Source organism: Kordia sp. SMS9, assembly GCF_003352465.1.
Taxonomy (GTDB): domain Bacteria; phylum Bacteroidota; class Bacteroidia; order Flavobacteriales; family Flavobacteriaceae; genus Kordia.
Map to the genome: position 1 here is coordinate 3361952 of NZ_CP031153.1, position 57671 is coordinate 3419622.

Here is a 57671-nt window from a genome sequence, read left to right on the forward strand (position 1 = left end):
CTACCAAGTTTCAGGGAAAATAAAAAATGGAATCATTTGTGTGCAAGCAACTAAGAACACAAAAGTACTAAATATGAATGCTTGGGAACCTTTTACTGAAGCAGCTGTAGTAACGCAGAAACTAGGCTGTATACATGGTGAAATGATGGAAGAAACGCACTTTAAATCCCTAAAAAATATCCTTGATTCGTAAGTATATTTAAATATTATTTTTATATTGCTCGATATTCAAATTAAACTTTATACATGAAAAAAAGTAAGACTATTTTATCGCTATTATTCGGTTTATGCTATTCGATAAATGCTTTCGCTCAAGAAACTAATGTTGAGGAAAAAGGAATTGATGAAAAAATTAATGACTTCTTTGTTCCAATTACCGAAGTATGGGAAGGTATTGTGCTCTGGAAAATTCCAGGGATAGAAATCCCATTAGTAGTAGTGTTATTAGTTTTAAGTGCAATCTTTTTCACCGTATACTTTGGATTTATAAACTTTAGAAAATTTCCCTTAGCTATCAATGTAGTTAGAGGGAAATATGACGAACTAGATCATGGTTCGGTTGATGAAGAAAATGCACAAGTGCATGTAGTTGATGGAGATATTCCTGATACTATCAAAGATGAAAGTAAAGATGGTGAGGTTTCTCACTTTCAAGCACTCACCACAGCAGTTTCAGGAACTGTTGGTTTAGGAAATATTGCAGGTGTTGCCTTAGCAATTGCTATTGGAGGACCAGGCGCAACATTTTGGATGATTATTTGTGGACTCTTTAGTATGGCAACGAAATTTGTGGAATGTACACTTGGTGTAAAATACCGTGATGTAGATGAAACAGGTGCTGTATTTGGTGGACCCATGTACTACTTATCCAAAGGTCTTGCGGAGCGAAACTTGAAAAGTTTAGGAAAAACATTAGCAATCATTTTTGCGATACTATGTGTAGGAGCATCTTTCGGTGGCGGAAATGCTTTACAGTCCAATCAAGCAGCAGAACAATTAGCAAATGTCTTAGGAATTCAAGGTGGTTCTACAGGATTTATCATCGGAATCGTATTTGCTTTTGTTGTGGGTATTGTAATTATTGGAGGAATCAAAAGAATTGCTTCTGTTACCGAAAAAATAGTACCATTTATGGCAGGAATTTATGCCTTAGCTTGTTTGATCGTAATCTTTGCAAACTTCTCATACATTGATGATGCGTTTGCATTAATCTTTAAAGGAGCATTTACGCCAGAAGCTGGACTTGGAGGTTTATTTGGAGTGTTAATTATCGGATTCAGAAGAGCAGTATTTTCCAATGAAGCGGGAGCTGGTTCTGCGGCTATTGCGCACTCTGCAGTAAAAACAAAATATCCAGCGAGTGAAGGTATTGTTGCCTTATTAGAACCATTTATTGATACAGTACTTATTTGTACAATGACCGCATTAGTAATCATATTCTACAACAGTAGTGATGTGTTTGCGTATGGAGGTGATGGACTCGGAAACGTAATCGTGAATGGTCAAGAATTAGGAGGTGTTAATCTAACGTCTTTGGCATTCGAATCTGTAATTCCTTGGTTCCCGTATGTACTTGCAGTTGCAGTTGTATTATTTGCAATATCTACCATGATATCTTGGTCGTACTATGGTTTGCAAGCCTGGAAATATGTTTTTGGAAGAGGTAAGAAAACCGAGATGGTATATAAAATATTATTCTTACTATCAACAGTTATTGGAGCTTCAATGTCTATGGGTGCAGTATTTGCATTCTCTGATGCGATGATCCTTGCCTTAGTATTCCCTAATATGATAGGATTACTACTACTATTCCCGAAAGTAAGAGAAGAATTAACACGCTATTTGGCAGCGGTCAAAAAATCAAAAGAATAAATTTAATGTCAAAATAAAAAATAAAGAATAATAGCAAATACCTAATTCAATTAGGTATTTGCTATATATACTAAGAGTTCATGTAACACGTTATATCTAATAGAAAATAAACGCTAACAGAGCGATTGTGTTAGTAAACACATAAAAACCTAAATAATAAAATACCCTAAAGACCTAATTCAGGTATAAAAACACCATACGTGTTTTTAAAATTTCCCCTATTACATACATATAATATCAACTCATAAAACGGTTGATAGCATACAGTCTTGTCTTATAATTATAAGATAAAACGTGTGCAAAATGTGATGAAAACAATATTGCATTCAAATCTGTAAGAACACATAACACATCTGTTTTTTTAACAAACGTGTGCTGCTTCTTACATGACGAAAAATAGTAAAGTATAATATAAAATTATGCTTGGTAACAGTATAGTAAAAGAGAAATATGACTTTTTGTGGTATAAAAATAACTCATGATGGCGGTATCGCACTCATAGAAAATAATGAACTTATTTTCAGTATAGAACTTGAAAAAGTAAATAACAATAATCGTTATGCAGGAATTTCAGACCTATCTGAGATTGAAGAATTACTGAATTCTAAAGGATATGACATCAATGAAATTGATCATTTTATTGTGGATGGTTGGCATATTGATCGTTCAAAAACTACAACACCAATACATTCCATAATTGAAACGAAATCGTCCGGAAAACCTATTGCTTTACAAGTATCAACCTACAATGAAGAAAGTCTCAAAGAAAACAATCTAAACGCTAACTTCTTCAAGGATGCTTTACCTATAAATGGTAAAAATTTCACCTACAGTAGTTACAAACATGTTACAGGTCATGTATTAAGTGCATATTGTGCAAGTCCTTTTGCCGCTAAAAAAGAAGACAGCTATGTATTAGTTTGGGATGGCGGACAATACCCACGATTGTATTATGTAAATCCCAACTCCAAAAAAATAGAAAACAAAGGAACTCTATTCTTTCTCACAGGAACCATCTATGGCATCATGGGACACTATTTTGGACCTTACAAAAAAACTGAAACGGAACGTATAGAAGATCAACGACAAATGACGCTAAATGGCTTCTTTGGAGGATTGTCCATTGCAGGGAAAATTATGTCGTATATGGGTGAAGGGCACATCAATCATGACTTATTAAATGCCTTGCCGCAACTCTATAAATCCAATATGGAAATATCGGTATTCTTTGAACATAAATTTTGCAAAGCTGTTGAAGCATATACAAAAAATATTTCTTGCACTGATGCGGACGTATTGCTGACAATACACACGTATTTAGAGCAGATGATTATTGAAAAACTGCAAAAAAAGCTCAAAAAAGATGCGTATGCCAAAGCAAATTTTTGTTTCGCAGGAGGTTCGGCATTAAACATAAAATGGAACAGTTCTATAAGAGCTACCAATCTATTCAAAGAAGTATTTGTACCACCATTTCCAAATGACTCCGGAAGTGCTATCGGAATGGCTTGCGCAGGAATGTGGGAACATACAAATCATTCACACATCACTTGGAATCCGTATGTAGGACCAGACATCAAAAAAAGTGAAGTTCCTGCTGGTTGGGCAGAAACAGCTTGCAGTTTAGAAGATTTAGCATTGCTATTGCATCATAAAAATGAACCGGTTGTATTTTTAAGCGGCTGTGCAGAAATAGGACCAAGAGCACTAGGAAACCGAAGTTTAATAGCTGCGGCAAGTTCTCCCGATATGAAAGCCTGTCTCAATAGGGTAAAAAAACGAGAACCTTTCCGACCTGTTGCACCCATCTGTCTCTTAGAAGATGCTGCAACTATATTTGATCCAGGTTGCGAAGATCCGTACATGTTATTCAATCACGATGTACGGGAAGATTGGAAAGACAAAGTGCCTACCATCTGTCACGTAGATGGTTCTGCCAGATTGCAAACGGTAGCGCCAGATTGCGCAGCGAAAGAAATTAGAATCTTGCTGGAAGCGTATAAAAAAATAAGCGGCATTCCGTTGTTGTGTAATACAAGTGCCAATTATAACGGAAAAGGCTTTTTTGCAGACGTAAAAACAGCTTGTGAATGGGGAAAACTAAACTATGTGTGGAATAACAATACCTTATACACAAAAGTAACAAACCCTACAATTTTCAATGTTGGACAAGTATTGGAGAATAGCAATTCTTAAAAAAATAGTAGTTTAAAATGTCAATAGTAGTTGTGTGAATATGAAGTCTCTATTAGATATATTATACAAATTAGGAGTTCGTTTAGAAGTACAAAATAACGATCTAAAAATTAAAGCGCCACAAGGTGTTTTGACATCGTTTCATATACAAGAAATAAAAAAATATAAAGAGGATTTAGTTACCTTACTGAGTGTTGACACTACTTCAAACATTCCCAAAGCACCAATACAATCATGGTATCCATTGACTTCAGCACAAAAACGCATTTGGATGCTTAGTCAATTTGGCAATGCCAACAAAGCTTATAACATTGTTGTTGCCTTCGAAATGGAAGGAATACTCAACAAAAAAGCCTTGCAAAAAGCATTCGAATATGTACTAGAAAGACACGACAGCTTGCGCACCTCTTTTATAGAAAAAGAAGGCGAAGTATTTCAGCAAATTACGCCAGCAGTTGAATGTGCTTTTTCGATACAATATAGCGATCAAACAGAAAGCAACACCAACGATATAAACCAGTTCTTTGAATTTGATATAGAGCTTACAAAAGCGCCGCTATTGGGTGCGCGACTTCTTAAAACTTCCGAAACAAAACACATCCTCATCGCGGTATTACACCACAGTATTGGAGACGGTTGGTCGATGGAAGTTTTTTCAAGAGAATTGGTCATTGCGTACAATGCGTACTGTACATCAAAAGCGATAGAACTTCCAGCATTGGCAATTCAATATCCAGATTATGCAGTGTGGAAAAATCAACATATACAAACGGCAAATCACACAAAAGCAGCAAGCTATTGGTTGGAAAAATTTCAAGGAGAATTGCCATCGCTGCAATTGCCAAGTTTCAAAAAACGTCCAGCCGTAAAAACATACAACGGAAACACAACACATTTTAAATTTTCAAGTGAATTTCATCAGCAAATCACTCAATTTTCAAAAGATCATGAGGTTACCTTATTTGTAACGCTTTTAGCGGGAATCAATGCGTTTTTACATCGGTATACAGATCAAGACGACATCATTATAGGAACGCCCGTAGCAGGAAGAGAACATCCCGATTTGCAACATCAAATTGGTCTTTTCATCAACACGATGGCAATTCGTACACAAATTGCTTCAGATGATACGTTTGCAACCATCGTACAAAAAGAAAAAGAAAACTTTTTTGAAGCCTATCAACATCAATCCTATCCATTTGATGAATTCGTAGCTGCATTACAGCTACAAAGAGACATGTCTCGCTCCGCTTTATTTGATATAATGGTCGTATTGCAAAGTCAATCGCAATTACAATCAGTAGCTACGGACAACTTTTTTACAGGTTTAACAACAAAACCATATCAAGTAGCTGCTTCTGTGGCAATGTTCGATCTTAGTTTTGCTTTTGCAGAAACGGAAACCCTAAAATTGGCACTGAATTACAACACAGATTGCTATTCGTCTGCCTTCATCAATCGATTTTTGGTACATTTTGAACGCTTCTTCTATAAAATCATTTCGACTGAAAGAACGACTCCAATTCGTCAAGTAAATTACCTTTCAAAAGCGGAAATAAAAGCGCAAGTCACCACGTACAATCAAACCAGTGTTTCCTATCCAAAGCACAAAACACTTGTAGACATTCTTCAAGATCAAGTACACAAAACACCAGATTCGGTAGCAGTTGTTTTTGAAGAAACTTCGTTGACCTACAAAGAAATAGAGGAAAAATCGAATCAATTTGCGCAGTATCTCAAAGAAAAATACAATCCACAACCAAACGATACCATTGCCATACAATTAGAACGCAGCGAATGGTTGATCATTTCCATACTAGGAATTCTAAAATCTGGAGCGGCGTATGTGCCAATGGCAACAGCTTATCCTGAAAGTAGAGCAGCGTATATCTGCGCAGATGCAAGTTGTAAAACGATCATTAACGAAGCGGAATTGGCAGTATTTAAACAACAAGCGGCTACTTTCAAAAACACACTTCCAACGCAAGAAATTCGTCCAGAAAATATTGCGTATATCATTTATACATCAGGAACTACAGGAAATCCGAAAGGTGTCATGATTACGCATAAAAATTGTGTAAATTACATGTCCTACTTCAACAAAGAAGTACACAACATTTCGCTTACCTGTAAAATAATATTTGATGTTTCTGTAAAAGAACTATTTACGGCATTAACTTCTGGAAGCACGCTATACATTGCAAAAGAAGAAACGACATTCCAGCCAGAAGCGTATGCCAACTATCTATATGAAAATAAAATTTCGTACTGTTATTTGCATCCAATGCATGTACATTTAATTGCCAATGCCTTAGATGTGTATGAAGAAATATTCCTAAAAAAAATCATCCTTGGTGTAGAAGCCATCAAACCAGAAATGGTGTCTTGGTATCTGTCCAAAAACATAAAAGTCATCAATGCGTACGGACCTTCTGAAACCACGATATGTGCCACCGCATACGAAGTAAAAAGTTTAGACGCAATTACCACGGCAAACATTCCTATTGGAAAACCAATAGACAACTATCAAGTATATATTTTAGACAGCACATACAATACCTTACAGCCAACTGGAATATTGGGAGAAATCTGTATTTCTGGCGATGGAGTTGGAAAAGGATACATAAATCAACCAGAATTAACGGCACAAAAATTCATTCCGCATCCTTTCATAAAAGGTGAAATTTTATACAAAACAGGCGATTTAGGCAGAAAACTTCCCGATGGCAATCTTGAATTTATAGGCAGAAGCGATCGACAAATCAAAATCCGCGGGCATCGTATTGAATTGGGCGAAATAGAAGCAGCACTGACGAAAATTTCTGAACTAAAAGTAGCGTATGTTGAAGTACAAGTACTCAAAAAAGAAAAATACCTTGTAGCGTATTACACAAGTAGTAAAAAACTGCAAGCAACAACACTACGGAAACAGTTGCAAACACAACTTCCAGCATACATGCTTCCAAGTTTCTATATAGAAATTCCGAAGTTGCCATTAACAGTCAACGGGAAAATTGACCGTAAAAAATTGCCAGAAGTTGATTTGGAAACCAAGGTGCAAACGGAATATGTAGCAGCCAAAACCACCACACAACAACAACTTGTTACCATTTGGAAGCACGTACTGGAAGTGCCACAAATCGGCATTACAAACAGCTTCTTTGAGTTGGGCGGACACAGCATGAAAGCCATGCAATTGGTAAATCAAATCAATGCGGTATTTGGGAGTAATTTACAAATGCGCGATGTTTTTCTATATCCTACAATTACAACGATTTCGAAGCAGTTGTTTCAAGAAAACGAGATTCAAATACAACCTGCGGAAGTCAAAGAAAGCTATGCATTATCGAATATTCAGCAGCAAATTTGGGTAGAAAGTCAAATTGCAGAAGGCTCCAAAGCCTATCACATGCCGTTTGTCATAGAAATTTCAGGAAAAAAGCAATTGGATATTGTACAAGAAGCAATGAATTGTTTGATAGCGCGCCATGAAATTCTAAGAACGGTTTTTAGAAAAGATGATGAAGAAACGGTCAAGCAATGGATTTTAGATGCCAAAGAAATTACGCATAGTTATGACTATCACGATTTTACAAATCAGGAAGATTGTAAAGGATTGATAGACAATTATGTGGAAGCGCAACACGAAAAACTATTCGATTTGGAAAATGGACCACTGCTACACTATGCACTTTTTCATATTCCCGACAATAAAAGTGTTTTCTATCTCAAACTACATCATATCATTGCAGATGGTTGGTCAATTCAAATCCTACTAAAAGAACTATTTACTCAATACGAAACCCTACAAAACAACACTGAACAGACACTTTCTTCGTTAGCAATTCATTACAAAGACTATGCTGCATGGGAACAACAAATAACTTCTGAAGCTTCAGTACACGCACACGAAGCATTCTGGAAAAAAACACTCTCAGGAACATTGCCAATCATTGATTTGCCAACGACAAAAGTGCGTCCCAAGTTAAAAACGTACAGCGGCGCTATTTTTGAAACTTCACTATCAGCAGAAACTTCAAAACAGTTGCACGACTTTTCAATAGCGCATGAAGGCAGTACTTTCATGACCTTATTGGCAATTTGGAATGTAGTGCTTCACAAATACACAGGCTTGGAAGATATCCTCGTCGGAAGTCCTATTGCTACCAGAAAATCAGAAGTTTTAGAACCACAAATAGGACCGTATATCAATACCATTGGGTTACGAAACACGATTGCAACAACGCAAAATTTTGAAGAATTCTTCGCAACGGTAAAAGAAAATACCTTAGCAGCATTTAGCCATGAAATGTATCCTTTAGCAGAATTGGGTACGAAAATGAACCTGCAAAGAGATCGCAGTCGAAGTCCAATTTTTGACGTCCTATTCACGTCACAAAATATGCAATCTTCCATTGTAGACAAGGTGATTCCTTCGGAAGATGAATTTCTATTCAGAGAAAATGTATCTTCTAAATTTGACCTAAATCTAAGTTTTTACGAACATGACGGAACCATTATTTTAGGATTAAATTTCAATCCGGATGTCTACGAAGCACACACAATTCAGCAACTATTAGGTCATTACAAAGCGTTCATTTCAAAATTACTTCGCCACACACAAACACCAATCGCAAAAATATCGGTACTGTCTGAGTTGGAGCAACAATTCAGTCTGCAAGCTTCTCAAAGCAAAGAAGTTACGATAGATTCGAAAGAAACCATTATTTCAAGATTTCAAAACATTGTCCGTCAATATCCTGAAAATACTGCTGTACAAACACCCAATTCCAAATATAGCTATCAAGAATTAGATACTTTGAGCAGTCAATTTGCACACTATCTACAACAACACTATAACAGTACGATTGGCGATGGAATTGTTGTCAAATTAGCGCACGACGAATGGTTTTTTATAGCCATCATGAGCGTGCTAAAAATGGGTTGCTTTTTCATTCCTGTCGCGGTAGATTTTCCTGAAAAACGAATTGAATATATCTCCAAAAATAGTCAAAGTTCACTCTGTATTGATGCTGCTTTTATAAAAGAATTCACAAGTCAAAAAAACAACCATACAAAAGATTATAAAACAACTCCAATACATTCTGACACAACCTGTTACAGTATTTACACATCAGGAACGACAGGAAAACCAAAAGGTGTGCTCATTCCGCACAAAGCGGTTGTCAACTATGTAGACGGATTTATTGCCACCAACAATATTACGGAAAAAGACAGTTCCGTTGTCTTGTCGAGTTTGGCTTTCGATTTGATCTACACAAGTGTATTTCCATGCTTGCTTTCGGGTGCAACTCTCTTTGTGCCAACAACTTCGCAAACAAAAAACGTGCTAGAAATTACAGACGTCATTGCAGCGCACACAATCACGTTTCTCAAAGTAACACCTTCGTATTTGAACGTTTTACTTGATGTTTCTGAAAACATTTTGGTGAGAGACACTGCATTGCGATTGATGGTCAGTGGCGGAGAATCGCCCATACAAAAAGATGTTGAAAAAATTGTCAATTCGGGAATTCACGTATTAAATCATTACGGTCCTACAGAAGCGACTATTGGAACGTGTACACACTTAATCACACGAGAAAATTTAAAAGCATTTACCGAAAATCCAGTCATCGGAACACCCGTTTTTGGAAATTACATATACGTATTAGATGCTTCATTACAATTGGTGCCAAAAGGTGTTATTGGCGAATTGTATATTGGCGGAAATGGACTCGCCAAAGGCTATGTGAATGCCGAAGAAACTGCGCTAAAATTTATCGCAGATCCATATCGAACAGGGAAAAAAATCTATAAAACAGGCGATTATGGAAAAATGCTTCCCAATGGAACGATTCAATTTTTAGGGAGAAAAGACAAGCAATTCAAAATCAATGGCTACCGAATTGAAACGCAAGAAATCAAAAATGTATTATTAGCGCATAAAGCCATTACCAATGCGCATATTACGGTTGTAGCAAACGACGGACAGCAATTAATACTTGCATTTGTTGTAGGAACGATTGAAGATTCGGCTGACATCAAAGAATATCTAGGTCAATTTCTTCCTGCATATATGTTGCCAAGACACATATACATATTGGCTGAATTTCCGATGAACAAAAACGGGAAAATCATTGAAGAAGCACTGTTAAAAAGTGTAGATATTACACACGAAACCACAAGTAATTACGTACCGCCAAGCTCTGAAATAGAAAAAATATTAGCAGCTACTTGGCAAGAAGTATTAGGTGCCAAACCGATAGGAATCAAAGATGTATTCTTCGAATTGGGTGGCGATTCCATCAAAGCCATTCAAATACTATCAAGAGTTGGTGCACACGGATTTACGTTCGATTTGACAGATATTTTAAAATATCCAACCATTGAACAACTAAGCTCGTTTGTAAAAATTAAAAAAAGAAAAATACCGCAAGCACCAGTTGTTGGAGACGTTTCGCTAAGTCCAATACAACTTCGTTTTTTGAACAATAAAGAAAATATTCATCACTTTTTTAACTATTCCTTTCTATACAAAAGTTCACTGCCGTTAGCAGTGGAAAAAATCAAAAAAACGTTTGAAATCCTTTCGAATCATCACGATATTTTAAGAGCTTCATTTTCCAAGAAAGCTTCAGATTGGACACAAACTATCCAAAAAGAAACTACATATAATTTTTATACGTTTGAAACTACTGCGGATGAATTTGTATTAGAAAAATCACAAGAAATTCAAGAACAAATCAACGTTACAGATGCATTGATCGGATTGGCAGTATTTAAAGATGAAGAAAAATCATTGCTATTTTTCACCTTTCATCATCTTATAATCGACATCATTTCGTGGTATACGCTCAAAGAAGATTTTGAAAATATATACCAAAGTCTACTCCACAAACAAACAATTGCATTACCAGAAAAAACAGATTCATACAAATATTGGGTGCAACAACAAGTAGCAAAAACACAAACGGAAGCCTTTCAAACAGACATTGCGTATTGGCAACAATTTCAAGAAGAATTGCATACGCCAACATTCAAAAATACAGCACAACTCAACAATACATTTGAACAGCAACAAGTGGCTTCTTTTCAATTTTCAGAAGAAGAAACCTTGCTATTTCAAGAAATACCACAAAAAAAATACAACATCAACATTGAAGAAGTACTAATCACAGGATTAGTAGCGGCTTTTTCCAACACATTTCACACCAAAAATGTATTAATTGATGTGGAAAGTCACGGACGACACGAAACCTTAGAAGCTACGGATATAAGTAGAACTGTAGGCTGGTTTACGTCCATCTATCCAATGCAATTACGCAACTATGCAACGCTTCGAGAGCGAATTGTACATACCAAAGAAACACTGCGAAACGTACCCAACAAAGGCATCAGTTTCGGAATTTACAAATACTTGTCAGACACAACGCAAAAATTCATACAACCGCAGCTCCGCATCAACTATATCGGAACTGTTGATTCCACTACAGTGGAAGATGGTTTTCTAAGCTTACAACCTGGCGTATATCCGATCTCTAAAAAACGAACGCGCGATTATATTATTGACATTCAAGCCAGAATTCAACATGGAAAATTGCACGTACAATGCAACTATCCAAAAGACTTTCTATCTGCGTCGAAAATAGAAGCGTTGTTAGCAGCGTATAAGCAAGAATGTCACGAAATTATCACACATTGTCAAAGCTTGCAAACACAAAAATACACACCATCTGATTTTACGTTTTCAGACTTCAGTATTGCAGAAATGGAAGCGTCAAAACTCTTTGAAGCTGACAATGTGGTTGATATTTTACCGATGAGTTTGCTGCAAAAAGGAATCTTCTATCATTACCGAAAAAACACAAATAGCAAAGCGTACTTTGAACAGAAAAATTTCAAACTCAGCGGAAACTTTATAGCTTCACAAGTTGCAGCAGCATTTCAAAAAGTACTTGACAAATATTCCATTCTAAGAACTTCATTTACCGATGATATTGGGGGCGATTTACTGCAAGTTGTCAAAGGCAATCAACAATTAAACTTCAACTATCACGATGTGTCGGAGGTTTCAGAAGAAATCAGAAACGAAACCCTAAAAACCATCAAAGACAAAGACATTCAAGATGGTTTTGATGTAGAAAAAGATACGCTAATTCGCCTGAATGTCTTCAAACTAGCACCTTCTGTATTTGAATTTTGTTTAAGTCACCATCACATTCTCTTTGACGGTTGGTGTAACAGTCTCATATTTAACGACTTCTTCAAAGCATACATTCAACTTCAACAAAAAGTTCCCATAGATATTGGAAGCGAAATTCCGTTTTCTAACTACATCAATTGGTTGACAAAGCGCGACAATTCAGAAGCTGTGCGCTATTGGAAAGAATTGTTATTTGACTACGATCAAGGTGTAAAAGTTCCGTATGAAAAAAATATAGTTGTGGAAGATGCGAGCAAACTCCACGATCGTTACACATTTCACATCACAGAAGAAGAAACAACGGCATTGCAACGTTTGGCAAACTCCAGTCGCGTAACGTTAAACACCTTAATTTCTGGAATTTGGGGTATGCTTTTGGCAAAATACAACAATACCAAAGATGTTGTTTTTGGAGCGGTAGTATCAGGAAGACCGGGCGATTTGCAACATGTAGAACGCATGGTTGGTTTGTTTATCAATACGATTCCTGTACGTGTCCGTTTTGGAGAAGATTCTTTTGAAAATGTTGTGAAAAATCATCAACAATTTTGGATAGATTCGCAAGCACATCAATACTTGCAACTATCTGAAATTCAAGCGAATTCTCAACTGAAAGATCAGTTAATCAATCATTTATACGTATTTGAAAACTATCCGAGTCTTAGTTCGTTAAACGAAAACAAAAAGAATTTAGACTTCGAATTTATAGATTTTGAAGTATACGAGCAATCCAATTACAATTTTGCAATGATTGTCATGCCGGGAACGGAATTGCATTTCGGATTTTCGTACGATGCCAATCTGTTTGAAACCGCTGATTTGCAAAAAATTGAACGTCATCTCAAAAATTGCATTCAGCAAATCATCAAAAATCCAACACGTTCCATTGCAGAAATTGACATGGTAACGCCCACAGAAAAACAGATATTACTCACTGATTTTAAAGGTTTTGAAGAAGAACGAAATGCAGAAGATACCTTGGTGTCACTCATCCAAAACCAAGCGATACACTTGCCAAATCAAGTCGCCGTTTTAGATGCTGAAAACGCAGTTAGCTATGCAGAATTAGATCAGTTTTCTGCTAAAATCGCCAATTACTTGGTTGAAAATAACATCCCGAAAGGGAAAAACATTGGAATACTCTATCACAAATCCACAACGTACATTGGCCTAATTCTGGGAATCCTAAAAGCAGGCTGTTCGTATGTGCCTTTAGACAGCAATTGGCCGCAAAAACGAAAAAAGGAAGTGCTCAATCAGGCAGAAATTCCGCTCATATTCATCGGAACTTCCGAAATACCCACAGCAAACATCTTACAATGGGAATGCAATGCATTACAAACCTATGTATGTGTTGATGCTGACGATCCGTACACAATTTTGGAAAATGAAAGTCCATTAATGTCGCAAGAACTATGGAATCACATTGCCAGCACAGCTACAGATGCCATTGAAGCAGGCGGTTGGGTAAGTAGCTTTACAGGATTGCCTTTCTCTGAATTGGAAATGCAAGAATATTCAGAAAATGTATTGTACCGTGTGCGTCCTTATCTCAACAAAACCAAGCGTGTGCTAGAAATCGGTTGCGCGTCGGGAATTACCATGTTTGCCGTGGCGCCGCATGTAAAAGAATACATCGGTTTGGATATTTCTTCGGAAGTCATTCAAACAAATCGAGAAAAAATACAGCGTGAAGGCATTCAAAACATTTCCTGCTATGTAAAAGGTGCTGCAGAAATTGACACCTTGGATTTAGGTGCGTTTGATATTGTCATCATCAACAGTGTCATACAATGTTTTCCAGGATTAAATTACTTGCGTGAAATTCTTTCAAAAGCCTGTTCTGTCGTTGCCAAAGACGGAATGTTGTTCTTAGGAGACATCATGAATCAAGACACCAAACAAACAATGCTTGATGATCTTTTGGAATATCAACAAACACATCAAAACTCCAAAACGAAACTCGTATTTGACACCGAACTCTTTGTATCTCCAATTTTTTTCTTGGATTATGTAGCGCAGCATCAATTGCCGATAAAACCCATTGTTTGTGGTAAAAAATATACCATTTCGAATGAATTGACAACCTATCGTTACGATGTTATTTTTGAAATGGTTGAAGCACCAAATCAAGATGCTGAAGCAATCAAACAGCAGCATGGAAAAGGAGAAATAGAGTGCCAATCATCAGAAAATTTCAATAGCGAAATTCTTGCGGAAGCAGCAGCCTATATGATTTTTACCTCTGGAACAACAGGAAAATCAAAAGGTGTACGTGTTACGCATCAAAACATTATCAACACGTTAAAATGGCGCGAACGTGTTTACGAATTCTCAAAAGAAGATAACATTCTAAGCATTCCTGCTTTTCACTTTGATGCTTCGGTAGAAGATATTTTTGGAGCATTAATCGTAGGTGCCACGTTGTGCATTCCCGATCAACAAAAAACGCTAGATACAACGTATCTATCCAATTTTATACAAGATCAAAAAGTCACAAATTTCATTGCAGTTCCAACATTTTATGAAGTATTGGTAGATGAATTACAAGGCAAAAATCTACATCTAAAAACCATCACCGTTGCAGGAGAAGCACTGACACAAACCGTATTGGAAAAGCATTATAAAATGTTGCCTTACGTAAAACTGTTCAACGAATACGGACCTACGGAAACTGCTGTTTGTGTCACCTTTAAGGAAATGAAACCTACCGATTCAATAACGATTGGAAAACCAATTGATAACATGGAAATTCTCATCCTAGATGCTGACAACAAGCTGCTTCCGTTGGGAATTTCTGGAGAAATCACCATTGGTGGCATCGGAGTTTCGCTAGGATATTATAATGATGTAGAAAACACACGTCAAAAATTTATTCCGCATCCGTACAAAAAAGATGCAATAGTATACAAAACGGGCGATTTGGGGAAATGGTTGCCAAACGGAGAACTTGAATTTTTAGGGAGAAACGATCATCAAGTGAAAATTCGCGGTTTTAGAGTGGAACTCACCGAAATTGAAGCCGTTTTAGAAACACATTCGTTGATTAGAAGAGCAGTGGTGTCCAACCAAGACGATCGTTTGTTGGCGTTTGTAGAACTTCTTGAAGCACAAGATGTAGATACCGAAATACTATTACATCATGCAGTCAATCGTTTGCCATCGTACATGATTCCGGCTAAAATTGAAGTCATAGACGCCATTCCGTTGACTCCAAACAATAAAATTGATCGTAAAAAAATAAAAACGTTCTCGTTAAAAACACATCAAAAAACAGGCATACAACTCCCAGAAACGGAACGAGAAAAAACCTTGGCAAGTGTATGGAAAGAAGTATTGCGAACCACAAATGAAATTTCAACAGAAGACAATTTCTTTGAACTTGGCGGCGATTCTATAAAATCAATGTTGGTGGTTTCCAAACTGAAAAAACGAAACTATCACGTCAGTGTAACCAATGTGTTAAACGCTCCCACACTAAAAGAACAAGCGTCAAAACTTACGCTAAAAGATCATGCAAATATAGCATACGAAATAGCTGAAAAATCAGCGTTACTGCCGATTCAGTCGGAATTTGTAGCGCAATTTGGAACGATTCCTTCGCAATTCAATTTAGCAATAGCTTTGGTCAATAAAGACACAACAGATCGTTGGTTGCCCGATGCCGTTCAAGAAATAACACACGTTTTAGTACAGCAACATGATGCATTGCAACGATTCTTTACACAAGAAGACGCGCAATGGGTTATGCATCGAAATGCTGCTATGGAAACTGAAAAACCATTGTATTTCGATTACCGAGATGGCAAAGGAAGTTTGGAAGACATGCAGGAAATAGCCACAGAAAAATTGCACAAAAGTATAGGCATTCAACATGGACCTTTGCTAAAAACAGCAATTTTCGATTTTGACGAAGAAAGTCGCTTGGTCATCGTCATTCATCACTTTGTAATGGATGTCATTTCTTGGCGAATTCTCATCAAAGATTTCCTAAAACTAAAAGCATTACAACTCGAAGAAAAAGTTTTAAAACTTGAAGATAAAAAATTTCCATACGGCAATTGGATACAAGAATTAAAATCCTACGGAAACAGTCACGCATTCCAAAAAGAGCAAGCATATTGGGAAGCAATCGCAACGCAAGAAACGTCACAAATAGTTGCCGATATGCCAAACGGCGATTGTTCCAGTGTACAGCAAACAGCAGTGGCATTGACTGTTTCTGCTGAAAAAACCGAACATTTACTAACGGAAGCAAACAAAATGTATGCGTGCAGAATGGATGACATCATGTTGGCTGTTTTGGGAATTGCCATGCAGCGTGTTTTCAATGCAGAACGCACAAAAATTCACATGGAAAGTCACGGAAGAGCCGAAATAAATGAAGCGGTTGATGTCAATGAAACGGTTGGTTGGTTTACCTGCAAATATCCTGTGATTTTAGCGCCTCAATACGAGTTGGAACAAACGCTAATGCATACCAAAGAAACCTTGCGAAAAATACCAAATCTAGGAATTGGTTATGGAATTCATCATCATTTAATGCAGGAAGCCGCAGCAAGAGAAGCCGTTGCTATCATGTATAACAATCTTGGGAGTTTTGATACCGAATCAGAGCAAATGTCGTACAATCAAATCACCGTTTCACAAGCATATACAGGCGAAGGAATCGCAACTGACAGTCCAATTAGTTACGATTTGTACCTGCGAAATATTATGGTGAATGGCGAAATTCAATTGACGATCAATTACAATACAACACGTTTTCATTCAGCAACCATTCACAAGTTAAAAAACTGTATTTCAGACCTTTTAGAAGAAGTAATACAGTTGGTTGGACAAACGGAAAATGTAGTCATCACGCCAAGTGATTTGGGAGAAAATGATTTAAGTTTAGATGAGTTTGAAGCACTCTTTTAAAATAAAAAGTTAAAAAGTAAAATGTTACACAAGGAAAATATAAAACGAATCTTTAAATGTTCACCGATGCAAAAAGGCATGTTCTTTTTGTACAAGTTGAATCCATCTTCAAAACAACACATCGTACAATATTGTTTTGATCTCAAAGGAGAAATACAGCCTGCAAACTTTAAAGAAGCTTTTCGCGATGTATGCAAAAGATACGACGTATTGCGAACCATTTTTGTGCAAAAAACGACCGATTATCCAATTCAAATCGTACTTAAAGAAATTGAACTCGATTTTACATTTACTGATGTCACAACGGCGACGAACACCAAAACCAAACAAGAATTTTTAGAAGCCGATTTAGAAAAAGGATTTCAAATAGACAAAACGCCATGCGTGCGTTTGCAACTCATCAAACAAGCAGACCGATCGTACGCGTGTATTTTTACGTTTCATCACATCATTATGGATGGTTGGTGTAACAGTATCATTATCAATGATTTCATGACGTTTTATGCAGCGCGAACGCTTCAGTTGGAAATGCCCAAAACGCCTGTGCCAAACTATGAATCGTACATTCAATGGTTGGACAAACAAAATGCTGTGGAAGCCACAAATTTTTGGAAAAACTACTTGAGCGATTACCAAAATCAACTCAAAATACCATTTCTGAAAACGCAAAATGAACTTCTGTATCTGTTTGAAAATCAAACAATCACTTTTGAAGCGGAACTTTCTACAAAAATTGAAATCCTAGCCAAAGAAAATGATGTCACACTCAATGCGGTATGTCAATTATTGTGGGCAATTGTGTTGGCAAAAATCAACGATGTTTCGGATGTTGTATTTGGAGTGGTTTCTTCGGGAAGACCTACAGAAGTAGCGGATTCGGATAAAATCTTAGGACTATTCATCAACACCATTCCCATTCGAATTTCGTGGGATAAAAGCACAACAATTCGTGAAGTATTGAAGCAATCGTTCGAAAAAATAAATGCAGTTCAAGAATACAGTTACCTGCAATTGGCAGACATTCAACAACAATCGGAACAGTCGCGAAACCTAATTGATCACATTTTCATCTTTGAAAACTATCCAAAAAATATTGAAGATCTTTCCAATGCGGACGAACTTAAAACACTAGACTTGCGCTTGGAAAACACCCAAGTTTTCGATCAAACAAACTATCATTTCAACATCATTGCAAAGAAAAACGAACACATTGAATTCAAGTTTTTATACAATGCTTCGCTCATTTCGGCAAACGATATTGAGATTATTGGCGAGTATTTGCAACATGTAGCCAATCAAATAGTTGAAAATCCAGCCGATTTGCTAAGCACTATTTCGCTTGCTCCAAAACAACATTTGGCAATGCTTACGGGCGCATCACACGAAATTCATCACGAATCTTTGGTGAGCTATTGGAAGCAAAGTGTGTCAACATTTGGAAGTCGTATCGCGGTTACGCATGAAAATCAGGAATTTACCTATCACGAAATTGATCAATTGTCCAACGCTTTCGCGGGATTTTTACAAAAAAACCATGCCGTTACCAATGGCGATCGTGTAGTTGTTGCATTGGAAAGATCGGAGCGAATGCTGATTGCGGTTTGGAGTATTTTAAAACTTGGCGCAAGCATTGTACCGATAGATATAAACTATCCAGAACGCAGAAAAGAATACATTCTGCAAGACGCAAATGCAACGTGTATTGTTGACGAATCTATGATGGAAGCATGGCAAAATTCACATGAAACGTTTGCGGAAAATGAAGTTACTTTTCAGTCACCAAATCGCGAAAGTATCTGTTACATCATTTACACTTCTGGAACCACGGGAAAACCAAACGGAACGATGTTGACGCATGAAAACATGATCAATTTGGTTCATTTTCATGATGCAACAACCATTAAACGTTCCAAAGTATTGCAATTTGCACCCTTGGTATTCGATGTTTCTTTTCAAGAAATATTTGCCACACATCTCAACGGTGGAACTCTATATTTAATTCACGAAAGTGTACGGTATAATGTAGAAAAACTGTTTCAATTTGTTGAAAAACATGCTATTGAAACTTTATTTCTACCAACATCATACTTAAAATACATCAGCAACACCAACGAAGTATTGCAAGCATTTCCAAGCTGTGTACAGGACATCATTGTAGCAGGTGAACGGTTAATCATCAATAACAATCTAAAAGAATTTCTATGGAACAGAAACGTTCGTTTGCACAACCATTACGGACCTTCGGAAACACACGTCATCACAGCAATGACGGTAAACACGGATGCTGAAATTGACAAAATTCCTTCCATTGGAACGCCAATTCAAAACACGACCATTTGCATCATGTCTGAAACGGATCAAATTCAAGCAAAAGGTGGAGTCGGACAACTCTTAGTCAGTGGGAAACCTGTTGGAAAAGGCTATGTACATAATGAAACGCTCACACAAAAAAAGTTCGTCACCATTGCTGGGAAAAACTATTATAAAACGGGCGACAAAGCTTATATTCATTCCGACAATACCATTCACTATTTAGGAAGAATAGACGATCAAATAAAATACAGAGGTTATCGTATTGAATTAAGCGAAATTGCCGCTACCATATTGCAAAACAAAGCTGTAAAAGAAGCTGTTGTTATTTTGCATGAAGAAGCGCCTTCTGTACAAAAATTAGTGGCGTTTATCATTGCTGAAACGACGTTTGACACCACAACATTGCAAACACACTTAAACGGTCATTTGCCACATTACATGATTCCGACGTCCATTATACGGATGGATGCATTTCCGATGACACACAATGGGAAAGTTGACAAACGAAAACTTCAAAATGATTTCGTTTCCAACACAGTTGTGGAGTTAGGAACTGAATCACTTACCCTAGAAGAAGAAAAAATCATTGCGATTTGGAAAGAGATTTTAAACATAAACGCGATTTCTAGAAATGATAACTTTCTCAATCTTGGCGGACATAGTTTGCAGTTCATTCAACTTGCAGGACGCTATTCCAAGCATTTCAAAGTTACCGTTTCCTTTAGAGAATTATTCCTAAATGCAACGGTAAAAGCACATGCAGCTTTGATCATTTCCAAATCAAAAGGCGATCTGCCACCAAAAATTCCGAAAACGGCAGTTCAAGAACACTATCCGTTAAGTGCTGCGCAAATGCGAATGTGGACATTAAGTCAATTTGAAAATGCTGACAGAGCACACAATATTGTACAAGCCTTTGAATTTTCTGGAAATTTAGAGACTGAAAAGTTAGTGGAAGCCATTTCGAAAGTAGTGATGCGACATGAAATTTTGCGTACATACTTCATCATCGATGCACAACACAATATTCGTCAACTTTTTGTGCCAAGTGCCATATTTCAAACCGATCTAACTTACATACATCCAGCAACACTTTCGGACGTAGATGCAGTCATTGAAAAGAAATACAAAACGGTTTTCGATTTAGAAAAAGGGCCTTTATGGAATGTCACCATCGTAAAAACAGGCGAAGAACAACACATTCTCATCCTCACCATTCATCACATTATTTGTGATGGTTGGTCCATGAAAATATTGGCAAAAGAAGTCCTTACACACTATCATCACTTACAAAAAAACCAAGAAAAAACACTTCCAGCACTTTCCATACAATACAAAGATTATGTGGCTTGGTTACAAATGCCAAAACAGCAGCAGCAAATACAAAAAGAAGAAGCGTATTGGTTGAAGAAATTTAAAGGTGAAATTCCGCAAATCAAATTTCCAACTTCCAAAAAACGTCCTGCACTTAAAACCTACAACGGTGATAGTGTTTCAGTGACGTTTTCCAAAACACTTTCAGAAAGCATTAAAAAATACAACACGACAAGTGAATCAACACTTTTTATGACGCTTTTAGCAGGTGTAAACGCACTGTTGTACCGATACACAAACGAAACGGACATCATTGTTGGAACACCAACCGCAGGAAGAATACACGAGCAATTGGAAGACCAATTAGGCTTGTACTTAAACACCTTGGCAATACGAACGCACTTTGAAAAAGAAAGTAACTTTGCTGAGTTAACAAGCTTGGTAAAAGAAGAATTATCTCAAACATATTCCAATCAATTATATCCTTTTGACAAACTTGTAGACCAACTACAATTGGAAAGAGATCTAAGCAGATCGCCATTATTTGACATCTTAGTCGTGCTGCAAAACTTCCAAAATACAATTGTAGAAGAAACGCAGGAACCTACAAACCTTTCTGTGACTACGTATTCAGGAAACACGCGCAAACTGAGCATGTTTGACTTAAAATTTGTGTTTCAAGAATACGCGCATGGTATTCATGTATTGCTAGAATTCAATGCGGATATTTATGCAAAAGCTCAAATCAAAAAAGCACTTTCACATCTAGAAAATTTATTGCAACACGTGATACAGCAACCCAAAGTTCCCATCAATGAATTGCACTATCTATCGCCATCTGAAGAGGAAACCATTTTGCAATCTTCTGGACAACTGCTAGAAACGGAAACTTCCAAGGAAACCATTGTAAGTACATTCAAAAATACCGTTCAACAATTTGGAAGCGAAATTGCGTTGGTTGGAGAAGAAAAACAGGTAACGTACAATGACTTAGATGTATTGTCTGATCAATTGGCAAGCTATCTAAAAACTACCTACGCGATACAACCAAAAAGTACAATTGCCATCCAATTAGAGCGCAGCGAGTGGGTTTTTGTAGCGATGTTAAGTGTACTAAAACTTGGTAATGCTTTTGTTCCCATTGCCATAGATGCGCCAAGCGATCGTACAGCGTTTATGCTAAAAGACAGTGCTTGTGTACTAAACATTGATCAATCTGTCATTCAACAATTTGAATTGCAAGAAGCGAACAATGAAGTGATTACATTTCCAGAAGTTTCTAGCAGCATGACAGCGTATATTATCTATACTTCAGGAACTACAGGAAAACCAAAAGGTGTGTCCATTCCGCACAAAGCGTTGGTCAATTATGCCAATTGGTTCAAAAACACGCATCACATTTCGGCAGGCGATCGTTCCGTAGTACTTTCATTGCATACATTCGATTTAATATATACAAGTGTCTTTGGATGTTTGCTTTCAGGCGCAAGTTTACACGTTCCTTCAGAAAATCTAATCAGTGATTTAAAAGGAATTTCAAACTATATCATAAAGCACCACATCAGTTTCTTAAAAATTACGCCAATGTATTTGAATGCGTTGTTAAATGTGAAAGAAAACATCCTAACGTCGTCTTCTTTAAAGTTAATAGTTTGCGGTGGCGAAAAACCAATAATCAACGATGTGCGAAGTGTAGTGGAAGCTGGAAAAATATTTGTAAATCATTACGGACCTACCGAAACTACCATCGGTGTTTGTGCACATGAAGTGACGCGAGACAATCTCAAGGAATTTGAAGAAAATACAGTCATAGGCACACCTGTAACCAACACACAACTGTTCATTTTGGATGAAAAACAACAATTGTGTGCAGATAATATTGTTGGCGAGCTCTGCATTTCGGGAGCACAATTGTCAGATGGCTATGTGAATTTACAACCCTTGACAGAAGAAAAATTCATTCAACATCCAACACTATCCAAACGAATTTTTAGAACAGGTGATCTCGCCAAAAGATTGCCAAACGGCACCATATTGTGTCTTGGACGCAAAGACAATCAGCTAAAAATACGCGGCTACAGAGTAGAATTGGAAGAAGTAGAACACGTATTGGCAGCGCAAACACACATGGTTCAAAAAGCTGCGGTATTGGTCAAAGAACACAACAGTCAACAACGTTTGGTAGCTTTCATCGTAGCACAACAAGAAAATTTTGATGAAATCGAATTACGAGTAGCATTACAAAATTCATTGCCAAACTACATGTTGCCCGCATCTTTTGTTCAAATCACAGAAATGCCGCTCAACGCGAATGGCAAAGTGGACAAAAAAGAATTACTTTTAAAAGGAGTAACGATCAATTCGGTTTCGAAAACCATTGTGGAAGCAAGCAATCATACCGAAGAAGTATTGGTTTCGTTGCTTAAAAAAGCATTGGATACAGAAAAAATATCGGTCAAAGACAATTTCTTTGATTTGGGAGTCAATTCCATCATGCTTATCAAACTATTATACGAAATCAATGCAATGCTAAAAACGGATGTGAAGTTAATGACGATATTTCAACATCCAACGGTGGAAAGACTTGCACAAGTGCTACATTCCTCGAATGAGGATACAACTTCAAAACTCCTAAATGACATAGAAGAAAACGTGGCAGACGATGAAGTATATGATATGTTTGATGAATAATTAATGGAGAGTATAGAAAAACGATTTATGCACATGGACGAAAAAACAATAAAAAAGAGCATTGCCGTTGTCGGAATATCTGGCAGATTTCCGAATGCGGAAAATTTAGCTAATTTTTGGGAGAAACTAAGACAAGGCGCTTCATTATACAATTGGCATTCTGATGATGAACTTAGAGAAAAAGGTATCAGGGAAAGTCAAATTCAAGATGAAACATTCATCAAAATTGACACTACATTACAAGGCGCAGAAACCTTTGACCCTTCATTTTTTGGCTATACCAAAAGTGAAGCAACCTACATGGATCCGCAAACACGATTACTACACGAAGAAGTTTGGCTGGCACTAGAAGATGCCAGTTGCAATCCGTTAACATTTGACAAAAAAATAGGCTTAATTGTAAGTGCTTCCGAAAACTTAGACTGGAAAGTATATGCGCAAAATCAGAAAAGTTCCAATGTAAGTGCATATTACCGCAGACAAATAAGCAATGTAAAATTTAGCAATACTCTGATATCATATCGCTTAAATCTCAGAGGACCAAGTTACTTTATAGATACTGCATGTTCTAGTTCTTTGGTAGGCATACACATGGCAACGCGTCAATTATTGATGAAAGAAGCTGCTATGTACGTGGTAAGCAGTGTTTCTTTAAATTCTCGTGCGGGCTACGGATATTACTATCAAGAAGGCATGATTTCCTCAAAAGATGGACGTTGCAAACCTTTTGACAAAGATGCTTCGGGAACGTTTTTGGGCGAAGGTACCGGAACTGTAGTCTTAAAACGCTTGGAAGATGCCTTAAAAGATGGCGATACAGTGTATGCAGTGATCAGAGGTTCTGCAACCAATAATGACGGAAGCAACAAAGTTGGGTATACGGCGCCAAGTATAGAAGGACAAGCGAGTTGTATTGCTTTGGCACATCGTGTGGCAAACATTGCTCCTGAAACAATTGGATATGTAGAAACCCACGGAACCGCGACACAAATTGGCGATCCTATTGAACTTGAAGCACTCAATATTGCCTTCCAAAAAAATACGCAACAACAGTGTGCAATTGGGAGCATTAAATCAAATTTGGGCCATTTGGATGCGGCGGCTGGCATTACAGGATTTATCAAAACAGTATTGAGCTTACATCACAAAGAAATTCCGCCAAGTTTACATTACAACGCGCCAAATCCGCAAGTAAATTTTGCGCAAGGACCTTTTTATGTGAATAATGCTTTGCAACCGTTTCAACGCTTGCAAAAGGAAATTCCTTTGCGTGCAGGTGTCAGTTCTTTTGGAATTGGAGGAACGAACGCACATGTCGTTTTAGAGGAATTTCAGAACAAAATAAACAATGCACTACCTGCGAAAAAACAGCCACTTCCTATACTGATTTCTGCTAAAAGTTCCGCTTCATTACTACAATATAAAGCCAAACTCGTACAGTATTTACAAAACAATACTCCTGTAAATTTGATGTCTGTTTTCAACGCGTTACAAGAAAAAGCGGTGTTTTCTAACAGCATTTCTGTTGTAGCATCAACCTCCGAAGAATTGATAGCAGAGTTACAAACGGTGACGTCAGAAAATAGTATATATACTGATATTGAAAATACAAAATCAAGACTTGTATTTATGTTTCCAGGGCAGGGAAGTCAGTACGAAAATATGGCATACGAACTCTATCAAGAAAATTCGTTTTTTGCTGAAATATTAGATGAAGGCTTCAAAATACTAGCAAACATCAACAATAATAACTATAAAAAAGTACTCTTTTCAACACTAACTTCGGAAGCAACTTCGGAATTATTACATACCACTCAATATACACAACCGTTGGTTTTTTTAGTGGAATATGCATTGGCAAAATTACTCATGGAGCTAGGAATTCAACCAACAACGATGATTGGTCATAGTTTGGGCGAATACACGGCAGCATGCATTTCGGGTGTTTTTTCATTTGAAGATGCGCTGCAACTTTTGGTATACAGAGCCAATCTCATGGAGCAAACTGAACAAGGTAAAATGATTAGTGTACACTGTTCTGAAGAAGAAATTAAAGCATACTTAAATACAAACGTAAGTATTGCGGCGGTCAATGCGCCAAATGCGGTTGTAATTTCTGGAACGGTCGCTGCAGTTGAAAAATTGGAAAACATATTCAAATCGCTTCGCATTGCTGCGATTCCTTTAAAAACGGGCAAAGGTTTTCATTCGCCTACCATGGATGTGATTCTTGATGATTTTCAACAAAAAATAAACAGCATTTCATTGCACGAACCTACCATTCCGTTCATATCAAATCTCACAGGAAAAACCATCACAAAAGCAGAAGCTACATCGCCCGCATATTGGGTGCAACACATACGCAATGCCGTTTTATTTGCCAAAGGAATTCATACGCTAGAAACCGCAAACTATGAGGTGTTTTTAGAAGTTGGTCCAGGAAACATCTTGAAAAATCTCTACGATCGAAACAGCACAAATGCATCGAGTAAATCAGTAAGTATCTTGAAAGATTCCAAGAAAACTGAAACTGAAATTAGGTGTTTTATCAAACAGCTAGGCTTGTTGTGGAGTTATGGCATTCATCCGCAATGGAATATACTAATTCCGCAACCTGCAACAGAAAAAATAAAATTGCCAAACTACGCCTTTGAAGACATTAAGTTTCCCTACAAAATTGATATTTACAAAGAACTCAACAACGAATTTGATTTTACTACAAAAAATACCAAAAAACCATTTGACGAATGGTTCTATACTACCAATTGGAAACGCTCACATGTACAAAAAGAAGACGAACTCTTTTCTACGTCAAACACAATTGTGCTATTTGCAACAGAAGATACTTTCTTTGAAGAACTTCAACAAGAATTGACAGCAAAAGGGAAACATGTAATCATTGTAAAAAAAGGAATGCGGTATGCGTATATTTCTGAAAATGAACATGTTGTTTGTGCGGAAAAGTCATCAGATTTTACACTCTTATACAACAATATCAAGTCGGTTCACGATACAATAGATCATTACATTTACGGTTGGTCTTTGTCAAATGCCGAAAAAACAATTGCAAATTTAACAGTGGAAAATCAAGCAACATTGCATGAAGATTTCTACGGATGTTTACACATTATACAATCATTTCAACTACAAAAAACACGGCAACGCCATAAATTTACATTGCTAACACAGCAATACGTTAACATTCATGCAAACGAAAAACAGGACTTTGCTTCGGCGAGCGCCAACACATTACTATATGTTGCCATGCAAGAAAATCTAAAAGGATTTAATTGTACCATTGATCTTGACAAAAACGATGCGCAACTTGCAGAAAAAGTAGCAAATGATATTCTGTACAATGCCAAAGATCTTCAAATTACCTATCGAAATAACATTCGTTGGGTGCGCATGTACGAATCTGTAAAAGTAGCGGCACAAACTGCAAATTCGATCATTAAGAAAAATGGCATCTATATAATTACGGGCGGAATTGGAAATGCTGCGTTAACACTCGCAACGCATTTACTAACAAACTATGAAGCAAAAGTATTTCTTATCGGAAGATCCCATGTGCCTGCGGAAGAACATTGGGCGCAATTACTACAATTATCATATCAAGAAGTAAAAGCGAAAAAACTGGAAAAAGTCATTAGATATGTAAAATTAGCCACAAAACATAAAGAAATCTTACACTACTTTAGCGGCGATATTACAGAATTAGCAACCATAAAAAACACCATTTCAGAAATTGAAGAAGCGCACGGGCAACTCAACGGAATCATTCATACCGCAGGAAACATAGATCGGAAAACCTATGAATTGGTGGAAAAAATTCAGCCAGAAAATGTACAAGCGCAATTCGCTCCAAAAGCAACGGGAATCTTAAATCTCTTCGAAATTATAAAAACGAGCGAGATAGATTTTGTGTGGGCAACTTCAAGTTTATCCGCAGTTTTAGGAGGAATTACCTATGCTTCTTACGCCGCGGCAAATAGTTTTATGGACGAATTTGCATCGGTGTTGGATGCGGAAACCGATCAAAAGTGGATTTCTGTAAACTTAGACGGATTGTCCTTTGGAGAGGATGACGCGTACATTCAAGAAGCGGAATTTATCAACATATTTGAACGTACACTTCATTCAAAAGAAACTGCTCAGTGGATTGTTTCCATACAAGATATTTATGAACGCGATACGCTTCCCAGAAGAATAGAACAAAAAATAAAATCAACGGATACAGCCATTGGCGTAGAAAATGATACAGATCATACAGGAATAAAAAATGTAGCCCACGAATTGCGTACCTTATGGATGGATTTCTTTGATAATGAAGAAATCAATTTAGAAAGTAACTATTTTGAATTGGGTGGCAACTCGCTCAATATCATAGTGATGCATCAAAAAATAAAAGAAATTTGGAATGTAGACATTTCCATTGCACAACTATTTACGATGCAAACACTCAACGATATCGTGAAAGAAGTAGAAAAACATCTTGAAAAAGAAGAAGTCACAACTGTAAATGACGATACCTTAATTGGATTTTAAACCGCAAAACCAACAACATGAAAAGTGGTAATCACATCGTTGTAATTTTTGTATTTGTAAGTCTGTGCTTAGTGCAAAATGCTGTAGCACAAAAGCTGACAAAAGAAGATTACACAAAAAAAGAAGTATACATTGAAATGCGCGATGGCATACAATTATACACTGCAATTTATACACCAAAAAACAGCACAAAAAAATATCCAATCATCTTATCGCGAACCACTTGGGGAAACAGACCGTATGGAGCAGATAAAAAGCACCGATACATTTCGTACAACAAAACCTTGCTGGCAGAAGGCAACATCTTTGTGCATCAAGATGTCAGAGGACGTTTTATGAGTCAAGGCGAGTTTGACAATACACGTCCTGTGGTTTCCACGAACAATCCGAAAGCTGTAGATGAGCTGACAGATACCTACGATTCTGTAGAATGGTTGCTAAAAAATGTGCAACACAACAATGGAAATGTGGGCGTTTTAGGCACTTCCTATCCTGGATTTTATGCAGCATTAAGCGCCATTTCTGGGCATCCAGCCATCAAAGCAGTTTCTCCGCAAGCGCCTGTGTGCGATTTATTTTTTGATGATATTCATCGAAATGGAACTTTCGGAATTTACTTTTGGCCTTCGCTAGATGCGATTGGGATACAAACACCTGACAACACTGACAAATGGTGGGATATGTACAATCTTTCTAAAGTAAAAAATAAAGACGGATACGACTTCTATCTGAATGATTTGGGAAGTTTGAAAAATTCAGACAAATTCATGAATCCTGATAACTTTCTATGGAAACAAATCGTGGCGCATCCGAATTATGATAATTTTTGGCAAGAAAGAAATCCATTGCCACACATGAAAAACATTCACTGTGAAGTACTAGTCGTTGGCGGTTGGAATGACATGGAAGATTTATACGGAACGCTCGGCTTTTTCAACGCGATCAATGATCAAAATGCCAACATAAACCCGTATTTAGTCATTGGACCTTGGGCACATGGCGACTACCGATATGAAAGAGGTGCCTATGCTATTGGAAATGTATACTTTGGGAAAAATCTAACGACGTACTTTCAAGAAAAAATAGAAGCTCCTTTCTTCAATCGGTATTTAAAAGGCACGGACAAAGACATAGAAATTCCTAAAATAAGTTTATTTGACACAGGTTCGTTAAAGTGGAAGCATTTTGAAAACTATCCACAAGCAACTGCTAAAAATGAAATAACCTATTACACAAGCGAAAAAGGAAAACTATCACACAACAAAACGAGTACAACATCAGCAACCAAAGGAATTAACTATGTGAGCGATCCAAACAAACCAGTTCCGTATTCGGCAGATCGCACCTTGCAAAAATACTCTCCGAAGCTATTCATTGCAGAAGATCAACGTTTTTCGAGTTCAAGAACAGATGTGATTACATTTTCTACAGAAACCTTGCAAAATGATGTGGAAGTCTTTGGCGCTATAGAAGCGGTATTGCAAGTAGCTACCGATCAAACAGACGCAGATTGGATGGTAAAAGTCATTGATGTATATCCGAATGAGGAAGTGGCAGACAGTCTCAAAATCAATAAAAATGTGCTCATGGAAGGCTACGAACGCATCGTACGATGGGATGTGATACGAGGACGTTTCCGAGAAAGTTTTGAAAGCCCAAAACCTTTTGTTCCCAATCAAAAAACGAAGGTCAACCTAAATTTGTTAGATGTGATGCATACCTTTAAAAAAGGCCATAAAATTATGATTCAAATTCAAAACAGTTATTTCCCGTATTTAGATCGGAATCCCCAAAAATATGTTCCCAATATTTACAAGGCAGACGATTCGGATTTTACAAAAGCCAATCACACAATATTTTTTGACAGTTACATCAAATTCAATGTTGTAAACGGTCAATATCACAAAAAAAACAATGATGAATAAAGATATTGCTATAGTAGGTGTTTCTTTTTCAATTGCTGGAATTCAGAATTTGCAGGAATATTATGAAGCTATTACAGCGGAAACCCCAAAAATAAAAGGAATCCCCGAGATTCGAAAAGAAGATGTAGAAGCGAGATTTGGTCCGCAAACCATTGGAAATGCGGGCTATTTAGATCGTATTGATGTATTTGATGAACGCTATTTCGGAATTACGAAAGGAGAAGCAATGCGTATGGATCCTGAACAGCGACTCATGCTTGAACACTCGGTAAAAGCACTGTACAATGCTGGATACACGCGAAAAGAAGTTGCCAACAACCGAACAGGATTTTTTCATACGTATTACTATTCTTCATACCGTTACTTTTTTGATGATTTTTCAAACGTGTCATTAACCTCGCACATGTCTGGAATGATTGGCACAAAAGTCGCAAATCACCTCGGACTCAAAGGACCAGTCGTTGGTTATGACACTACGTGTTCTTCATCGTTAGTTGCTTTGTATTACGCATGCCAAAGTTTACACATAGAAGATTGTGAATATGCTTTTGTGGGCGGCGTCAATCTTGGGGTAGCGCATGCACAAAAAGTAGCTGCAGCCATCTATTCAAACTCTGAAAAATGCCTGCCTTTTGATGAAAAAGCAGATGGAACCGTTCCCGGAGAAGGCGTTATTTGTCTCTTACTAAAAACCTTAGACAAGGCAAAAAAAGACAACGATACCATTTATGGAGTCATCAAAGGTGGCGCCATCAACCACGGCGGAGAACGCATTCAAAACATCACTGCGCCAAGTCCGTTGGCACAAAAAGAAGTATTGCTCCGCGCTTGGGAAAAAAGTAATATTTCGGTTGAAGACATCGGTTTTATAGAAGCGCACGGAACTGGAACGGAATTGGGCGATCCAATAGAATTTGAAGGAATTCAACTAGCATTCAAAGAAAAAAATAAAAAAACTACTTGTGGCATCAGCTCTGCAAAAGGGCAAGTTGGACACTTAGACGCCATGTCGGGATTGGCAGGAATCGTAAGGAGTTTGGTCAGTTTAAATTATCAAATAAAACCCAAACAACAAGGTTTTCAAAAGCTAAATCCACATATTCGAACGGAATTGCCAAACGTATACGTTCAAGACAACACAGAAGCTTGGGAAACAGACAAAAAGCGCATGTTGGGCGTGAGTTCTTTTGGACTTACGGGAACGAATGTCCACATGATTCTTCAAGAATATACAACGGCACAACAGCATGAAAATTCAAATGACAAAAGCATCCATTTTGCAAGATTATCTGCCAAAAGTGAAGCATTGATACAAGCCACAAAAAAACATTTAATCACTTATATAGAAAACAATCAAGCTGTAAATTTACATGATTTCAGCTATTCGCTAAACAAACTATATGATGCGGAAGATGCAGTGACCGCTTCCTTAATATTCAGAAATAACGAAGCATTGCTGGAAGCATTGAAACAACAAACGGTTCATATTCGTAAAGATAAAACCTTGAAAAGCGTCATCGTTTTAGTGCCAGGAATTTATGATTGGAACGCACATGAACGCACACGGCTTTTGCAAGAATATCCTGAAATTTGGGCTGAAATTGAAAAAACGATTCCTGTGGAAACTTTTGCAGCAAAAGAAGATTTCATTAAAAATGTATTGATTCAATATGGAATATTAAAAAGTTTCATGCAACAGAAAGATTTTGCAGCGCAAGTTTTGTTTGGAGGACAAGGGAAAATACTGCAACAATTGCTGTCGTATACAAGTCAAACCGAAAAAGAAAACTATCTAAAAACGATCACTGCAAACAGTTCAAAGGATTTTAAAGCTACTTCCTTTATCAACTATCTCAATAATTTACAGCAACTTTCAGAAACTATTTTTTATGTCGTGGGCGATCAGGGAGAAATGTTGCAAGCGTTTCAAAGCAAAAGCAAAGAACAACACTTCCATAAGTTTTACATGGGCAAAAATGTTTCGGGATACATAGAAATGCAACAACATCTTTTCAATCACGGGTTTGCTGTAAAAATACCTGTTACAAAACAACAATTCCTTCAAAATTTGGGACTTCCCGTATTTTTATCCAAACGTCATTGGGTAGAAAATGTTACGTTGGATGTGCCTGACTATAAAACACCAACCAACCCTATTTCTTCTGAAAAAAATACACGCGAATTTACAGAAACAGAAATCATTCAGCATATAAAAACAATTTGGCAACACACATTACGCATAGAAAACATTGGCGAAGAAGATAGCTTTTTTGACATTGGCGGAAGTTCGCTTTTAGGCTTAGATGTGATGATGGATATTGAAAACGTATTTGGAATTCGCATGGAATATCAAGATATATTTCAACAAGATACGATTCAAAAATTGGCGGAATTTATTGCACAAAAATTGCACTCAGAAGCGAGCGTGGTAACAACAACAGAAGTTGCGCAACAACAACCAGCAATTGACAAAGAAGAAAAATACAAAGCAGCAATTCAGGAAGTTGAAACACTAACGTTGGCAACCAAAACATTTCAAACAATTTTCTTAACTGGAGCCACTGGATTTTTAGGTGTTTACTTGCTGAAAGAATTGCTGGAAAATACCACCGCAAGCATTATCTGTTTGGTGCGAACCTCAGAAGAAATGACTGCTACAGAACGCTGTTTTAAAGGCTATGAATCGTATTTTGGAAAGAACGCACTTTCTGAAGCGCATAAAAATAGAATTGAAGTCGTAGCAGGAGATGTAACCATTGCAGGATTGGGAATTGAACCTGCTAATAATGCGCTATTTCAATCTATTGATATTGTATATCACACGGCGGCTGCAGTCAATCATTATGGAAAAAAGGAACGATCCGATTTGATCAATTTTCACGGCACCAAACATGTTTTTGAATGGGCAAAAGCGCATCACATTCCAAATTTCAATCACATTTCATCGGTGGCAGTTTCGGGCTCGTATATTGAAAATGTAGCCGAAATCAATTACAATGAAACAGATTTAGATTTAGGGCAACAATTTGGTTCGTACATTTACAGTTCTTCCAAATTTAAAGCGGAAAAATACTTGCACGAACAACAAAATGATGCGATGACTATCAATGTTTTGCGATTGGGCAACTTAGGAGGCGATAGTGTACGAGGAAATTTTCAAAGAAATATTGAAAACAACATTGTTTATCTGCTTTTCAAATCGTTATACAACTCAGGAATTTATCCAGAAAATTACGAACGAAACATCGAAATTTCTCCGGTAGATCAAATTGCGAAAGCGATCTATGTAATCTCAACACATGCCAATAACGCATTGCAAACGTTTCATTTGTACAAATTTGAAAACTTGACTTTGCAAAATATTACAGCCGCTTTTCAGCATCACAATATTACCGTGCATCCTGTGGCACAAGCGATCTTTGAAGAGCGTATCGCAACTGTAATTTCAGAGACAGACGCAAATAAAATTCCGTTTTTTGGCATTGCGCAACAGCGTGAACAAAACATGGATGCATACACACATTATCACATTCAAACTCAAAAAACAGCCGCTTTTTTAGCACGTATTGGCTTTTCGTTTGAACCAGATGCGATGTATTATTCAAAAATTATTGCGCATTGCATTCGAATGAATTTTTTCAAACCTGAAGAGCAACTACATTTAAATACTGTAAGTTCAACATAAAAACCATAACTATTAAACGTAAAACCAAGACATACTAATAATTGTAAAGTCAGAATGTAACACAAGTACATTCTTTTGCAATGCTTAGTTTTTATAAATTACTAACTTTAATCTTTAAATTATGAAAAAAGCAAATCTTAAAAATTTACAACTCAACAAAAAGTTAATTACCAAATTAACTTTTCATGACCTTAAAGGCGGAAGAGCAGGCGGAAATGGAGAAACTAGTAAAAATGATCTTGATCCAACAGGGAAAGAGTGTGCAACCTGTTGTGGATGCCTTGCTGCACCTGTAAGAAACGAGTAAGTTTACGAAAAACAACTAAAATAGAGCGATCCAAAGATTGCTCTATTTTCCAATATAATCCTTCCTTTTGAGGGATTTTTTGTGTTACAGATGTTACTTTTCCCAAAAGTAAATCAGCTTGAGATTCGTTTCAAAAAAAAGAATTACAGAAGTAGAAAAATAAATTAATTATTAGTTGCAGATTATAGTAGAATTGGTATAAATTACAAACCAATTAGAAAATTTAATTGCAAACGTTTTAAAAAAAACATAAAAGTTTAGTAGACAATCTAAAAATTACAAAAAAAATGGAGCTAGTAGTCGGAATTGATATCGGAGGTACTAAAACAAAAATTGGACTTGTGGATGCACAGGGGAATAGTGACTTCAACACATTTTTTAGAACAAAAGAATATCCTGACTTTCAGAATTATTTAGCACAGATTGTTGCTTCCATAGACGAACTTATCGCACAACTTACCACACCATATCACATGGTTGGCGTTGGAATTGGTGCGCCAAATGCGTCCAGTAAAAGAGGAACTATTGAACATGCTGCCAATTTGCCATGGAAAGGAAGTGTTCCACTTGTAGACGAATTAAAAAAACATATAGATCTACCAATAAAATTAATGAATGATGCCAGTGCCGCTGCGTTGGGCGAAATGCTGTTTGGAAATGCCAAAGGAATGAACGATTTCATTGTCATTACCTTAGGGACAGGTTTGGGTTCAGGAATTGTGGCGAATGGACAATTGATTGAAGGCTTTGATGGTTTTGCAGGAGAATTGGGACATTTTGATCTTACCTTTGGTGATGGAAGACTCACAGGATTAGGAGTTGATGGAGGTTTGGAAGCCTATGTGTCTGCTACAGGATTAAAACGAACTATTATGTATATGCTCAGCAAACACATGGATAAAAGTAGATTTAGAGCAATTGCTTATAATGATTTGCATGGAGAAGACATTACCAAAGCAGCAGAAGAAGGAGATGCAATTGCTATAAAAGCATTTGAATATACGAGCAAAATTTTAGGTCACGCATTGGCAAATTTTGTAACCTTTACGCAACCAGAAGCCATTTTTCTTTTGGGTGGACTCACAAGTAGTGGCAAGTGGATTTTTGATACGACAAAACAATACATGGAAAAGCATCTGTTAAAAGTATACCAAGGAAAAGTAAAACTACTTTCTTCCGGAATGCATGGTAAAAATGCAGCCATTCTTGGCGCAGCTTCTTTAATATGGAATGAGCAATAAATGTTGAATCCTGATCTTATACCAATTTTATAGTAGAATTGGTATTACTTACAATCCGATACTATTTACTGAAGATATCGTTACTTTTTAAAAGTTGAAAATACTAAAACATCTCATTTTAAAGTTATTATAATTAAGAACCTTTCAGCATCAATTTCACGGAAAGAATGTATGTTTTGAGAAAATTCATTTTTTATACAATCTTACTGATTTTATGATTGTTTTTCACCTTATAAAATAGTGTAGAAAAATAAAAAACAGTATAATTGTATATTTAAAAACTAAAACATTATTTCGAACTATTTCTCCCCCTAGAAATAATTAATTTAGAGAGTATCTTGTAAGTAAGAAAATCTTACTTTTTAAACATCGACAGAAGATTATGAGTTTCAAAATCGCAAGTGTTGCGGTATAGAGCATGTTTCTATCTCGATTTTAAATACTTACTAAAGCACAAAATATTTTTCGAATTGAACAATATTAAACAGAAAATAGCGTCAGATTATTGGTTGAAAAAAATCAATAATAGTTCAAAAGTACATACAAATTCCATGGGAAGTGGTATGATGGAAAAGTCACACGTTGAAACTGGTGAACTGTCCTATTTTAAGCAGCTAACCAATGCAAATCCTATAGCAGAATATACAATCTTGTTGAGTGTGTATGCAGCGTTATTAAATCGCTACTTTGAAGCAGGAAACTTGATATATTCATCCAAACTAGGCGCAGATAATTTAAATTTATTAGTAGACAATCATCCTGTAAAAGATGCTACTATTAAAACATATCTTCAAACCATAAAAAAGGAAGTACAAGAAGTGTATAAGTTTGCGGATCATGCAAATCAACTCATAAATAATTATCCTTTTGAAGCGTATGCAACCTATGGTTTTTTATACAATACTTCAGCCAAAAAAATAGCCACTCCTTTTTGTCTTTGTGTTGATAAAAATATGGAAGGATGGAGCCTAACTATTTCCTTTGATCCAAATTTTGTAAGTCCAACTTTTGCGAAGCATTTTGTGCAGACTTTTCAAAGATGGTTAACTTCCTTAAAAACCATTCTCGATACAAAAATTACAGAAATATCTATTGTAACAAAAGCAGAAGCTCAACAGTTACTTCATGACTTTAATGCAACGGAATTGGCTTTTCCAACAGATGAAACCTTGATTGATTTGTTTGAACAACAAGTTAAAAAAACACCCAATGCTATTGCTGTGGTGTACAAGGAAGTTTCCTTAACGTACAAAGTGCTGAATGAAAAAGTACATCAACTTGCTTACTTTTTGATCAACGATAAAAATGTTGCTCAGGGTGATTATGTGGGAATCAAATTGGAAAGAAATCAACACTTACTCATTGCAATTTTAGCAGCATTAAAAGCAGGTGCCACCTATGTGCCGATAGATGTGACTTATCCTAAAGATCGCATTGATTACATAGAAAAAGACAGTCAATGCAAATGTATTATTGATGCAGCTATGTATGATGACTTTTTGAACAAAACGTCAACGAGACATACAAAATTCAACATACAAAATCGTTCTTCGGAAAGTATAGCGTATATCATTTATACCTCTGGAACCACAGGAAATCCAAAAGGTGTCATGATTTCCAACCGAAATGCCGTCGCACTTATCTATTGGGCGAAAAAAGAATTTGCTCTCGATAAGTTTGATGTCGTATATGCTGTGACATCGCATTGTTTTGATTTGTCTATCTACGAATTGTTTTTTCCATTGGCAACAGGAAAGAAAATTCGAATACTAAAAAATGCACTTGCGATTGAAGAAGCTATTTCACAAGATAAAAAAGTGCTCATAAACACAGTGCCTTCAAGCATTCGAAATTTAATTACAAATAGCACTTTCATACAAAATACAAGCATGATCAATCTTGCAGGAGAACCGTTTCCTGTAGATGTAGCCAATGCACTCAAAAATACTGCTGTAGCGGTTCGAAATCTATACGGACCGTCGGAAGATACTACGTATAGTACGTTTTATAAAATTCAACCCAAAAAAACGTATCAACACAGCATTCCTATTGGGAAACCTGTGGCAAACACACAAGCGTACATTTTAGATGATCACTTGCAGTTAGTGCCTATTGGAATGTACGGAAAACTCTATCTATCTGGAGAAGGATTGGCAAAAGGATACTTACACAAACCAGCTTTGACTGCTGAAAAATTCATTGAAAATCCGTTTGTGGAGAATGCAAAAATGTATGATACAGGCGATGTGGTAAAATGGACGTCAGATGGCAATATCGAATTTTTAGGAAGAAAAGACTATCAAGTCAAACTGCGAGGTTATCGTATTGAATTGGGTGAAATAGAAAATACGATTCGTACGTTTTCTGAAAATATAGTAGAAGCAGTTGCGATTGTAAAAAATGAAAACCTGATTGTTTTCTATGAAGAAAAAGCAATCGAATCACGTGCCGAATTAATCGCTTTTCTAAAAAAGAAACTGCCGGCATACATGCAACCAAATGCTTTTGTGCGACTGCCCAAAATTCCTTTAACTCCGAACGGAAAAACAGACCGAAAGCAATTAATGGAATTCAGTGTCGATTTCCAAGCGGAAAGTGAATATGTAGCTCCTGAAAATGAAATTCAACAAGAATTGGTGCGCATTTGGCAAGAAACACTCAGCCTTCAAAAAATTGGAATTGATGATCATTTTTTCGAACTCGGCGGACAAAGTTTACTGATCATTCAAATTGTCAATAAAATTTACAAACAACTTCACAAAACGATCAGTTACGAGAATTTCGCTGGAAATCCAACCATTCGTGCCATTAGCAATTTGCTAACGGAAAAGCAATTTCAACCGATTGCCAAAGTAGCTTTACAAGAAAACTACGCGGTAACCGCTGCGCAACATCGAATTTGGATATTAAGTCAGTTAGAAGGTGGAAACATCGCCTACAATATGCCTGGCGCTGTGATGCTAAAAGGTGAATTGCACCTTGAAAAATTTGAAAAGGCATTTCAGCAATTAATAGACAGACACGAAATACTCAGAACCTATTTTGAAAGCAATTCTGATGGAACTATTCGTCAAACAATCGTTCCAAAAGAAAAGATACAATTTCAGCTGAACGTATTGGATTATCAAGATCGAAAAGCGGAAGTGGCAGGATATGTAGAAGAAAACCAAAAAATACCATTCAACCTTGCCAAAGCGCCTTTATTACGAATAAGCTTGCTAAAATTGGCAGTAGACAACTATGTGTTTTCATTGGTAAAGCATCACATCATTGGCGATGGCTGGTCGATGGAAGTATTGATTTCAGAAGTCATTCACAACTACAATCAATTACTACAAAACGATCAATTCACCCCAAAAGAATTACCACTTCAATTTAAAGAATATGCCGCTTGGATGGCATCACAAAAAACAGCGGAAGCGTATCAAATAGCAGAACGTTTTTGGTTGGAACAATTTCAAGGAAACATTCCTATCTTAGAGTTGCCAAGTTTTAAAAAACGTCCAACCGTACAAACCTATCATGGAAAAACGGTCAATCATCAATTTTCCAAAGAATTCCTAGCAAAAATCAAGCAATTTTCAACAGCAAATGAAGCAACCTTATTTATGACGTTGATGGCTGGAATGAACACATTGTTGTACCGTTACACAAATCAAGAAGACCTCATCATTGGAACGCCAATTGCAGGAAGAGAACATCCCGATTTAGAAAATCAAATAGGATTATATCTAAACACCTTGGCAATTCGTACGCAACTTGACAATGATTACAATTTTAACGAACTGTTACAGCAGCAAAAGCAAATCTTGCTAAACGCTTACAAACACCAACGCTATTCATTTGATGAATTGGTGTCTAAGCTAGCTATAAAACGTGATACGTCCCGTTCCCCATTATTTGATGTCATGGTGGTATTGCAAAATCAAAATCAAATTACTTCCATAACATCCGAAACCAAAACGCTTCAAGGTCTAGACGTTGCACCTTACGCGCTAACACGAAACACGGCGCAAGTAGATATGAGTTTTACTTTTGTGGAGAAGGATGACACGCTTCACTTAGAAATAGAATACAATACAGACATTTACGATGCTTTCTTACTAACGCGTATTTTCCATCATTTTGAAAACCTATTGAATCATGCGATCAATACACCGAAAGAAAAATTAGGGAAGCTAAAATATCTTACTCAAGAAGAATCTGAGCAAATTACAACAGAATTCAATGATACGTTGGTGGAATATCCAACAGAAAAAACCATCGTACACCTGTTTGAAACGCAAGCGGAAAAAACACCTAAAAATACAGCAATTCAATTTGAAGATACGAAGCTAACTTATGCTGAATTAAACCAGAAAGCGAACCAATTAGCGGATTATCTGCGAAAAAATCACAACATTCAAGCGAATGATTTAATCGCGATAAAATTAGCGAGAAGCGAACGTCTTTTCATGGCAATTCTAGGAATTTTAAAATCTGGAGCTGCGTATGTGCCAATTGATACAAACTATCCGCAACAGCGAATTGAATATATAGAAAAAGACAGCAACGCGAAGGTAATAATTGATCCATCGTTTTTGGAAACCTTTGAAAAAGAAAGCGCAAACTACAATACAGAAAATTCAAACAACAAAGCGTTGCCAACTCACGTAGCGTATGTCATTTATACATCGGGAACTACAGGGAATCCTAAAGGTGTTATGATTTCGAATGCGAGTCTTTTAGATTATACGCTTACGTTTAAAAACTATTTTGGAGTTACTGAAAACGACCGATCTTTACAACAAGCAAGTCTTTCGTTTGATACGTCCATAGAAGAAATATTTCCAATCCTCATCAGTGGCGGAACACTCATCATGCTCAAAGAACACAGCGAATTTGATCTTTTGGCAAACATCTGTGAAGCACAACAGGTAACGATTTTAAGCACCAATCCGTATGCGCTACAATTTTTAAATCAAACCTATAAAAATTACAACTTTAGCTTTCGAATTCTCATTAGTGGCGGCGATATTTTAAAGTCTGAATATGTAGACAAACTGTATCTTGAGTATCAAGTTTTCAATACGTATGGACCGACAGAAAGTACGGTTTGTTCAACGTATTACGAAATCAAAACACTCAGCGAAACCCTTCCGATTGGGAAACCCATTGCCAATAGAAAAGTGTTGATTGTAGATGAAAACAACAACATTCAGCCAATAGGTGTAAAGGGCGAACTCTGTATTTTAGGAAAAGGCTTGTCGCTCGGATATCTGAACCGAAGCAAGTTAACGGATGAAAAATTTGTAAAAAGTATCTTGTCAGAAGATGCTAAAATGTACACATCGGGTGATGTTGCCAGATGGCTTCCTGACGGAACTATCGAATTTTTAGGAAGAAATGACGATCAAGTAAAAATCAGAGGTTATCGTATAGAACTTGGAGAAATAGAAAGTACGCTGCTTGAATTTTCAGAAGAATTTACACAAGTCATCGTTGTTGTAACAGAAATAAACGGAGAAAAAGCACTCGTAGCGTATTATGCCGCTGCTGCTGAAATTGAAAAAGAAACACTTAAAAACTTCGTATCAGAAAAGCTGCCAGACTATATGGTTCCTAGCTTTTTTGTGCAATTGGAAAGTATTCCTATAACGCTCAATGGAAAAATAGACAAAAACAAACTTCCTGCTATTTCGGAGGAAGACATCATCAAAAAACCATACATCGCTCCAAAAAATGCTACGGAAGAAGCATTGGTGTCCATTTGGAAAGCACTCTTAGAAATTGAAGTCATTGGAACACAAGATGATTTCTTTGAACTTGGCGGACACAGTTTAAAAATTACAAAGCTCAAAAACAGTATTGAACAAATCTTCAATATTTCCATGAGTTTTAGCGATTTATTTTTGAAAACTACGATTGCAGCACAAGCAAATCATATTGGAACAGCAGCAACAGAAAACCATCAAGAAATACCAAAAGTAGCAACGAAATCAAAGTACGAATTGTCTTCCGCACAACAACGTATTTGGATATTAAGTCAGTTTGAAGGCAGCAATGTTGCCTACAATATGCCAGGCGTTTTTCAACTCAAAGGTGCAATTGACGCTACCAAATTGGAACAGGCTTTTCAACAACTTTTGCAACGACACGAATCCTTGCGTACACAATTTGTGTTGGATGCTTCTGGGACGATTCAGCAACAAATTCTGTCTGTAAGCGAATGTGATTTTAAACTGATGCAGGAAACGATTGAAGCGCAAGCAAAGCAATTAGAAGCGATCAATGCATTGGTGACACATGTGTTCCATCTTGAAAAAGCACCGTTAATTCGTGCAAAATTGATCAAAACGAGGCATGAAAACTATCTCTTTGCGTTTGTAATTCATCATATTGTAAGTGATGGTTGGTCGATTGATATTCTTAAAAATGAACTGTTCCATCTGTACAATCACAAAGATGCTGCTCATCATGAATTGCCCGCATTGCGAATTCAGTACAAAGACTATGCAGTTTGGGAACGAAAACAACTCGCTTCAGACAAATTAGAAGCGTCAAAAGCATATTGGGTGCAACAATTTTCAGGCGAACTTCCTGTAATTGATTTGCCATACAAAACGCGACGTCCGCAACAAAAAACCTATTCGGGAGCGAAAAAAGAAATTGCCCTTCCCACAGCAACACTTACTGCTTTACAAGCAACATGTACGTCCCATCAAACGACTTTATTTATGGGCTTGTTGGGTATTGTAAATATCTTAATTTACAAATACACACGCCAAAACGATATCATCATTGGAACACCGATTGCAGGAAGAACGCATGCCGATTTACAACATCAAATAGGCGTGTACATCAACACGCTGCCCATACGAACGCAGATTCAAGAAACGGATTCCTTTCAAGACATCTTGGCAACCATCAAAAAAACTACATTAGAAGCCTATAAACATCAAGCATATCCATTTGATACTTTGATAGATGATTTGTCAATTGCCCGCGATTTAAGTAGAAATCCGCTATTTGATGTCATGGTGACTTTGCAAAATACAGATGAAGAAAAGCATCAACAAAACAACATCGAAAATGTTCAGGTAACACGTTTTGCCCACACAAATGCCGTTGCTGCAAAATTTGATTTGGATTTTATGTTTGAAGAAACAACAACTGGTTTAGCCGTTTCGTTAGTATACAATACAGCGCTGTTTTCAGATACCTTCATTACTGCATTCATGGAGCAATTTGTCACGCTTACGGATAGTATGCTACAAAATACAACCGAAAACATTGCTGCATTGTCCGTTTTGACACCGCAACAGGAACAAAAACTATTGGTTGCGTGGAACGATACAAAAACGGTTTTTGATGAAGAAAAAACTGTCTTAGATTACATTCAAACGCAAGTTGTAGCACATCCAGAAAATACAGCATTGCAAGATGCAATGCACAACATCTCGTATGCAGAACTTGATCAACGTTCCAATAAAATAGCTTACTATTTGGTACAAACCTTAGGAACAGTTGCACAACCTATTGGCGTGGTATTAGATCGTTCTGTACACACATTGGTATTGATCATTGGCATCTTAAAATCTGGAAAATCGTACATTCCGCTCGACGCCACATTTCCATTAGAACGATTAAAATACATCGTACAGCATAGCGAGATTAAAACTGTCATAGCCAATCAAAATTTTACGGCAATGCAGGATAAAAATATTCAGTGGCTAACTCTGGAAAACATTCTTGTTGCATGTCAAGAATCTCCTGTAATTCAATTGCCAAAAGTCAACAAAAAAGATACAGCATACATTATCTATACTTCGGGTTCTACTGGAAATCCGAAAGGAGTAGAAATAGCACATGCTTCTTTAGCAAATTTTTTACGGAGCATGCAAAAAACGCCAGGCATAGCTGCGGAAGATACTTTATATGCAGTAACAACCTACGCGTTTGACATTTCAATACTAGAATTCTTTGTGCCTTTAATTTCTGGAGCAACAACGTACATTGCCAACAATGAAACCTTGATGGATGTTGAAAAAATCATTGAAGAGCTCAACTCTACACAACCCACAATCATACAAGCCACGCCAAGTTTTTATCAATTACTGTTCAATGCAGGTTGGGAAGGGAATTTGGCACTAAAAGTATTGTGTGGAGGCGATGCTTTAAACGAATCTTTGGCGCAACAATTAGTGGCAAGCTGTAAAGAAGTTTGGAATATGTACGGTCCGACAGAAACCACAATTTGGTCTACCACAAAAAAAGTAACCAAAGAAAACGGAGCTAATTCCATTGGAAAACCGATTGCAAATACACAATGTTATGTACTAGATAAAAATCTGCAAGTATTGCCAGAAGGTGCGCAAGGCGATTTATACATTGGCGGAAAAGGACTCGCTGTAGGTTATTACAAAAACGAAACACTGACGTCCGAACGCTTTATCAAAAATCCTTTTGGAGACGGACGCATTTACAATACGGGCGATTGTGTCGCTTGGAATCCTTCGGGAGAACTTTCTTTTTATGGAAGAAATGACTATCAAGTAAAAGTGCGAGGCTACCGTATAGAATTAGGCGATATTGAAACACATCTTAATGCGATAGAAGCCATACAACAAGCCGTTGTTTTGGTGAAAAAAGACAACGCCGATCAGTCGATATTAGTAGCGTATTATGTAACAAATAATAGCATACAGCTTGCAAAGATGAAAGCGTTGCTAAAAGAAGTGCTACCTGCGTACATGATTCCTGCGGTTTTTGTTGAAATTAATGACTTTCCGCTGACACCCAACAAAAAAGTAGATCGGAAAGCTTTGTTAACGCGCAACGATGCATTGCAGTCACAAGAAACGGAATATATTCCGCCACAGACAGAAACCGAAAAACAACTTGCAGCACTATGGAAAACACTCTTACTCGATGAAAACATTGGAAAAACAGCCAACTTCTTCGATTTAGGAGGACACAGTTTAAGTGCTGCCAAATTGGTGAGCTTAGTCCAACAAGAATTTTCCATAAAACTGACCATTAATAAAATATTCGAATTCCCCGATTTGGAAAGTATGGCAGACCATATTGACAACATTCTATTAGTGCAGCAAAGTCAAAATCAAGATGACGTAGAAACAGAATTTGAAAATTTTTCATTTTAAAATAACCAATAATAAGAACCGATAACCTAATTAAATGACAATAGATACTAAAACAAAGATGAATATCATGAAAAAAAGAGTAACCATGAAAAAAAAGATGCACTTCACTATCTTTTTATGCCTATTTTTAGTTGGATTTACAGCCTATGGACAACTAGAAGTTAAGGGGAAAGTTATAGATCAAGAAACCCAAAAACCTATAGATTTTGCTGAGGTTATTTTGACGAATACTAAAACTCAAAAAATAATAGGAGCAATTACCACGATTGAGGGTAACTTTTTGTTGAAAGCAGCAGCAGGAGACTACAAATTTCAAGTGATATTCTTAGGGAATTCATTGTACGCCAAAGACATTTCTTTGACTAAAAATATGGATTTGGGAACGATTTCGGTAACCAATTCTGAGGAATTAGATGCTGTTACAGTAGAAGCAAAGAAAAAAGTGATTGAACGTAAAATTGACCGTGTGGTATTCAATGTAGAAAACTCTACGCAAGCTTCACAAGGAGATGTATATGAACTACTAAAAGTAGCCCCTGGACTTCGTGTACAAAACAATTCTATTGGAATGATAGGAAAGGCTCAAGTAAGCGTGATGATTAACGATAAAATACTACAACTAACGAATGACGAATTGGCAAACTTTTTAAAATCCATAGCTTCCGAAGATGTACAATCTATTGAAGTTATTACTACGCCGCCTGCAAAATACGAAGCTAGTGGAAATAGTGGTTTGGTCAATATCATCCTGAAAAAAGCCAAAAAAGATTCATGGAATGCACAATTGCGTTCTTACTATCGTCAGCAACGATATGCCAATAGTTCATTTGGAGGGAATTTTAATTATAATAAAAACAAATTTAGTGTTGCAGCTTCTGCCAATTATCGACAAGGAGATTACTATCAAGAGCAAGATGATAGCGCTTTTTTTCCAGATGGATTGTGGCAAACAATTTCTCCATTTCGATCTAAGACAGATGGACTAAACGCAAGAATAGATGTAAACTATCAAATTAGCTCAAAATGGTCTATGGGCGCACAATATTTATACAACAGAACAGACTACAATGTAACGGATGCGCCTTTTACTCCAATTTTTGATTATAATACAGGTGAAATTACGAGATCGTTACTATCAGAAGGAAGAATGGATTTAACACCAGAAGTACATTCTTTAAATTATAATAATGAAATAGAACTCGATACTTTAGGAAGAAACATTAGTATCAATTTAGATTATTTTACCTACGGAAATCCAGATACAAAAACATACAATGGTGTTTCTACCGTGCTAGAACCTTTTTCAGAACAATTCTATCGAGGAGTCAATATCAACGATCAGGCAATACAAAACTTTTCAGCAAAAGTAGATGTTCAAGTGCCTACCAAATGGGCAAATGTTGATTTTGGAGGAAAATTTACAAAATCGACTTCCGATAATGATATCTTTTTCTTCAACAGCGGTTTGGTAGATGCGCCAGTGACCAATTTGCCAATTTCACAAAATGACTTTGAATATGATGAAGACATACAAGCATTATACGCATCTGCCAGCAAAGATTTTGGAAAAAAATGGAGTTTAAAAGTGGGACTTCGTTTAGAGGCAACGCAAACCAACTCTTCATCTAATAACTTAGGTCTGAACGTAGATAACGATTATACAAAATTGTTCCCAACGCTTTATTTATCTTACAATGCCACGGAAAATTCTAACTTTTCTTTAAACTACAGCAAGCGAATTCAGCGTCCAGGGTTTTTTAGTTTAAACCCAAATATCTATTTTTTAAATCCTTTCCAATCCATTGAAGGAAATGCTTTTTTACAACCTTCATTTGTAGATAACATACAAATATCACATAGCTATAAAAGTTTCACAACAAATTTATTTTATACTATTGAAAATGAAACATTTGCACAGGTTCCATTGCCACAATCAGACACCAATGTAATTCGTTTTACAAATGAAAATTATGTAGATACACAGCGATTTGGAATTTATGAAAACTTTTATTTCGACAAATATTCTTGGTGGTCTAGTAATAACAACTTTGTCGTCAATTATACCATTTCAAAGTTCGATTTAGAACAGGCAGAAGAAGATCAAAAAGGATTCAATGCTACATTTTCAACCTATAATGACTTTACGCTAAACTCAGATAAAACCTTGTTTTTTGGACTTAACTATTGGTATGCTTTTCCAGGTGTCAATGGAATTTTTGATACCAAAACAGCCAGCGCATTATCCTTGTCATTTCAATATTTACTCTTAAATAAAGATATGAACATCACGCTGCGTGCCAATGATATTTTTAAAACATCTGCTGATAGAACGGAAACGGTCATCAACAACGTATTACAAACTGCCCGCTATTACTACGATGCCAGATATTTACAACTATCTGTGAGTTATAAATTTGGAAACAAAGATATCAGCGCAAAACGTCACAGAACAGGAAACCAAGACGAAAGAGGAAGAATACAAAACTAACAAAAGACGATTGATAAATACGCTTTTTAATTTATGAAGGAATTACTCCAAAAATTAAATGCACTTCAAATAGTGGTTACACTCAATGGAGACACTTTAGATGTCAAAGCACCGAAAGGCGCCATGACAAAAGCTTTATTGATAGAACTTAAAGCGCACAAAGAAGCACTCATTGATTTTCTAAAAGCCTATCAGGTAACACCAGCAATTCCGAAAGCAGCTGCACAGGAAAGCTATGTATTATCCTCTTCACAATACCGTATTTGGTTATTGCAACAATTGGAAAAAAACAACGCAGCTTACAACATGCCGAGTGCATTTTCTGTGGAAGGAATTATAGACAAAAAGCTTCTTGAAAAAGCATTTGAATTGTTGGTAAAGCGCTATGAAATTTTGCGAACCAATTTTAAATGGTGTGCAAAACGCAATATGCCAGTGCAAATTGTCAATGACGCAACCGCCAAGAGTTTTTCATATACGTATATGGATCTTTCTGATGAAAAATCCAATCAGTCCAGAATCGCACAAGAAATTAAAGCCGAAGTCGCCTATAATTTCGATCTTGAAAACGATCCTTTATTGCGAATCACACTTCTTAAAACTGGCACAAACACGCATGTATTAGTTTTTGTAGTGCATCATATTATCAGTGATGGAGGTTCGTCAGCAATCATCGTTAATGATGTATTTGAATACTATCGTGCGTTGGTTTCGAAACAAGAAATTACGCTTCCAACACTAGAAATTCAATACAAAGACTATGCAGTATGGGAGCAACAACAATTGCAAACTCCCGCAATGGAAGTGCATAAAAACTATTGGACTTCCATATTTAAACAAACGACAACTGCTGTTGAACTGCCTACAAGTTTTTCAAGACCTTCCAAAAAAACATACAACGGACATTGCATTGCAAAACACATTCCTACGCAACATTTTGAAACATTGTGCAAAGCAGAAGGAGCTACACTCTTTATGGGAATTACAGCATTACTCAATGCATTGTTCTATAAATACACTGGAAGTACACAAATAACCATCGGAAGTCCAATTGACGGTAGGACAGAAGCCGAGTTGGAATCTCAAGTTGGATTCTTTGTAAATACATTTGGAATACAAACAAACTTTGCAAAAGAACATACATTCGCAGCACTTTTACAACAGGTAAAACGCAAAACACTTGAAGCATTTCAACATCAACACTATCCGTTTGATGCGCTCATCAATGATTTAGGAATCTCTGACCGATCGCGAAATCCGCTATTTGACGTCATTGTTTCCATAGTACCATCTGAAACAGCATCATTACAAAAAGAGCAAGCAGTCAACGTCACCGAAATATCACTAGGAGACACGACAAGTAAGTTCGATTTGGAATTTGTATGGCATGTAAATGCTACAGAAACTGAACTTCGACTCACCTACAATACAGATATATATTCTGCTGATTTTATACAGCAAATGCTTGGACATATAGAAACATTGCTACAAAATATAGTGGCGAATTCCAATGCGAGTCTTCAAGAATTGCAGTATGTGTCAAGCCAAGAAAAAAACAAACTTCTTCATGAATTCAACACACCAATTCTGGAAGTTAAAACGACAGGAACTTACATACACGTTTTTCAAAAAGAACTAGAAAACAACAAGGAAAACGTTGCGGTTGTAGAAGATGGCAAAACCACTACGTATGCACAACTCAATGAAGAAGCAACAAAACTAGCTTCCTATCTGCGCGATCATCATGACATAAACGCAAAAGAATTTGTCGCCGTACAACTTCCAAGAAGCAAATCGTTGTTAGTAGCATTTTTGGCAATTCAAAAATTAGGTGCTGTATATGTTCCGATAGATGCAAACTATCCACAAGAACGAATTGATTTTATTATTGTTGACAGTCAAGCCAAATGTATCATTGATAAAAGTTTTCTAGAAAAATTCTTTACCGCAAAAATTGACACTGTATCCGACATAATTCCAGAAACAAATGCCCAAGATTTGGCATATATGATTTATACTTCTGGATCGACAGGAACTCCGAAAGGTGTGATGATTTCGCATGAAAACCTTATAAATTTATGTCATTGGCACATTGACTATTATGCAGTTTCCGCTGCGAGTCACGCTACCTTATATGCCGGAATTGGTTTTGATGCTTCCTTATGGGAAATGTGTCCGTATTTACTAGCGGGCGCGACTTTACATGCCGTAGAAAAGCAAGAAACGCGAATTAATATTGAAGCTTTAGCAAATTTTTTAAAGACACACAAAATTACGCATACCTATCTGCCAACCGCTGTATGTCAAGAATTTGTGATGCAAAATGTCTCATTGTCGCATCTAAAAATACTAACTGGCGGTGATACCTTACACTTAAAAAATGCTCCAAAGTTTACACTGTACAATAATTACGGACCTACTGAAAACACAGTAGTTACGACAGCGTATCCGATAGTGAACCATGCACTAACATCACCAATTCCTATTGGGAAACCTATTCACAATACACAGGTGTATATTTTGGATAAAAACCTAGACATAGTTCCTGTTGGTATTCCTGGAGAACTCTACATTGCAGGAAAAGGAGTTGCCAAAGGATATTGGAATCGTCCAAAATTAACAAAAGAACGCTTCGTAGAAAATCCATTTCTACTAGGAGAAAAAATGTATGCTACGGGCGATTTGGTAAAATGGTTGCCCAATGGTGAAATTTTATTTTTGGGAAGAAAAGACAATCAAATACAATTGCGCGGATATCGTGTAGAACTTGGAGAAATTGAAGCAGCAATTGCAAATTCCTTTCAGCAAATTCAGCAAGTAACTGTTCTAGAAAAGGAAGGACAATTAGTAACATTTTTCACAAGTGAGGACGCACTTGATAGTGAAAATATTAAAAAAGCCTTACAAAAAACAGTGCCAGCGTACATGGTGCCAAATTCTTTTACACGTTTGGAAACTGTACCGTTAACGCCTAATGGAAAAGTAGACCGTAAGTATTTGCAACAACTTTCTATTGCTAAAACGCAAGACAAACCACTTGTAGCCGCAAAAACCGACATTGAAAAAGAACTTGTAACAATATGGAAAAAGGTTTTAAACCTAACCGAAGTAAGTGTAGAAGATGATTTCTTTGAACTTGGCGGACACAGTTTGATGCTCATGAAACTCATGGTCAATTACCAAGAAACGTTTCAAATATCGTTAGATTTGTCTAGCTTGTATGCACATACACAATTGATACAACATGCAAAATTACTCTCTTTAAAAAAACAGCAACACATTGAAATTCCATCGTTAGAAGAACAAGCACATTACGAGGTTTCTTCCACACAATTGCGGTATTGGCTGATTGATAAAGTAAAAGGGAAATCCAAAGAATTTAACATCACAAATACTTTTGCTTTACCCAAACAGATCGATAGCATTCTTTTAGAAAAAGCAGTCTCAAAATTGGTGGCGCGACATGAAACACTGCGAACCACTTTTGTTGATGTAGCAGGCATTCCTAAGCAAAAAATTCATAAAACCAATTCGGTAACACTACAGCATTTTACTTCGGAAGCAAACGCGCAGCAATATGCGTTTGATCATATTTTTGATCTGACACAATATCCGTTATATAAAATTGCGATAACAGACACAAAATTATATTTCAACATTCACCACAGCATTTGCGATGGCTGGTCCGTACACATTCTCTACAGAGATTTGATGAAATTATACGAAGAAGCACAACATCAAACAGCGGCGAATCTTCCAAAGTTGACTATTCAATACAAAGAATATGCAGCATGGCAAAATCAACGTGAACAGACCGAAGAGTTTGCTTATCAAAAACACTATTGGGAAGAACAATTAAAAGGACCACGCGCGTACATACAATTGCCCACAGATTTTCCTGAAACCATACAATCAAAAGCTTCAGTATGTAAAATTGTGATTGAAAAAGAATTGCAACAACAAATTGTAAACAACGCTACACAACACAATGTGAGTACATTTACCACGTTTCTAGCAGCGTTTAAAATATTAATCTACAAACTCAGCTACGAGCGCGACAGTATTGTAGGAATTCCAGTGGCGAATCGTGCACATTATCAAATCAACAATTTGGCAGGTTGTTTTTTAAATACGTTGATGTTGAGAGATACTATTGACGAACAACTGTCAATAAAAGACTGGATACAACAAGTGCACAACACACTTACGGAAGGTTTGACACACCAAAGTTATCCGTTTGAAAATGTATTGGAAACACTTGAAATTACACAAAAAGATAAATTTCCGTTAAGTCCTGTATTTTTGAATATGGTTGATTTTGATGCAACAGAAGAAACAATAGACGCCACAGGAATGGAGTTTGAAAGTACCGCACTTCCTCCAAAATTTGACCTAGAATGTTATGTAAAAAGCTTTGCAAATGGCTATACGATTGATTGCGTATACGACGATCAACTATTTTCACAAGAAACCATCACATTGTGGATGCGCAGTTATGTTGACATGCTACAACAAATGGTAAATAATGATGCAAAAAGCATTGCGTCGGTCACAACTTTTGAAAATGTACCGAAATTTACACAAGAATTACCACAACGAACATTTACGCGCTTTGAAGCAGAAGAAATAGACCAAACCGTAGCACAACGCTTTGAAAAGCAAGTGAAGCTTCATGCTGATGCAATTGCCGTTACCGCGAATGATCAACAATTTACATATCAAACCATTAACAATTACGCCAATCAAGTAGCCAAAAAAATAACCGAACAAGAGCAGGATACAAAAAGGATTGCCTTGTTAGTTTCTCACAATGAAAACACGGTTATTGGAATGTTAGGCGTTCTAAAATCAGGACATGCGTATGTGCCAATTGATGTTGAAAATCCAATACAACGCATTCAATTCATTCTAAAAGATGCAGCATGTAACATCTTAGTCTATGATGCGGCTGTTGAACATAAAATTTTACAACTAAAAGAACTATTTCCATCATTACTATTCATAAACTTGTCGGATACGCTACAAGACGGAATTGCCTTAGAAAATCCTGTTAATAAAAGCGTTCCAACAGATGAAGCGTATGTTTTATACACGTCAGGATCTACAGGAAATCCAAAAGGAGTCGTGCAAACACAGCGAAATATGTTGCATTACATTCGGGTATATACGAACAATGTTGCCATTTCTACTACAGACAATCTAAGCGTATTTTCAACCTATAGTTTTGATGCTTCTATAAAAGACATTTACGGAGCCATTTTAAACGGCGCTACGGTACGTTTTTATGCAATTCCTGAGAAAGGATTGGCAGATTTGGGCGATTGGATCATGGAAGAAAATGTTTCCATCATACACATGGTTCCTACAATTTACCGTTATTTCATAGGAACATTGCCAGAAAATAAGGTGCTTCATACCGTACGTTTGGTAGATTTAGGCGGAGAAGCATCCTATGCATCTGATTTTGAGTTATTCAAAAAACATTTTCCAACCCATGCATACTTAGTCAACGATTATGGACCTACGGAAGCCACCATTGTATCGCAACATTTCTTAAAACAAACCACACACATTCACAAAAGTAGCTTGCATTTAGGAAGCGCTGTCACAGAAACAGAAATTTATATTGTAGATGCGCACGGAAAAGAAGCTGCTGTGTATGAAGAAGGAGAAATTGTGTTTAAAAGCCCCTATATCTCCAAAGGATATTTGAACCTTGCAGAAAAAACCAACGCAGTATTTACGCAAGATACTGAAAATCCTGAATTGTACAGTTATCGTTCAGGCGATATAGGAAAGCGTTTCCCAGATGGAACTATTGTGTATTTAGGAAGAAAAGATACGCAAGTAAAAATCAATGGATATCGTATTGAACTTTCTGAAATTGGATTGCAAATAGCTGAATTAGAAAGCATTACCAAAGCAGAAGTATTAGTGCAGACTTTGGACGCGAAAGAATATATAACGTGTTATTACACAGGCGAACACAAAGAAAATGCAGTTTTCAAAGCAGCTTTAAAAGACCGTTTGCCAGGCTATATGATTCCTTCTGTATATGTACAATTGGCATCATTTCCGTTAACACGTACTGGAAAAATTGATCGCAAGGCATTGCCAGCACTTACAGAAGAAGTTATCAAAACAGAAGCTTACAAAGCGCCTGAAAATGACATACAACAATGTTTGGTAGCTATTTGGTCAGCGCAATTGAACATAGCTTCTGAACAACTAGGTATCAAAGATAATTTCTTTGAAATTGGAGGAAACAGTTTGCAGTCCGTAACCATCATCAATACCATTAATAAAACATTTGATATCGCACTATCAATTGAAGATTTATACGAATCACTCAACATTCAAGATTTATCAAAAGTCATTCACTTTGCCACCTTGCAAAAGCGACAAAGTGAAGCAACTTCTGAGGATATGGATGAAATTATGTTATAAAAAAAGAAAGCAATTTTGAAAAAGGATTTATTAGAAAAACTTTTAACATTAAACATTCACCTTCGCAACGAAAATGGAGGTTTAAAAGTGAATGCGCCGAAAGGAACATTGACCAAGGAATTAATTGCAGAAATTAATGAAAACAAACCGTATCTTCTAAAATTATTAGCGAGTAACATAAAAATACCCAAAGCCGCTGTAGCAGAAGATTACAGTTTGAGTCCAACCCAATATTCCTTGTGGTTTATTCATGAGCATTTGGGCGGCGACACGGCGTATAATTTAACAGCAACGCTCAAAATTGAAGGAGATTTACAACCAGAAATTTTACAAAAAGCTTTCAAAAACGTCATCGCTACGCACGAATCGTTGCGCACGCAATTTGTCATTAAAGAAGATGGAACTGTGCGCCAGCGAATTCTGCCAAATGCAGAAATTCAGTTTGCATTAAATTACGAAGATTGCAGTAAACTTTCTAAAGACGATGTACATCAAAAACTAGATGCAAAATATCAAACGCCTTTTCAATTAGCAGAAGATTTGCTAGTCAATGCCAGTCTTTTCAAGCTTGAAGCTGATGTACATATATTACTATTTGTAATGCATCACATCATCAGCGATGGTTGGTCGTTGCAAATTTTCACGAAAGAAGTCATTGAAGAATACCAACAGTTAGTATCTGGAGAAGCGCATGTTGCAAAAAAATTATCGCTTCAATACAAAGATTACAGTGAATGGCTAAACCAAGAATTGGAAAGTGACGCTTATGCAAACAAATTGGCTTTTTGGAAAGATCAATTTGAGACACGTTCTCCTGCGTTGAATTTAGGCGATGTTGCACGACCAAAAGTGAGAACGTATGCTGGCACATTGCTACATCATGAATTTTCTACGGAATTTACAACGCAACTCAATTCGTTTGCCAAAACACAGCAACTCACCTTATTTATGTTGATTTTAGGCGGATTGAACGGAACACTTTCCAAATATACCAACCAATACGATATTACGTTAGGAACTACGGTTGCAGGAAGAGAACATCCAGATTTAGAAGATCAAATAGGACTCTATTCCAATGCATTGGCAATACGAACGCAGTTTGAAAACACACAAACATTTGCAGATTTTCTAAAAACACAAAAAGAAACCTTACTAAAAACCTACGAACACAAAGAATATCCGTTTCATAAACTATTGAATCAACTCACCTTACCAAATGATGCCAGCAGATCGCCATTATTTGATATCATGGTGTTGTTGCAAAATCACCAAACGCTTCATTTAAACGATCAAGATGCACTACACAATCTTACCATCACAGAATACGATGCGGTTGAAAAAGGAGTAAGTCAGCTAGACATGAGTTTTGTGTTTATTGAACGAAACAATCAACTAACACTCAGTGTAGAATACAACACAGACATCTACGAAGCAGCTTTCATACAACAACTGATACACTCTTTTGAAAAATTTGTAGTTGCAGGAATTGCAAATCCAAATGCATCACTAAGTTCTATATCATTAGTAGATGCTACTGAAAAAGAAACGATCTGTCATCAATTCAATGCTAAAAATAAACCATTAACACATCCAAAAACCGTGGTAGATTTCATCACAGAAAACGCCGCTAAATTTCCTGAAAAAGCAGCATTGGTAAGTGATGAAGTGGAAAAAAGCTATGCAGAAGTTCACATCATTAGCAACCAAATAGCGCAGTGTTTAGAAGAAGCGTTGCACTTGCAAAAAGGTGATTTTGTGGGAATTGCGCTCGATGGAAGTGTGTGGTCAATCCTCACCATTTTAGGAGTCTTAAAACTGGGTGCGACGTATGTTCCTATCGATCCAAAATATCCAACAACAAGAAAAGAATATATAGAAAATGTAAGCAATTGCGCCATCATTATTGATGATACGATGCTGAAAACGATTCAAGAAAACCGCTCCAATTACAATGGTGACTACGTTTCCAAGGCAACTCAAAATGCTACGGCTTATGTAATATTTACGTCAGGATCTACAGGAAATCCAAAAGGAATTCCAATTACACATGCTTCATTGGTTGATTATGTAACCACGTTTGCAACATACTTTGAAGTGAATCAAACGGACCGCGTGTTACAGCAGGCAAGTATTGCTTTTGACACGTCTATTGAAGAAATATATCCAATTTTGATCAGTGGTGGAACCTTGTTTTTCTATGAAGAAAAAGCAGACTTCCATGAAATGTTTGCAAGTTGCGAAAACCATGGAATCACGTTGTTAAGTACCAATCCGTATGCGTTGCAATACTTAAATCAACAATATCAAGACTTTACACTCAATTTGCGTACATTGATCAGTGGAGGCGATGCCTTACAAATGGATCATATAGATACACTTCACGATAAAATTCCTATATACAATACGTATGGTCCCACAGAAAGTACCGTTTGTGCTACCTATTACAAAGTAACAGGAAATGAACATGTAATTCCGATTGGAAAACCTATCAAAAATAGACAAGTATATGTGTTAGATACCGAAACGGCGGAATTGCTTCCTATTGGTTTTATTGGCGAACTGTGCATTTCAGGAGCAGGATTGACAAAAGGATACTTAGGCAATGAAGCACTTTCCAAAGAAAAATTTATACCACATCCTTTCAAACAAGGAGAAAAACTATACCGAACTGGCGATTTGGCAAAGTGGCTTCCAGACGGAAATTTAGTCTTTGCAGGAAGAAAAGATACGCAAGTAAAACTCAGAGGTTACCGAATAGAGTTGGGAGAAATTGAAAATAATGCACAAGAACTCGAAGGAATTTCGCAACCTGTCGCTGCTGTACAACAAGTAAATAACGAAGCTGCCATTGTGTTGTATTGGTTGCATACTGAAAACAGTCCTTCCAAAGCGGAAATCAGAACTGCTTTATCAGCGAAATTACCAGCGTATATGATTCCATCGTATTATGTAGCCTTGGAGAAATTGCCAATCAATGTACATGGAAAAATAGACCGAAAACTATTGCCAAATTTTCAATTAGCCGATGGATTGATTGAAGCGGAATATGTAGCGCCTAGAAATAACACCGAAGAAAAATTAGTCAACATCTGGAAGCAGATATTAGGCGTAGAAAAAATAGGAGTGACCAATAGTTTCTTTGAACTTGGCGGACACAGTTTGTTAGCCATATCGCTTATCAATGAAGTAAATAAAGAATTTGAAGCTGTTTCGTTGCAAATAAAGAATCTTTTTGTGAGCAATACTATTGAAAGTATGGCACAGCTTATTACTGTTACTAGTGGAGAAGATATAACAGGTGATTTTGAAGAATTTGTGATCTAAAAAATAAATTAAAAAAAGACAAAGAACAAAACAATGATATACCAAAAACCGCAAATATTTATGTTGCATTTTGCAGGAGGAAACTCCTATTCATTTGTATTTTTGAAAGAGAAGATATCCAATGCTTTTGAAGTTCATGCATTAGAACTTCCTGGAAGAGGAAAACGCTTTAAAGAAGAATTAATCAAAAATAGTGAAGTAGCCATTGATGATTATGTACAACAGATACGAAGCAAAAGGAATAACAAACCCTTCATTATTTATGGACATAGTATGGGCGCTACATTAGGACTATTTGTCGCTAAAAAACTAGAAAGACTCTTAGACATTCCTAGCGCATTGGTCGTTACAGGAAATCCAGGTCTTGGTGTAAAAGATGAAGAAACAGCGCATAAAGGAAAACGATACTTAATGGGCGAAACAGATTTTAAAGAAGAACTACGAGAACTTGGTGGTGTGTCTGATGAAATATTAGAAAACGAGGAATTGTACAGCTTTTTCAGTCCTCAAATCCGTGCAGATTTTGAAGTAATAGAGAAAGGACTTCCCTCTGAAAATATTGTTATACAATCGCCTGTATATGCCTTTATGGGAGCGGAAGAAAAGTGTAGTGATCGCATAGAAAATTGGAAACGATTTACAGCCAATCATTGCAATTGCGACGTGTGGGAAGGAAATCATTTTTTCATCAATGATCACCCAGAAGCATTAGTGCGAATATTAGAAAAGTCATTTGACCATTCAATCAACTAAAACAACAAAACATGTTAAAACTAAAGCCAAAAAATATCATCTACCTAATTTTGTATGCCTTGCCCAATACAATTTTAAGTTTTGCCATTATTTACATTATCAACAATGTAATGGCTGGAAATCCTATGTTTACTAGAACATACATGGGAATTGTATTTGTTGCGATCATCGTGTATACCTATTTGCTGAACATTATTTTTCAGAAACGGTTAAACCTCTACGCTTTTAATTTTCTCTATGAAAATGAAAAAAGAGTTTTCGGTCAAATCCTAAAAGCATCGCTAATTAAATTAGAAAA

At 36.7% G+C, this 57671-nt stretch carries 16 protein-coding genes (2 of these 16 running past the window's edge); all 16 read left to right on the plus strand.

Features of this window, described 5'->3' with window-relative positions; genetic code table 11:
- Positions 1 to 193, plus strand: the final stretch of a protein-coding gene (locus KORDIASMS9_RS14370; protein WP_114903506.1) for a non-ribosomal peptide synthetase. Its footprint begins 6899 nt before the window's first position; only the last 193 of its 7092 coding nucleotides appear in the window; its start codon lies beyond the left edge, outside the window; its stop codon occupies positions 191 to 193.
- Positions 194 to 246: 53 nt separating this feature from the next.
- The gene (locus KORDIASMS9_RS14375) at positions 247 to 1872 is read left to right on the plus strand and encodes a sodium:alanine symporter family protein (RefSeq protein WP_114903507.1); all 1626 of its coding nucleotides are present in this window, start codon (positions 247 to 249) and stop codon (positions 1870 to 1872) included.
- Positions 1873 to 2322: 450 nt separating this feature from the next.
- Complete coding sequence (locus KORDIASMS9_RS14380; protein WP_114903508.1) at positions 2323 to 4068, plus strand: carbamoyltransferase N-terminal domain-containing protein; 1746 nt, start codon at positions 2323 to 2325, stop codon at positions 4066 to 4068.
- A 40-nt stretch (positions 4069 to 4108) separates the two neighbouring features.
- Positions 4109 to 17194 carry a non-ribosomal peptide synthetase gene (locus KORDIASMS9_RS14385; RefSeq protein ID WP_114903509.1) on the plus strand — a complete coding sequence of 4362 codons (13086 nt, stop codon included), beginning with the start codon at positions 4109 to 4111 and terminating at the stop codon, positions 17192 to 17194.
- A 21-nt stretch (positions 17195 to 17215) separates the two neighbouring features.
- Positions 17216 to 23512 (plus strand): non-ribosomal peptide synthetase, encoded by a 6297-nt coding sequence (locus tag KORDIASMS9_RS14390; RefSeq protein WP_114903510.1) that lies wholly within the window; start codon positions 17216 to 17218, stop codon positions 23510 to 23512.
- A gap of 33 nt (positions 23513 to 23545) precedes the next feature.
- The gene (locus KORDIASMS9_RS14395; RefSeq protein WP_162819971.1) at positions 23546 to 28060 is read left to right on the plus strand and encodes a type I polyketide synthase; all 4515 of its coding nucleotides are present in this window, start codon (positions 23546 to 23548) and stop codon (positions 28058 to 28060) included.
- 17 nt (positions 28061 to 28077) lie between these two features.
- A complete protein-coding gene (locus KORDIASMS9_RS14400; RefSeq protein WP_114903512.1) occupies positions 28078 to 29985 on the plus strand; it encodes a CocE/NonD family hydrolase in 1908 nt (635 codons plus the stop codon).
- Entirely contained in the window at positions 29975 to 33670 is a 3696-nt protein-coding gene (locus KORDIASMS9_RS14405; RefSeq protein ID WP_114903513.1) for a beta-ketoacyl synthase N-terminal-like domain-containing protein, read from the plus strand. Before KORDIASMS9_RS14400 ends, KORDIASMS9_RS14405 begins: the two co-directional genes overlap by 11 nt.
- Before the next feature lie 121 nt (positions 33671 to 33791).
- Entirely contained in the window at positions 33792 to 33977 is a 186-nt protein-coding gene (locus tag KORDIASMS9_RS14410) for a hypothetical protein (RefSeq protein WP_114903514.1), read from the plus strand.
- A 287-nt stretch (positions 33978 to 34264) separates the two neighbouring features.
- On the plus strand, positions 34265 to 35218 hold the full coding sequence (locus tag KORDIASMS9_RS14415; protein WP_114903515.1) for an ROK family protein: 954 nt from the start codon (positions 34265 to 34267) through the stop codon (positions 35216 to 35218).
- A gap of 470 nt (positions 35219 to 35688) precedes the next feature.
- A complete protein-coding gene (locus KORDIASMS9_RS14420) occupies positions 35689 to 44361 on the plus strand; it encodes a non-ribosomal peptide synthetase (RefSeq protein ID WP_114903516.1) in 8673 nt (2890 codons plus the stop codon).
- Between the two features lie 67 nt (positions 44362 to 44428).
- Positions 44429 to 46849 carry a TonB-dependent receptor domain-containing protein gene (locus KORDIASMS9_RS14425; protein WP_162819972.1) on the plus strand — a complete coding sequence of 807 codons (2421 nt, stop codon included), beginning with the start codon at positions 44429 to 44431 and terminating at the stop codon, positions 46847 to 46849.
- 33 nt (positions 46850 to 46882) lie between these two features.
- Positions 46883 to 53296 (plus strand): non-ribosomal peptide synthetase, encoded by a 6414-nt coding sequence (locus KORDIASMS9_RS14430; RefSeq protein ID WP_114903518.1) that lies wholly within the window; start codon positions 46883 to 46885, stop codon positions 53294 to 53296.
- Positions 53297 to 53311: 15 nt separating this feature from the next.
- Positions 53312 to 56620, plus strand: a complete 3309-nt coding sequence (locus tag KORDIASMS9_RS14435) for a non-ribosomal peptide synthetase (protein ID WP_114903519.1) — start codon at positions 53312 to 53314, stop codon at positions 56618 to 56620.
- A gap of 33 nt (positions 56621 to 56653) precedes the next feature.
- Positions 56654 to 57373, plus strand: a complete 720-nt coding sequence (locus KORDIASMS9_RS14440) for a thioesterase II family protein (RefSeq protein ID WP_114903520.1) — start codon at positions 56654 to 56656, stop codon at positions 57371 to 57373.
- Between the two features lie 11 nt (positions 57374 to 57384).
- On the plus strand, positions 57385 to 57671 hold the start of the coding sequence (locus KORDIASMS9_RS14445) for an ATP-binding cassette domain-containing protein (protein ID WP_114903521.1). It continues 1360 nt past the right edge of the window; only the first 287 of its 1647 coding nucleotides appear in the window; the start codon lies at positions 57385 to 57387; its stop codon lies off the right edge, out of view.

Coding starts and splice junctions, on each gene's coding strand:
- KORDIASMS9_RS14375 (WP_114903507.1), top strand. CDS start 247: ATGAAAAAAAGTAAGACTATTTTATCGCTATTATTCGGTTTATGCTAT.
- KORDIASMS9_RS14410 (WP_114903514.1), top strand. CDS start 33,792: ATGAAAAAAGCAAATCTTAAAAATTTACAACTCAACAAAAAGTTAATT.
- KORDIASMS9_RS14440 (WP_114903520.1), top strand. CDS start 56,654: ATGATATACCAAAAACCGCAAATATTTATGTTGCATTTTGCAGGAGGA.
- KORDIASMS9_RS14385 (WP_114903509.1), top strand. CDS start 4,109: ATGAAGTCTCTATTAGATATATTATACAAATTAGGAGTTCGTTTAGAA.
- KORDIASMS9_RS14400 (WP_114903512.1), top strand. CDS start 28,078: ATGAAAAGTGGTAATCACATCGTTGTAATTTTTGTATTTGTAAGTCTG.
- KORDIASMS9_RS14390 (WP_114903510.1), top strand. CDS start 17,216: ATGTTACACAAGGAAAATATAAAACGAATCTTTAAATGTTCACCGATG.
- KORDIASMS9_RS14430 (WP_114903518.1), top strand. CDS start 46,883: ATGAAGGAATTACTCCAAAAATTAAATGCACTTCAAATAGTGGTTACA.
- KORDIASMS9_RS14395 (WP_162819971.1), top strand. CDS start 23,546: ATGGACGAAAAAACAATAAAAAAGAGCATTGCCGTTGTCGGAATATCT.
- KORDIASMS9_RS14380 (WP_114903508.1), top strand. CDS start 2,323: ATGACTTTTTGTGGTATAAAAATAACTCATGATGGCGGTATCGCACTC.
- KORDIASMS9_RS14405 (WP_114903513.1), top strand. CDS start 29,975: ATGATGAATAAAGATATTGCTATAGTAGGTGTTTCTTTTTCAATTGCT.
- KORDIASMS9_RS14425 (WP_162819972.1), top strand. CDS start 44,429: ATGAAAAAAAGAGTAACCATGAAAAAAAAGATGCACTTCACTATCTTT.
- KORDIASMS9_RS14415 (WP_114903515.1), top strand. CDS start 34,265: ATGGAGCTAGTAGTCGGAATTGATATCGGAGGTACTAAAACAAAAATT.